The following is a 53,695-nucleotide window of genomic DNA, read 5'->3' on the forward strand; positions in this document are numbered from 1 at the left end:
GCGAATAGACGGCGAGGGCAGCTGTCGGCGGCAGGAACTCGTCTTCCGTCCCCGACAGCAAACAGACAGCTTCGCCGCGCTACCCGTTTGCCGTCGCCCGCAAGGGGCTTCTGCAAAAAGGTAAAATCATGAAGCTGAAACTGGTCGCCGCTCTCACAATCCTGTCGCTCTCGCCCGCCTTGGCGCTTGCAAGCCCAAGCTGCACGAAGGAGCCGAAATCCAAATGGATGCCGGAGGCCGCCATGAAGGCGAAGATCGAGGCCATGGGCTACAAGGTCAGGACTTTCGAAATCACCGGCAATTGCTACGAGATCTACGGCAAGGACAAGAACGGCGAACGCGCCGAGGTCTATTTCAACCCGGTCTCCGGCGATATCGTCCAGAAGGGCGATTGAGCGATGACAGCCATTTCGTCGAAGAAGGAGGGCCAGGTGCCCTCCGATGCCGCCGGGCAGACGATCAGGGTGTGGGACCCGGTCGTCAGGCTGTTCCACTGGATCATCGTCGCAGCCTGCACGCTCAACCTCTTCATTCTCGAAGAGGGCAAATACTGGCACCGCATCACGGGTTATGTCGTCGCTACGGCAATCGTCATTCGCATCCTCTGGGGGTTCGTCGGTACAAAACATGCTCGCTTTTCCGATTTCCTGCCGACGCCGCGCAGGGTGATGGAGCAGATCTTTGATATGATCGACGGCAGTGAAAGACGTTATCTTGGTCACAATCCGCTGGCATCGGTCATGATGCTGCTGCTGATGGCATTGCTGGCGGCAACGGTGCTGACCGGCTGGATGACGACGCTCGATGCCTTCTGGGGCGAGAAATGGCTGGAGAAACTGCACGGCACGATCGCAAACGGCATCATGGTGCTTGCCTTCGTCCACGCGGGTGCAGCCATCATCGAAAGCTGGAGGCACAGGGAGAATCTCGTCTGGTCGATGGTCACGGGTCGAAAGAGGGCATGAGGATACTGCTGATCGAGGACAGTTCCCGGCTTCGCGAACTGCTTTGCGAAGCCATCCACGACTCCGGCTGGAAGATCGATGCCTTCGCCCTGGCACAGGAGGGGCGGCTTGCATTGCAGGAAGCGGACTATGACTTGCTGCTTCTCGACCTCGGCCTGCCTGATGAGGACGGGATCGCATTTCTGAAATCGCTCCGGGCCGCGAGGGTCCAGATGCCGGTCCTGGTGCTGACGGCGCGGGGCGCGGTCGACGAGCGCATCGCCGGGCTCGATGCCGGCGCGGATGATTACCTCGTAAAACCCTTTCACAATGGGGAATTGATCGCCCGCATCCGCGCGCTGACGCGCCGCGCGCCGTCAACCGTCATGCCGGTGCTGGAATTCGCCGCCCTTCAATATGACCTCGCCACGCGCCAGGTGATCTGCGCTGGCGACGAGATTGCGCTCGCGCCTTCCGAAAAGGGCCTTCTGGAACTGCTGATGCGCAATGGCGGGCAAGTGGTGCCCAAACCCAAGATAGAACATGCCTTCTCGGAATTCGGCGATGAGCGCAGCAGCAATGCCGTCGAACTTGCCGTTTCCCGGCTGCGCAGAAAGCTCGAAGGGCATCCGACACAGGTGCTGATCGAGACCGTCAGGGGTGTCGGATACATGATGCGGGAGGTGCGTGCATGAGGCTCTCATCGCCGACACTGGGCGCGATCCTGACCCGGCGTATCGCCTTCTTTGCGGTGCTGGCCATGGTGCTGCAGCTCGCCGTGGTTTTTTCCGATTACTATTGGAATGTCGGGGAGCTCTCGCGGCTCTTCGTGGAGCAGGAAACCGAACGGCTCGCCTCCGGCATTGCGGTGGAGGACGGCACCATCCGCTACCGGCTTCCCGATTCTGTCGAGGGGCGTTACGGGCAGGCGCAGACAGGCTATGTGGCCCGCATCCGCGAGGCCGGCGGCGGGTTCGTCTTCCAGTCCTGCGACGCTGCCTGCGAGAGCCGCTTCCTGCCGCCTGATGTCAACCCGCCGGATTTCTGGCTGCGGTCGCTCGAGCCTGGCAAACCGCTGACGCTGGTGGGCGGGCGGGCCTTCATGGTGGGGGAGCGGCGCTTCGTCGTCGATGTCGCGACGATGGGCGATCCGCAGGATGTGGTGTCGGACGTCCTGTGGAACGAGGTGATCGAGCATATGATCGTGCCGATGAGCATTCTGCTGGTGCTCGTGCTCGGCGCCACCCTGCTTTCCGTGCGGCAGGCGCTGAAGCCGGTGCGGATTGCGGCCGACGCGGCCGAACGGATCGACCCGATGGATTCGCGCTCGCATCTGCAATTCCAGGAGATGCCGCGCGAAGTCGCCCATCTTGCCGAGGCCGTCAATCGGGCCTTCGAGCGTGTCGGCGAGCTGATGAAATCCCAGAAGATACTGACATCGGGCATCGCGCACGAAGTGCGCACGCCGCTTGCGGCAATCAAGCTGGAGCTCGGCCATATCGACCATCCGCGGGCGCGCAAGGCTGAAGCGGATCTCGATGATCTCGTGCGTTTCGTCAGCCAGATCACCGCGCTCGCACGGCTCGATACATTCGATCACGGCATGTTCGAGGAGGTCGATCTTGTCGAGCTTTCGTCCAGCGTGGTGGAACAGCTGGCGCCCTGGGTCTACGAAAACAATCACTCGCTGGAATTCTCCGCGCAGGTCGATGCCGCCATCGTGCAGGGTGTGCCGGCTCTGCTGAAGGACGCCGTTCGCAACCTGATCGACAATGCCGTCCGCCACACGCCTGCCCATACCGGCATCGTCGTGCGGGTCAGCAATGATCTGATCCGTGTCGAGGATCGGCATCCGGTAGACCTGAGGCAGGGCGCCGATGTCGCCGCACGCGCCGACGGGATGGGCATCGGGCTGGATATCGTGGCGCGCATCGCTGCGATACACAGGGGTTCGCTTCGCTGCTCGGCCGGCAGGCAGGGTCATGTCTTCGACCTGGAGATCGGCACATAGCCGCGTCTGCGCGTCGCGCTTCTTTCCTCATCATCCGTTCATCGGAGAGTTCCATGATCAAATGCGTCGTTATTTCCGGCTGCTCGGGCGGCGGGAAGTCCACATTGCTCGAAGAGCTCTCCCGGCGCGGTTACGCGACCGTCGAGGAGCCGGGACGCCGCATCGTGAGGGAGGAACTGGCCGGGCAGGGTGCTGCCTTGCCCTGGGTCGACCCGGCGGCCTTTGCCCGGCGGGCGATCGCGATGGCGCTCGAGGATCGGAAGCTCGCTCAAGTCCAGCCCGGATGGACGTTTTTCGATCGCGGCCTGATCGACGCCGCTTCTGCCCTTCAGGCCACGACCGGGAAGGCGATGCTGGAGACGCTGCGGGATCAACACCCTTATCACCACACGGTGTTTCTGACGCCGCCCTGGCCGGAAACCTATGTCCACGACCCCGAGCGGCGGCATGGTTTCGAAGAGGCGGTTGCCGAATATGACCGGTTGACCACGGCCTATCCCGAAATGGGCTACGACGTCGTCATCCTGCCGAAGATCGATGTCGCCGCGCGAGCGGATTTTCTGTTGAGCCGGCTGCCGGAACTGTGATTTTTTCAGGAACCAAGTTCGACGCGGCTCGTTTCCTATTCGACGCGGCAGCCTTGTCCCCCACTCGAAGGCTCATCGTTCCCAGCGATCGCTGCGTTCACTCCTGCAAATGAAAACCCTCGGTTCCACTCCCGGACCGAGGGTTCTATTATTCCACCGCCATCAGGCTCCGGAATTATCTGCCTTCCGATGAGGCTCTGAGATAGCCGATCACGGCGCGTCTGACGCGCAGCGCCAGCCCGTCCCGGTCTTTTTCCCCATGCTCGCCGGCGGCATCGATCATGCCCTTGATGATTGCCACGACATCGCGTGCCGCAATATCGATATTGGGCTGCGGCGGCATGTCCGGGCGCGCCAGCGTATTGCGGGTGAGTTCCAGGAAGCGGTGCTTGATCCGATCGGTTTGCGCATCGAGCGGCAGGCGGGCCTCCTCGTAATCGAGCAGGCGGGCAAGGGCAGGGCGTTCAAGCTGCTGGCGGACGCAGGGGTCGATCAGGGCGGAGAGCGCCGCTTCCCCCGTCGGCTCGCCGGCAGCGCTTTCTGCCTCTCCAATCAGTGACATGGTCTGCCGCAGGATCAGCGCGCCGATCAGCGCATCCTTGCGCGGGAAATACTGGTAGAGCGAGCCGATGCTGACGCCGGCCTTTTCCGCCACCGCATTGGTGGAAAAACCTTCGTGGCCGCGCTCCTCCAGAATGCGAGCCGCGGCCTCGACGATCACGCTGACCGTCGCAAGCGAGCGGGCCTGTCTGGGTGCTTTTCTGGGCGAGGATCGGCTCTTGTAGGGGCTTTCGGACATTGCTGGAACGGGCCTTGAAATGCGAGTAGCGGGAAGGCGAGTTATCGCTCACATTAGATCCGTCAGATCAAGCGCACAAGCGGTCGCTCAGCAAAGGGATTTGGAGATTGGAATGCATCACCGACACCGGTGACGCGCATATCCCTTGCTGTGCCTGCGATCGACCCCGCCGGAAAAGAACGGAGAATTGTCCATGTCAAACGAGATCAAGACCGCCATCGTCACTGGCGCATCCAGGGGCATCGGCGCGTCGATTGCCAGACGGCTCGCAGCCGATGGTTTCCAGACCGTCGTCAATTATGCGGCAGGCGCCGCGCAGGCAGAGGAAGTGGTTGCCGCCATCACCGCAGCCGGCGGCCGGGCGCTGGCGCTTGGCGCAGATGTCTCCAGCCCGCAGGCAGTTGCCGAGCTCTTCGAACACACAGAGGGGAAATACGGAACCGTCGACGTGCTCGTCAACAATGCCGGCGTCACCACCTTTGGCCCGCTTTCAGAGGTGAGCGATGAAGACTACCAGCGCCTGGTCGCCGTCAACCTGACCGGTACCTTCAACGGCATGCGCGAAGGCGCAAGACGCCTGCGCGAGGGCGGCCGCATCATCAATCTGTCGACCAGCATCATCGGCCATTATTCGCCGGGCAATGCCGTCTACACCGCGACCAAGGCGGCGGTGGAAGCGATGACGCATATCCTCGCAAAGGAGCTCGGCCCCCGCCGCATCACGGTCAATGCCGTGGCGCCCGGCCCGGTCGCGACCGAACTGCTGCTCTCGGGCCGATCCCCGGAGCTGATCCAGCGCCTGACGAATGAAATCCCGCTCGGCCGGCTCGGGCAGCCCGAGGATATTGCGCAGATCGTGTCGTTTCTGGCGAGTAGCGAGAGCGGCTGGGTCAATGGGCAGGTGATCAGGGCGAATGGCGGGCGGAATTGATAGGCGCTAGGCCTTTCCGGAGCGCGCGATCTCCGCGCGCATCCAGCTCGAATCGCCCCAGGTCGACAGCCAGATCATCAGATCGGTGAGCGCGCCAATGACGGGCAGTAGCAGCTTGTGGGCGAGCCCGCGCCCTGTCTGCTTTTCCTCGGCCTCGCGCAGATGCGCGAGTTCCTCGTCCTGGATCGAAGCGATGAGCCCATGAAGCTCAGGATCTCGGTTCTTCACGAAGGCCAGTTGATCTTCGAGATGGCGATGAACGGTACTTTCCACCGCCTCGGTGCAGATCCAGACCATGTTGCGCCCACCAAGGGCCGTGAGAAATCCCAGGACGAAACCACCGAGGCTCCAGAAGGCCATCACACGGCAAGGCCTGGCGCTCCTTGGCGGCATGGCCTCGCGAAACAGGCGGCAATGCCTGATCTCGTCTTCCCGCATGTCCTGAAGCGCCGGGACGATATCCGGAAACAGCCGGCGCGCCATCCAGATCTGTGCCCCATAGATGCGGATGGCGCCGAACTCGCCGGCATGATTGACCTTGAGAATACGCCTGACGGTGATCGCCGGATCGCGCTTGCTGACGATATCAGGCAGATTGTCCATGATCCATGCGCGCCCCAGCTTCGGTGTCAGTAGTAGGCAATACGACCACCGCGATCGTCAATGGCTGGGCACAGCCTATGAGGCGTATTGTCGACCAGGCCCCCGTTTAATGACCTCGCAAGAGGGTCTGACGGACCGGGCGGCATTCCCTCCCGAAGCTTGACACGAAAAACGGCGGCGCGCATAAAAATCATATGGGGTTGCGATCACCCCACGAGGCGACATGCCGAAGAATCGCGTCCATGAAACCGAACACCGGAGGACGCGTCATGCCATCATTTCTCGAAATATCTTCAGACAAACTCACCCGTATCGTCGGCACACCCAATGCGCCTGTCATCGTCGACGTGCGCGTCGAGGAGGATTTCGCCCGCGATCCGCGGCTTGTGCCGGGTTCGATCCGGAAATCTCACACCGATGTCAGCGAATGGGCGGCAGGCTTTGCCGCGCCGGTGATTGTCGTCTGCCAGGCGGGCGGCAAGCTCAGCCATGGGGTCGCCGCCCATATCAGGCATGCCGGAGGCACCGCGGAAGTGCTGGAAGGCGGCTTCGAGGCCTGGATCAGGGCCGGCGGCTCGGCCGTGCCCGTCGACAGGCTGCCGCCGCGCGACCGGGAAGGGCGGACCGTATGGGTCACGCGTGCGCGTCCGAAGATCGACCGCATTGCCTGTCCCTGGCTCATCCGGCGCTTCGTCGATCCTTCGGCGGTCTTTCTCTTCGTGCCGACATCGGACGTCGCCCTGGTTGCCGATCGCTTCGGCGCCGTGCCGTTCGATATCGAGGAAGTCTTCTGGAGCCATCGCGGCGAGCTCTGCACCTTCGATGTGATGATCGAGGAATTCGGCCTTGCCTCAGAGCCGATGTTGAGGCTCGCGAGGATCGTTCGCGGCGCCGATACCGCGCGGCCGGACCTTGCCCCTGAAGTGGCCGGGCTGCTCGCCGCTTCGCTCGGCCTGTCGCGCATGTTCGTCGACGATCTCAAGCAGCTCGATGCCGGCATGCTGCTCTATGATGCCTTCTACCGCTGGTGCCGCGACGCCACGGATGAAACGCACAACTGGCCTTCCGCGAAAAAGGGAGGCTGACATGAGCAGTGCCGTTACCCATGCGACGCCCGATACCGAGGCGTCGCCGAACCCGCATGGCGTCACGTTCAGCGAGGCCTTTAGCGTCTGGCTGCGGGTTGCAGCCCTCAGCTTCGGCGGACCGGCCGGGCAGATCGCCGTGATGCACCGCATCGTCGTCGATGAGAAGAGGTGGATCGGCGAGCAGCGTTTCCTGCATGCCTTGAATTACTGCATGCTGCTTCCGGGACCTGAGGCGCAGCAGCTTGCCATCTATATCGGCTGGCTGATGCACCGGACCGCCGGTGGTCTGGTCGCGGGCATCCTGTTCGTGCTTCCGGGCTTCCTCTCCATTCTGGCGCTCAGCTATCTCTACGTGAGCCTCGGCAGTGTCGATGCCGTCGAGGGCCTGTTCTTCGGCCTGAAGGCGGCGGTGCTTGCCGTCGTCATTCAGGCAGTCGTCAGGGTCGGCGGCCGCGCGCTTAAGAACAGGGCAATGATCGGGATCGCGGCAGCCGCTTTCCTGGCGATCTTCGTGTTCCATGTGCCTTTTCCCGTCATCATCCTCGCCGCTGCCATCGTCGGCTTCCTGGGATCGAAGTCGGGTTCCCGACTTTTCCAGGGTGCCGGCGGGCACAAGGCAGCCGGCGGCGCGGCTCTGTCCGATTCCGATGCCCTGCTCGGAGAGGAGATACCTCTGCATGCGCGACCGAACCTTCTGTGGTCGCTGAGGATCTCGTCGGCGCTCCTGGCACTCTGGTTGCTGCCGATACTGCTGCTCTATCTCTTTCTCGGACCCGACGACATCTTCACGCAGATCGGCGTGTTCTTCAGCAAGATGGCGATGGTGACTTTCGGCGGCGCCTATGCCGTGCTCGCTTACGTGGCTCAGGAAGCCGTCCAGCACTACGGATGGCTGAAGCCCAACGAGATGCTGGATGGTCTGGGCATGGCGGAAACGACGCCAGGTCCGCTGATCATGGTCCTCCAGTTCGTCGGTTTCATGGGCGCCTATCGCGATCCCGGCAGCCTCGGTCCGATGACGGCAGCCACGCTCGCCGCCATCCTGACGACGTGGGTGACCTTCGTTCCCTGTTTCCTCTGGATCTTCCTCGGCGCTCCCTTCATCGAGAAGCTGCGCGGCAACGCAGCCCTGGCCGGTGCGATGTCGGCCATCACCGCGGCCGTGGTCGGCGTCATCCTCAATCTCGCGATCTGGTTCGGCCTGCATTTCCTCTTCCGGAGCGCCGAAGTCCACAGCCTCGGACCCTTCTCGATCGAGCTGCCCGTCTGGGCATCGCTGTCGCTGCCATCGCTGCTGTTGAGCCTTGCGGCAGCGATCGCGATCTTCCGGTTCAGGCTGGCGGTCATTCCGGTGCTGCTTGGCTGCGCCGTCGCCGGGATGCTCTGGCCGACTTGAAGCATCGACGGTGCGCCGAAATCCGCATCATCGGAAAAACCGATGGCGTCATCGGTTTCTTCCGTTTTTCTTGCCGCCCGGTGCGCGGCATCTGCTCTTCCAGCCAAGAAGGAGACGCAGATGACTGATATCAATTTGGAAGGCGCCGGGATCATCATCGTGGGCGGCAGTTCCGGCATGGGGCTGGCGCTGGCGCGACGGCTGCTGGCCGAAGGGGCGCGGGTGACGATTGCCGGGCGCAGTGCGGCGAGGCTTGAAGCGGCGCGGCAGACGCTCGGCGACCCTGCTGATCTGAACACGGCGGCCCTTGATCTCACCCGTGAAGAGGAGATCGCGGCCTTCTTCCGTGATTGCGGGCCGGTCGACCATATCGTCAGCACGGCGGCGGATATCGAGGGAGCCTATCAGTTGCTGCCGGATCTGCAGCTTGGGGCGGCGCAGCGGGTCGTCGAGAGCAAGTTCTACGGGCCGCTGCTGCTTGCAAAATACGGCGCGCCATGCCTGCCGCCGTCGGGCTCGATCACCTTCACGTCGGGGGTTGCCGCCTATCGGCCGGCGGCGCGCGGTTCCGTCGTTGCGGCCGTCAATGCGGCGCTGGAGGGACTGGTGCGGGCGCTCGCGGTCGAGCTTGCGCCCCTGCGCGTCAACGCGGTGTCACCGGGCTGGGTGGATACGCCGATCTGGAATTTCGTTGCCGGCGATGCCAAGCAGGCAACGCTGGAGGCTATGGCGCAGCGGCTGCCGGCGGGTCGCGTCGGTCGGCCTGATGATATTGCCGACGCGATCCGCTTCCTCATCGGCAACGGCTTTGCCACAGGCACTATCCTGCATGTCGAAGGCGGGCATCGGCTGGTCTGACCGGCCGCAGGTCCTCGCTTGCCATGGCAATCAATGAAGAAAGCGCCGGCGGCTGCACCCGCCGGCGCCGCCACAGCATGATCAGCGACGCAGCAGGTGTATCACCTGGCCAGGGCAGTTCCACGACATCGCCGCGCTCTGCGGCCGGAGTGACGGCCAGACGCGGGACAAGACCGTAACCGATGCCGGATGCGACGAGGCGGATGATCGTCTGGACGCTGTCCGCTTGGGTGACGATATCAGGTGCGGCAATATCTGCCTCGGCAAAGGCAGTATCGAAGAGGCGGCGATAGACGCAGCCGGTTTCGGTGGCGATGAAGGGCAGGCGGCTCAGGTCAGCGAGGTTTCCGGGCGGCATCGCCCGGGTATTGCGGCCTGCTATCAGGGCGAGCGGCTCGCGCGAGACGAGGCGCGTCTGGAACCGTCCATCCTGCTCTCCGCGGTCGAAGGTGAAGGCGATGTCGATCGAGCCATCTTCCAGCCGCCGCTGCAATTCACCGCTGCCGCCGATCTTCAGCGTCAGGCCGATATCGGGATGCGTCCCGCGAAAACGCGACAGGAAGGCGGCGAGCTTTTCCGCTGCGATGGTTTCGAGCGTACCGATCGCCAGGGCCTGTTTCTCAAGACCGGCAGCTGCGCGGATTGCGGTCTTTGCTTCGTCGTTCAGGGCAAGGATTTCTTCGGCATAGGATTTCAGCACGTCACCGGCCGGTGTCAGGGTCACGCCCTGCCGGGAACGCTCGAAAAGCGGGACGCCCAATTCCTCTTCGAGCGCCTGCATCTGGTCGCTGAGGCTCGACTGGGCGAGATTGGCCTCGCTTGCGGCACGGGTGATATTGCCGTGCTTTGCGACGGCAAGGAAGGTCTTCAGTTGGCGTGGGTTCATCGCGGGCTCCGTGCGCTCCGTGGCAAGGATGGGCACTCCTATATCAGGCGGCCTTGCTCCGAGGGAGTCTCCGGTTGGCTGGAATCCTTGCGTCGAGCCTCGCAATATTGACGGCAGACGCATGCTTGGCCAAACTTAAAACCGTCTTCGCAAGCGACGGGAGCCTTGCCGATGCCATCTGAGACATCCGTGATCGACTGGCTGCTTGCCTCCGACCCAGCCATCCGCTGGCAGGTGCTGCGCGATCTTCTGGACGCGCCTGAACCCGTCTGGTCCGCCGAACGGCAGAAGGTCGAGCGCGAGGGATGGGGCGCCAAGCTATTGTCCTTTCAGGATGCAGATGGGCAATGGGCGGGCGGTTCCTTCCTGCCCAGCGATTTCACGCGCGAGGAATGGCAGGCAACCGGCCAGCCCTGGACGGCGACGAATTTCTCGCTGACACAGCTTCGCGAATTCGGCCTCGACCCGCGCTCCGAAAGCGCACGGAGAACTGTCGCACTCATCGGCGCCAATTGCCGCTGGGACGAGGGCGGACAGCCTTTCTGGGAAGGAGAGGTGGAGGAATGCATCAATGGCCGCACCGTTGGCGACGGTGCCTATTTCGGCGTCGATATCTCGCCGATCGTGAAAAGATTGCTCGGTGAGCAACAGTCGGATGGCGGCTGGAACTGTGAGCGGGCGAATGGCTCGATGCGTTCCTCCTTCCACACGACGATCAATGTGCTGGAAGGACTTCTGGAATATGAGCGGGCGACCGGCGGCACCGAGCAATCGCGCGAGGCAAGACGGTCAGGCGAGGATTATCTTCTGGCGCGGCACCTGATGCGGCGGCTCAGTACCGGTGAGCCGGTCGACGAAAAATTCATGCAGTTCCTGCATCCGAACCGCTGGCGCTTCGATGTGCTGCGGGCGCTCGACTACTTTCGCGCCTCAAGCCTGCAGACCGGGGCTGCTCCCGATATGCGGCTGAAAGAAGCAATTGAATACCTCCGGCTGCGGCGACTGGAAGATGGTCGCTGGCCGCTCGACTGGCGCGTGTCCGGCAGGGCCTGGTTCGTCATGGATGATGGCGAGGGAGAGCCTTCCCGCTGGGTAACGCTCAGGGCGCTCAGGGTGCTGAAATGGTGGGACGGCCGACAGGCTGAACATGCCGCTGCGTGAGTCTGCCGCGACAGCTGGCATTATCCCGATAGATCAGTGATTTATGCCGGCGTGCTGAAGGCCGAAAGTCTGGCATCGAACTCTTCCATCGTATCGAGAAACCAGCAGGTCGTGCCGCGATTGGCTTCAAGAACGAAGCTCTGCAGCGCGTTGCTCGCGGCAAGCTCTGCATCGATCCTGCCGATGATGGCGACACGAACCCGGTAATTGGCGAATTTCTGGATCGCAGAACCTGCAATGCCCGAGCGGAGCGTCAGGAAACCCTCCGGCAGTCGCGGTACCGGCAGCACGACCCAATCGACGGCTTCGCCGAGTACGTGGCCGATCAGATCATTGATGCCGCTTTCGGCCGATAACGGCTTGCCATCGGGATTGCGCAGGAGCACGCGAAAGCCGTGCAGGAGCTTGATATCGTCGCTCACGGAATGTCTCCCTTCTGGTCAGCGGAGCGCCTTCAGATAAGCGTCCAGGCTGTTCAACAGTTCCGCCGTATCCGACGGCGTACCGATCAGAATGAATTTCTGCAGTTGCCGTTCCGCGTCATAGACGGCGTTGAACTGCAGGGCGTGCGGACGGCGATGCCGCGAGATCAGCATGGCCTGCATCAGCACGGTCAGGCGGCTCGACATGTCGGCGGAGAGATCGGGCACTTCGACGATGCTGGTGACATAGACCTCCGCCTGCAGGGCCGGGGCGCTGTTGCTGACACCGGCGAAGGCTTCGAGGTCGGAGCGCAGAATGCGGTAGGATTTGCCGATGCGCGTGGCGCGCAGGCGCTCTTCGCGGATGAGCCGCAGCACGGTCTTCGGGTGCAGTTTCAGCCGCTCGGCCGCCTGTTCAGCGGTGTAGAACTCTTCCGACATGGTCCGTATTATTCTCTATCTTGGTTATCTTTTGCAATAATACGAAATATTTGGAATTAATCCAGATCGATATTCGCCTTGATACGGATCAATGCGGAATGCCGAGCAGCAAACCATGCTTCAGCCAGCAAACTGAACGGAGCGAGCCATGGACGGGGCGATCAGGAAGACGATCCAGGCGATCCTGGATGGGCAACGGATCATGAGCGTTGCGACGCTCCGGCCAGACGGCTGGCCGCAGACGACGACGGTGGGCTACGTCAATGACGGGATGACGCTCTATTTTCTCTGCAGCCCGGACAGCCAGAAAGCCGCCAATCTGGCGCGGGACAACAGGATGTCGCTGACGATCAACCCGGATGCAGGCCAGCTGATGCAGATCACCGGCCTGTCGATGGCGGCCTTTGCCGAGAAGGTGGAAGACCCTGACGAGGCCGACAGGGTGCTCCACATGATGCCGGCGAAATATCCCGTCCAGCAGGATCTGGCGGTCGCCATGCCGACGCGGGATCAGATCTGTATCTTCCGCGTCGTGCCGAAGATGATCTCGGTGCTCGATTATTCCAAAGGGTTCGGGCACGCGGATCTCGTCACGCTCTGATGCAGCGTGAAGGTCAGCCGCCCTTGGTGACCTTGGCAGCGCCCCAGAGCGAGCCGGGATTAGCACGGTAGGGATGGAGCGCCAGCATGGCGTCGAACAGTTCCCGCGCTGTCGTCGTTTCCAGTTCAAGCCTGTTGAAATCACGCAAGTATTGCTGTGTCTGGTCGATGATATCGGGGTTGTCGTCATTTTCGGGGATCTTGTGGCCGGCGACGACGGCCTTCGGCTTCAGCTCTTTCAGCCGGTCCAGCGTTTCGATCCAATGTTGCCTGCTCGCGCGCGTGGTTTCGCCGAGGTAACAGTGAATGCCGTTATAAACGACGTCGCCGCCGACGATGAGCCCGATCGAGGGAACGTGCAGGGCGGTCGAGTGCGACATGTCGGTATGGCCCGCATCGATCGGGATCAGCCTGTGGCCTTCGAGTTCCAGGTTAGGTGTTTCAAGCACATCGGCGACGGCCATGGTCTCGGCGATCTCGCCGGGGAAGAGTTTGCGCCAGAAACCATCGAGCATGTCGGGTTCGCTCTGGCGGCGCATCGCCTCCACCACATCTGAGACCGCATAAGCCTTCGCATCGGGGAAGCGCTTCAGCAGAGCGCCGATGCCGAAGAAATGGTCGCCATGGCCGTGGGTGATGTAGATCGCCTTCAGGTGCTTGCCGCTCGCCTCCACCCAGTCGGCGAGCGTCTTTGTCTGCGGTTCGGTCAGGAAGGTGTCGACGAGCACGGCATCACGTTCGCCCGAGATCAGCGTGGCGGAATTGGCGACCCATCGAAGCGCGGGATCGCCAGCCGGCACATCGCGGCTGAGGCCTGGGCGGCGGATTGTCAGGACATCGTAGCGCAGGCTGGGGGTGGGGTTCGAGGTCATGGCGGTAATTCCTTGAACAGTTGAGTTTTGGCGGCAGGGCGAGGGATCGAGCTTGATTTTTTGCTGCGAAACAATAAATGTATGACCGGTCGTCTATAATTGTTCAAGAGGGAAAAATGGACGCAGACACGCCGGCTCGACGCGGCCCCAAGCCGAACATGCACATGCGGGAGAAGCTTATCGAGGCAGGTCTGAAGGAGATCCATGCTCATGGGTTTGCCGCGACCGGGATCCAGAAGATCGTCGACGACATCAAGGTACCGAAGGGCTCTTTCTACAATTACTTCGAGAGCAAGGAGGCCTTCGGGGCGGAGGTTTCCGATCGCTACTCCGAGCAGGCGCTTGCCCGGCTCACGAGTTTCCTTGCCGATCACGACAAACCGCCGCTTCGCCGCCTCAAGGCCTTTTTCGACGATCGCACCGCGTCCTTTGCCTTGAGAGGTCATACGCAGGGATGCGTGCTAGGCAATTTCAGTGCCGAGACGGTGGACCACAGCGAGTTGATCCGCCAGCATGTGGCAGCGCATTTCGGCCGCTGGAGCGAGGTGATTGCGTCATGTCTGTCCGAAGCGCAGACAGACGGCACACTCTCTGGCGAGCTGCCGGCCGGAGCACTTGCCGATTTCATCCTGAACAGTTGGGAAGGGGCGCTTCTGCGCATGCGCGCTGACCGTAGCGGAGCGCCGCTCGAGACATTCAAGCAGATGGTCTTTGACGTGCTGCTGCACGGCAAGGGGCATTGAAGGCTATTTACCCCGGTTAAGAAGAAATTTCCGTTCCGGTTCGGGCATTTACCATCTTTTCCGACGTCATGGATCGGTAACAGTTCCAGCTTAATTCCGACATGTTCGGGCTGGAGTTTCCGGCATCGATATGCGGGCGGGGGATCAGATGCCGGGCATTCTCATTGCAACCCTGTTGGCGACTGTCTCGGCCAAGGCGCCGATGGAGTATGCCAGCGGCGACCTTCTCTTTTCGGATTGTAGCGGTTCGCGGCAGTTCGTCATCGGCTATGTTTCCGGCTGGCTCGACAAATGGAACCGGGATGAGTTTCTTGCGCGGCGTTCGTTCGCGGATGCGGCCGGGGATCCGCAGGCGATGGTCAGTATAACCCGTCTCGGCCATTCGGTCGGGTGGAATATCTGCCTGCCGCCGGGCACGACACCCATCATTATCGGCGAAATGCTGTGCCACTTCCTGCAGGAGAATCCGGGCGTCCGCAGTGCTGAGGGCGACGATCTGGTGATGACCGTCGTTACCCGCAGCTACGGCTGCCGGTAAGGCAGGCGTCAGGCCTTGCTGACAAGGATAGCGCCGCCGATGATAAGCAGGGTGCCGGCAGAGAGTTTGATGATATCAACCTCAGCAGCCTCTCCCAGAAACACCGCGCCGACGGCGAGCGTCACCAGGACGTTGCAGCTCCAGATCGGCGCGAGCTTGGAGACCGGCACGCCGTAGGCAAAGAGCGCGAAGCTGATGAGGCCGGTGCCAAGGGCAAAACAGAAGCCGGCGGTGCCGGCAAAGCCGATGCCTTCTGCCGTCCAGGGCGCAGGGCGCCAGATCAGGGCGGAGATGCCGCCCGCTACAGCGAGCGTCAGGCCGAAGGCGATGAGATAGGCCGAAGAGCCGACGCCCGACACGGCGCTCTGCTTCTGAAAAATAGCGGTGATGCCCCAGAGAATGGCGGGGACCACGCCGCCGACGAACAAGGGCCAGAATCCAGTCATGATGTAACTCCTGTCGCACCGGACACGCTGAGACCTTCAGGGAAGGCGATCGGGATGTGGTGCCACCAGACTAGGAGTTTCTTCTTGTTCTTTGTGGTCTTGTTGTTTTGCTGAAAGTTGGCAGATTCACGCGCCGTCAGCAAGCAGCCGGATGAGTGTCACGCCCGCTTTTCTGCCTGGGCGGTGGCCATGGCGATGTCGCCGATTTCGGCCAGCGTCACCTTCTGGAATTCTTGCTCCAGCGTCTGTTCGGCGCTTTCGAAGGCGCGCTGCAGCTTGCCATTGGCGGCGCGCTCGACGGGGCAGGACGGGTGGTCGTTGGAGAGCGGCGCATCAAGGATCGTTTCGCCCTGCAGGGCGCGTTGCACATCCAGAATGGTAATCTCTGCCAACGGCCTTGTCAGCGACCAGCCGCCACCGCGGCCGCCCTCCGATTCGACGATGCCGTATTGGCGCAGCGAGGCCATGGTGCGGCGGACGACGACAGGGTTGGTGTTGAGCATCTGGGCGATGCGCTCGCTCGTTTCCCGGCCGCCCAGCAATCCCATATGGACGAGAACATGGATCATTCGCGCCAGTCTTCCGTCTTGCCGCATCTGCGCCTCTCCATAGCGTAACAAATAGTGTTACGGTCTATTGACTCCCATTTTCTGTAACGTAAAAAGATACGGAATTAAAGATTCGATGTCGCCCGGATGCGGTTTTTCCGAGGGCGACGGGCTTATTGTCGAGGAGGCAGCGATGCAGCAGCGCATGATCGAAACCGCAACCTTGAGGATGAACATTGCCGAAGCGGGCGAGGGGCCGCTGGTACTGCTGTGCCACGGGTTTCCCGAGACATCGCATGCATGGCGTCATCAGATCACCGCACTTGCAGGGGCGGGCTTCCATGCCGTGGCGCCCGACATGCGCGGTTATGGCCGAACGGAAAGCCCTGATGAGGCCAGCGCCTATACGGTCGTCGATCTTGTGGCCGACATGGTGGCGCTTGTCGATGCGCTTGGTGCGGAACAGGCTGTCATCGTTGGCAATGACTGGGGTGCGACGGTTGCCTGGCAGGCCGCGCTGATGCGTCCGGACAGGTTCCGGGGTGTTGTCGCGATGAGCGTGCCTCTCATGGGTCAGCCGCCGATACCGCCGACGAAGATCTTTCCGGCCACGGCAGATCATCTGCTGTATGTGCTCTACTTCCAGCAGCCGGGATCGGCGGAGGCCGAGTTCGAGCGGAATGTAGAGGTCACGCTTCGCAAGATCTATGGCGCCGCAAGCGGCGAAGCAGGCCCGCGGCTGCCGGGCGACGGAACGCCCAATCCCTTCGGCATGGTCTCGCGCGCTTCCGGATTGCTCGCCGATCTGCCGGAAAGCGATACGCTTCCCGCCTGGCTTCCGAAATCCGATCTCGATACGTTCGTCGACGCCTTCAAGGCATCGGGCTTTCGCCGCGGCCTGAACTACTATCGCAACCTCGACCGGAACTGGGAATTGCAGAAGGCTTTTGCGGGGCTGAAGATCGAGATCCCCGCGCTGTTCATGGCCGGCGAACGCGATACGGGCCTTGCCATCCCCGGAATGCGGGAAATTGTCAGCGCGATGCCGCAGCTCGCGCCCGACCTCAGGGCGACGCAGTTCGTTCCCGGCGCCGGCCACTGGCTGCCGCAGGAGCGGCCGGACATTGTCAGCCGCGCGATCATCGATTTCGTGCAGGGCCTGTGAGCGGTTTAATCGCCGTCTTCGAGCATCCGCTCAAGGGTGGCGATCAGTTCCCGACTGCCGGTGCGGTCATCGGCGATTGTCTGGAACACGCCGGCCATGCCCTTGAAGATGAGCGCGGCGGGATCGTCTGCGCCCAGGAACTCGGCAATCTCTTCCATTTCCGCCACCCAGCGATAGGCCTTCGGAAACATGTCCGGAATGGACTGGCGCAGCCGCTTCAGATGCTCGCTCTGGCTTTCGGCCAGTTCCACCTTCAATGCGTCGCTGGCACCAGAGCGTGCGGCCGCAAGCAGCATGGCGGCGGAGAGCCCGGTGATGCCCTTGTTGATGCCGGCGTAACACATCTTCAATGCGGAGGCGGCTCCAACGGGGCCTTTCACGCGGCGGATCTTCAGGCCGAAGCGGGAAAGCAGATCGGGTTCGCCGGCGAGGTCACCGCTGAGGCAGACGACCGGGCCGGCCTTGCCGGGAACCGGCGGGCCGCCGATGATCGAGCCGTCGATAACCTTGGCGCCAGAGGAAGCGAGGCCTGCGGCCAGCGTTTCCATGGTCTTCGGGCTGATGGCATTGAGATCGACGAAGGATGGCTTTTTGCCGCTGTCGCGCAGCACCGGAGCGATGAGAGCCGCGACCTTCTGCGCTTCTGCCGGCGGAACGATGGAGAGGATGATATCGGCCTCGGTGAACGCCGAAAGCGGAGCGGCGATGAGGCCAGCGGCTCGGGCGCGCTCGATTGTCGCTTCACTACGGCCCTCCAGAAAAGTGACGACGCTCGCGCCTGATTCGGCGAGGCGGCGGCCGACGGCACTGCCCATGGCGCCGGCACCGAACAATGCGATTGTGGTGGACATTGGCGGAGAGACCTCATTGGCGGGATGGACTGAGATTAGGGCGGGACGGCCGCTGCCGCAAGGCGGGTGCGGCCTTCGGTCCGCGTCTCAAAGGCTCGTTATCTCCTCAGCCTCTCCATTGGTCCGGTTTAAGCCGGACTGTGAACGCGCAGCATCGCGACAGGCCCTCGGCGAGCTACCCGTCACGCGCTTGAAGGCATTGCTGAAGGCACTCTCGGACGTATAGCCGAGCGAGCGGGCGATAACGGCGACAGGGGTGGTTTCCTCCCTGAGCGCCCGTTCGGCAAGGTGCATACGCCATCCTGCGAGATAGGTCAGAGGGGCCGCACCCGAGATCGTGCGGAAATGAAAAGCAAAGGTCGTGCGCGACATGGCGCAGGCACTGGCAAGCTCATCCAGATGCCAGGAACGGGTAGGGTCACCATGCATGAGGCGCAGTGCGGGTGCGAGGCGGGGATGCGACAACGCGCGTAGCCAGCCGGGAGGCATGAGCGCTGCCGTTTTCAGATGGGCGCGAAGGATCTGGATGAAGAGAAGCTGGGCAAGTTGCTCGCAGGCAAGACGAGCGCCGGGCTCTGCGGAAGCCCGTTCGTTGACGAGCTGGTCGAGAATCCATCTGATAGTCGAAGCCTGCCGGGACGCTGCGCCGATGTGGATCCAGGGCGGCAGAACATCGGCCAGCAAGCGGCCGCTGACGGGATCGAGTAGCACATGGCCGCCGATATGGGCAAAGTCATCGCCATCGCCAAGCTGCGCGGTCGAGCGGCCGGCACCTGAAAACAGGCTCATCGCGTCGACCGCGGGAACATCAAGTGCGCTCGACAGCACGAAGGAGCGCCGCGCCGAAAGAAGGCCGACATCGCCGGCTTCGAATAGCATCGGCTTCGGCTCACCATCGATATCAACCCAGCAGCTGCCCTTCACCACGGCAAAGAACTTGATCGTCTTCGGCACCGGAAAACGGATTGCCCAGGGACCTCCAGCCGTGAACCCACCCGTGACAAGTGTTTCGGCATTGGTGAATTTCAGGATATCGGAGAAAGGATCGGAAGGCATTCTCGCACTATCGCGCAAGTATTCCACACGTTCAAGCATTCATAATCCGACCTGACAGTTCTAACTTTGATCCATGCCGCCGGACCGGCGGTATTGGACAGAGAGAATCTTCATGACATTGAGCAGACGAAAACTTGGCAGTCAGGGACTGGAAGTCGGAGCAATCGGCCTCGGTTGCATGGGCATGAGCCAGTCCTACGGGCCAGCCGACGAGGCGGAATCGATCGCGACACTGCACCGCGCCATCGAGCTGGGTTGCGATTTCTTCGACACGGCCGAAAATTACGGCCCATTCAAGAACGAGACTCTACTTGGCAAGGCGTTCCGGGATCGGCGCGAAAAGGTGGTGATCGCGACCAAATTCGGCTCACGCTTCGACGGTGACAGGATCGTCGGCACAGATAGCAGGCCGGAGAACATCATCCGGGTTGTCGAGAGTTGCCTCAGCCGGCTGCGGACCGATCATATTGACCTGCTTTACCAGCACCGCCTCGACAGGAGCGTCCCGATCGAGGACGTGGCCGGCACGGTCAGGGATCTGGTCATTGCAGGCAAGGTGCGCTTCTTCGGGCTTTCGGAGGTCGGTATCGCCAATCTTCGCCGCGCCCATGCCGTCCATCCTGTTTCTGCGCTGCAAAGCGAATATTCGCTCTGGGAGCGGAACCTGGAACCTGAGATCATTCCGGTTCTGCGCGAGCTTGGGATCGGTCTTGTACCGTTCTGCCCTCTGGGACGCGGTTTCCTCGCCGGTGGCGTGAAGCGGGCCGAGGACTATCCGGAAGGCGATACGCGGCGGATCGACCCGCGATATCAGGGCGCAAATTACGATTCCAACATGCAGGCGGCGCAGATCGTCTTCGACATAGCCGCGAACAAGGGCGTGAAGCCCGGTCAGATCGCGCTCGCCTGGCTGCTGCACAAGGGCGACGATATCGTGCCAATCCCCGGCACCAAGCGCAGATCCTATCTGGAAGAGAATGTTGCTGCTGCCTCTATCCGCCTGGACGCTGAGGAGTTGCGGAGGCTCGATGCAGCGCTGGTGACCGGGACGATATCCGGGAACCGTTATGCGGACTGGATCATGGCCACCATCGACCGTTAGTCCCGCATCCTCAGCTCATCCGTCTGCATCTGCAGGGAGCCCAGCGTTTCGAGGAAACTCATGCCGAGCAGGCTCTGGTCGAGCCTGCCATCTTCGGCGACAGTGGCGGCAACGTTGTGACGCACGATGGGGCCGATCGCCACTTGATCGAGGGTGATGGGCGCGGCGCGAGCGCGGCCGTTCGCAGTCATCACGGTCATGGAGTAGGTGAGCTGCTTCGGATCGATGCCGATGCGCAACGCATCGGCGTGCGAGAGCGCTACCATGCTGGCGCCGGTATCGACCAGCATCGGTACCGACTGGCCGTTGACCGAGACCTCGGCCTCGAAATGGCCGTTCAGCATCTTGTGCACGATGACTTCCTGCCCGCCTTCGCTCGTTGTGACGACGACAGCACGCCCGGGCACGAGGCCGGCAAGCAGGCGGTTGCCGACACCGAGCGCATCCTGCCGGTAGAGATAGGCAGTGGCGAGCGCAAGAATGATGACCAGCCAGATCATCAACTGCCGCATGGTCTGGCCTATGTTTCGACGGCTGCCCAAGATACCGGCAGCCAGCATCAGGGCGATCGGCAGCAGGTAGACGAAGCGGCCGAAATCGTCGCTTGCCAGTCCAAGAATACGAGTCTGATCACTGTTGAAGAGCAGGACGGCAAGGCCGATGCCGATGACGGCAAGCAGGATGATGAGGCGCATCAGGCCGTCGCCTCCAGAGGTTTCGCCGATTCGGGAACATGTGCTGCGAGCCTGGCGGGCAGGCTGTTCATGATGGTTTCGCGTTCCTCGTCGGAAAAGCGCATCCAGCCGGCGATTTCATCCGTTGTGCGGCCACATCCGGCGCAGAGACCGGTGAGAGGATCCAGGGAGCATATGCGGATGCAGGGTGTTCGCATGAGCGTCATATCGTGATTTCAGAGGGCCATGGCAAGGGCGCAGAAAGCTGCGACCTCGCAAATCTGCTGGGTGGCGCCGAGCGTGTCGCCGGTATGGCCGCCGAGCCTGCGGCGGATAAACCAGGTGAAGACAAGCGTCGAGAGGCCGGCGGCGAGGAGAGCCGAGACCAAGGGAAGCAGACCGAGCGCGGGCCAGACGAGCATGGCGGTGATAAAGCCTGCCACGACGAGCGCGATCTGCATCGTCGCCTCGACGGGGCTGCCAGCCGAAGCTGCAAGCCCATCCGGCTTTGCAGCGGGAAGGCGTTGCCAGTGCCAGGCAATTGCACCGCGGCTGAGCGCGGCAACGGCCGGAATGGCAAGGGCAGCAGCAAAGGGTGCTGCCTCGCGGGCAATGGCGGCAAGTGCGGAGGCCCTGAGCGCGAAGGAGAGGATCAAGGCGATTGCCCCGTAGCTGCCGATGCGGCTGTCCTTCATGATGATCAGGCTCTGCTCGCGCGACTTGCCGCCGCCGATGCCGTCGGCCGTATCGGCAAGCCCGTCTTCATGCAGCGCTCCGGTGAGGATCGTCAGCACGGCGAGGGCGACGAGCGCCGCCATCAGGCGGTCGGCGCGAAAGGCCAGCATTAGCAGGAAGACGAGCGCGGGCAAGGCGCCGATGAGGAGACCGGCGAGCGGGAAGACGCGCACCAGCCGGCCAAGCTTGCCGTCATAGCCGGCAAAGAGCCCTGGCGGCATCGGAATACGGCTCAGGAAAGCCACGGCGCGCGCGGCATCGACCACGATGGCTTTTATCATTTCCGGATCATTCCTGCGGTCCCCTGTCTCTCCCGGCGTCTTTGTCTTGCTGCGGCTTTTGAGGTTGTTCCTCTTGGCCCGTCGCTTTAAGAGAGTCGCCACGCAAAGAACCCGATTTGCCGGGAAAAGACAAGAATACAAGGAAAGCCATCCAGATGAGCGTTTCAGGCCTGCCGTTCGACGATTTTCGCGCCCTTATTCGCGACCTGCCGGGACCGGATGCCCGTGCGCTGGTCGCCGCCCGCGAACGCGACGCGCAACTGACGAAGCCGCCGGGCGCTCTTGGACGACTTGAAGAAATCGCCTTCTGGCTCGCGGCCTGGACGGGCAGGGCGCCCGCCGTCAACCGGCCGCTGGTGGCGATCTTTGCCGGCAATCACGGTGTGGTGCGGCAGGGCATCACGCCTTTCCCGCCTGAGGTGACGCAGCAGATGGTGGAGAATTTCGCAGCCGGCGGGGCGGCGATCAACCAGATCTGTGTGGCCAACGATCTCGGCCTCAAGGTTTTCGACCTGGCGCTCGATTATCCGACCGGCGACATCACCGAGGAAGCCGCTCTTTCCGAGCGCGACTGTGCGGCCACCATGGCCTTCGGCATGGAAGCGATCGCCGGCGGGACCGACCTGCTCTGCATTGGCGAAATGGGCATCGGCAATACGACGATCGCGGCCGCGATCAACTATGCGCTTTACGGCGGCACCGCACGCGATTGGGTCGGCCCCGGAACGGGCTCGGAAGGCGAGATGCTGGAACGCAAGATCGATGCCGTCGAGCGTGCGGTGGAGTTGCACAGCGATCACCTCGACGATCCCCTGGAAATCATGCGCCGGCTCGGCGGTCGCGAGATCGCAGCGATGGCAGGTGCAATTCTTGCGGCGCGCATGGAGCGCATTCCGGTGCTGATCGACGGGTATACGGCGACAGCGGCCGGCGCGATCCTCCAGGCGGCCAACCCGTCAGCGCTCGACCATTGCCTGATCGGGCATGTCTCGGCCGAACCGGGGCATCTGCGCGCCATCGAACAGCTCGGCAAGACGCCGCTCCTGGCGCTCGGCATGCGGCTCGGCGAAGGCACGGGGGCAGCTCTTGCCGCCGGCATCGTCAAGGCAGCCGCCGCCTGCCATTCCGGCATGGCGACCTTCGCCCAGGCCGGTGTCTCCGGAAAACACTAGGGCTGGAGCCGCCAAGCCGGCTTGCACATTGCTTGCACGCGAGCCAGCGACACGGTATCTGCGTATTCGCTTAAAAACAGAGCGCCGGTTCGGGGATCGGCGCGGGAAAACGAGGGGCCGTTGACCAAACCTGCGGTGACCAAGGAGACAGGATTTCGCCATTTCCTGGCAGCGGCAAGCTATTCGCTCGCCGGCTTCCAGCGGGTGCTGAAGGAATCGGCTTTCCGGCAGGAGATCGGCTTTTTCGTCGCGGCACTGATCCTGCTTTTCCTGATCGGTGCGGATGCCGCAGAGTTCGTCATCACGACCGTATTATTCCTGGGACTCTTTTCAATCGAGGCGATGAATACAGCGGTCGAGGAAGTGATCGACCGGATATCACCCGAGATCTCTATCGTTGGTAAACATGCCAAGGATCTCGGCTCTTTTGCCGTGAGCTGCATGATCGCCGCCTGCTGCCTCTATCTCGGCTTCGTCGTGATCAAGCATCTATTCTTCTAGACGAATGAGATGACTAGGCGAAGCTCTTGCGCTTCTTGGTGACGGGCTGCGCTTCTTCCACCGCCGGGATGCTCTGCAGCACGCGCTTGGCCGGCAGGATGGCGATGACTTCGGTGCCTTCGCGCAGCCTGGATTTCAGGATGAACTGGCCGTCATGTTTGGCAAGGATCGCCTGGACAATCGGCAGGCCCAGGCCGGTGCCCTGTTCGGCGCTCTTGATGGCGATCGATCCCTGGCCGAAGGCCGACAGCACGACCGGGATTTCTTCTTCGGGGATGCCGGGGCCGTTATCCTTGATCGAGATGTATTGACCGCCGCCGGCAGTCCAGCCGACCTTGACGTTGATTTCTCCACCCTGAGGCGTGAATTTCACGGCATTGGAAAGAAGATTGAGCACGACCTGGCGCATGGATTTCTCATCTGCCCAGATCGACGGGAGCTGGCGCTCGACCTGATCGTGGATCGTGATGTTCTTGGCGCGGGCGCGAAGTTGCACCATGCCGATGCAGTCTTCGGTGATATCGAGCAGCGAGATCGCCTCTTCGCTGAGCTCGTATCGGCCGGCTTCGATACGGGAAAGGTCGAGGATCTCGTTGATCAAATCGAGCAGATGCTGGCCGGAGCGATGGATGTCGCCGGCATATTCCTTGTAGGTCGGATTAGCGAGCGGCCCCATGACCTCCGCCGACATGACCTCGGAGAAACCGAGAATGGCATTCAGCGGCGTGCGCAGTTCATGCGACATGGAGGCAAGGAAGCGCGACTTGGCGAGGTTTGCCTCCTCCGCACGGCGGCGGGCCTCGTCGGACATGGATTTGGCCACTTCCAGTTCGGCAATCAGATCATCCTTTTCCGACTGGAAGGAAAGGATCTTCAGGCTGGACTGGAAGAGCCGGTCGCTGATGTAATTGAAGAAGACGACCGTCGTGGTGAAGACGCCGGTCAAGCAGAGTTCGAGAATATCGCGCGAAATGCCACTTTTTGCCGCGAGCGCAACGACAGCAGGCGCAAAACCGACAAGCACAGCGGGCGTCAGCATGAAATTCGACATGGTCGCGACCGACAGCGCGATCAGCAGAGTAGCGCCCTTATAGAGCGTGAAGCTCGAAGGCTCGCAGGCCGAACACTCCTGCAAGGCGAACACCGCCCAGCAGCAACCGATCAGGAACTGGCCCGCCAGCAACAGGTTGCGCCAGCGGCGCACCGTATCGGCAGTAATCTCCTGCTTTCTGGCACGGCGGGCCAGGAGGATATTGGCAGCATGACAGGTCAGCGTCAGCAACGCCCAGAAGAACAAGCTCGCATCCTCAGCGAAATAGGTGCCGAGTGCCGCAACGATGATGACGAAGGGCGGCATGATCGCCGCGCCCTGCAGGACAGCAGCAACATACATCTGCAGCACGTCGCGATCGAAGGCGGAGCTGGAGGCATGGCCGGACTGCAAGCGTTCGCGCGTCTGCCGGACGGCCTTGGAAACCGCCTTGTTGCGGTGGCCGCGCGATTTGTCGACAATGATCTTGTCGGTTGATGTGCTGACGCCGGTACTCATGTGCACGTTGAAACTTGTCCCACAGATGAATAAGAGCTTAACCGGAAATTCTTAAGAAGATGTTTGCCATCTTTGCCAAGGGTTTGTTTTTCAAGGAGGCAAAAGCGTGGCACGGCTTCTGGTCTTGACCCGGGACGGTGCAACCGCTCTGGCTTTTCTTGTTCTCGTTGCATTAATCGCGGCCAAGCTCAACGATAGGCCCGACATCCGGCACCAGGGCGCCTTTCGCGCCGCCGACGGCGACAGCCTCGTTCTCGATGGCGAACGCATGCGGCTTGATGGTATCGACGCGCCGGAACTGTCGCAGACTTGCGAGCGGCAGGGGCAGGACTGGGCCTGTGGCAGGCAGGCGCAACATGCGCTGCAGCAACTGGTTTCCGACGAGGCCACGCAATGCGGCGGAACCGAGCGCGATCGCTACGACAGGCTGCTTGTCACTTGCCGCAACAAGGCCGGCAATATCAATGCACGCATGGTTGCTAGCGGGATGGCGGTTTCCTATGGCGATTATCAGCAGGAGGAAGGTAAGGCGAGGGGCCAAAAGCTTGGGCTCTGGGCCGGTCATTTCGAGATGCCGCGCGATGTCAGGGATCAGGCCCGGCATGAGAGTTCAGGGCTCCGGCGGCTGATCGGCGGATGGACGGGATGGTAATCAAGAGTGCATTGAACGAGGAGCAACTGGACGGACTGCGGGCCGAGATCGCCGCCTGCCGGATCTGTCGCGATGCGCCGCTGCGCGGGATCGAGGACCGGCTGCCGCACGAGCCGCGTCCGGTTGCCGTGCTTTCGACCCGCGCCCGTGTGCTGATCGCGGGCCAGGCGCCCGGGCTGCGCGTGCATGAAAGCGGACTGCCATTCGACGACGCCTCCGGTGACCGGTTGCGGCAATGGCTGGAGGTGGATCGGCCGACCTTCTACGACCGGGATCGATTCGCGATCGTGCCGATGGGTTTCTGTTTTCCAGGTTATGATGCTGCGGGCAGCGACCTGCCGCCGCGGCGCGAATGCGCGCCGGTCTGGCGGGATCGCGTGCTCTCGGCCATGCCGCAGATCGAACTGGTGCTTGCCGTCGGCGGTTATGCGCAGACCTGGCATATGGGGGCTTTCAGACGCGAGAACATGACCGAGACGGTGCGGGCCTGGCGTGACAGCCTCGGCGCGCCGGGAAAGCCTTCGATTCTTCCTCTGCCGCATCCAAGCTGGCGCAATACGGGCTGGATCAAGCGCCACCCATGGTTTGAAGAGGAACTGCTTCCTGAGCTGCGCCTGCGAATCAAAATGCTGGCATTCTGAAACAAAATTCTTTTCGTCGGCCGGAATCGCGCTATACAAAGAAAATAATTCGAAAGGGACTTATTTTCGCATGGATCGCCTCGACCGAAAGATACTGCGCCTGCTCCAGGAAGATTCGACGCTCGCCGTGGCCGACCTCGCCAAGAAGGTCGGGCTTTCGACGACGCCATGCTGGCGGCGTATCCAGAAAATGGAAGAAGACGGCGTCATCAAGCGCCGGGTGGCGATTCTCGATCCGGAAAAGGTCAACACCAAGGTTACGGTCTTCGTGTCGATCCGCACGGCGACCCACTCCATCGAATGGCTGCGCCGCTTCTCCGAGGTCGTGGCGGAATTCCCGGAAGTGGTCGAATTCTACCGCATGAGCGGCGATGTGGATTATCTGCTGCGCGTCGTCGTGCCCGATATCGCTGCCTATGACGCCTTCTACAAGCGAATGATCGCCAAGATCGAGATTCGCGACGTCTCCTCGGCCTTCGCGATGGAGCAGATCAAGTATTCGACGCAACTGCCGCTCGACTACATGCTTCTGGAAAACGCGAAGTCCAACGAGGACTGAGCAGGGCAGGCGCTTCGCGACAGCGCATATGACTTAAGGCAGGCGCGAGCGAATCGCGCCCACCCGGCGAGGAGATACAAGCTCCTCCGGAGACAGGCTGCACAGAGAGAATCAGAGTTCATCAGTGACTTCTGACAGTGATCCCGAAGCGGGAGCCACTTGACGGCAGCGCGAAACCTTTCCAAATTGTAATCTTCCTGTCATGGAACTATGCGAATTCACGCGGGTCATGAACCAGTTCGGCTGTTGGGAGGCACGGGAGCGGTTCAGGAGGTGGTCCGGGGGTATCTGGAGCACTTATAATAATGTCTGTGCAGTGCAGTATCGCGCTGTACACGATTTTTTGTGCGGTTGGCGAAACGCTTGAGCGGCGCCAAAACTCTTGCTTTTGGTTGTTTTCGCAACGAAAAGTAGGCTTCAAATCGACTAATGGTCGTTATCTGCACCATTAGGTTCGATTTCAGGACACTATGTCCTAATCTCCGACCTTTATATAGTCGTTAGCCGGCGCTAGTGTTTGGCTGCATCGCAAAAAAGCGTTCGAGCTCTGCTCCCTTTTCGCGATGCCTTGGGAGGATTATTTTTGCCGCTTGCGATAGCCACTGGCTACCGCGGCGGCATTTCTGCGTTAACTATTTATCTCCTTGAAATTGTTGTATAAAAACCACGCCTGAAGCAGAAAGCATGCTCCGGCTGTGAGTTGGCGCCCTTCACGAATTGCTACACTCAGATGTCTGTGGGATGAACGTTCGGCGGTTCGATCGATCCGCACGCCGTGAGGCTGTTCAAACGGGTCGGCTTTGGATCTTCGGAGACAGGGTAAAGCCCCGATCGACAAAGGAGTGGAATTCTACAATGAACATCAAGATGGTATTGCTTGCGTCGGCAGCAGCATTTGCTGCATCGACCCCGGTACTCGCAGCAGACGCAATCGTTGCTGCCGAGCCGGAGCCGGTTGAGTACGTTCGCGTCTGCGACGCTTACGGCACCGGCTACTTCTACATCCCGGGCACGGAAACCTGCCTTAAGATCGAAGGTTACATCCGTTTCCAGGTTAACGTCGGCCCGAACGCCGGCGGCGACAGCTCCACCAACGACTCGAGCTGGGATGCTGTAACCCGTGGTCAGGTTCAGTTCACGGCTAAGAGCGACACCGAATACGGTCCGCTCACCGGCGTTATCGTTCTCCAGGCCAATGCCGACAACGCATCCAGCCAGGAAACGATCCTTGACTCCGCTTACCTCGACGTTGCTGGCTTCCGCGCTGGTCTCTTCTACTCCTGGTGGGACGATGGTCTCTCCGGCGAAACGGACGATATCGGTTCTGTCGTAACGCTGCATAACTCCATCCGTTATCAGTACGAAACCGGTTCCTTCTACGCTGGCATCAGCGTCGACGAACTGGAAGACGGCGTCTTCAAGGGTACCGTTGATCCCGCCACCGGCGTCTTCACGGCTGACGAAGCTCCGAACAATGTCGGCGTTGCCTTCGGCATCGGCGGCACGGCTGGCGCCTTCAGCTACCAGGTTACCGGCGGCTGGGACTTCGACAACGAAGACGGCGCAATCCGCGCAATGGGTACGGCTGAAATTGGTCCGGGCACGCTCGGCCTCGCTGCTGTCTACTCCAGCGGCCCGAACTCCTACTACTCGTCTGCTGAATGGGCAATTGCTGCCGAATACGCCATCAAGGCAACGGACAAGCTGAAGATCACCCCTGGTGTTCAGTACTACGGCAACTACTTCGGTGGCAGCAAGGATGTTCCGGATGACTTCGACGGTCTCGGCGATGCTTGGAAGGCTGGTCTGACGGTTGACTACCAGATCGTTGACAACTTCTACGCCAAGGCTTCCGTCCAGTACCTGGATCCGGAAGATGGCGACGACGTAACCACCGGTTACTTCCGTCTGCAGCGCTCGTTCTAATCTGAACGACGGAACCCCCGGCTTCGTGCCGGGGGTCTCCTAACCCACGAGTTTCTGATCAGAATGACCTCCGATCAGTAACGAGGGACTGGTCCGGTTTTCCCTGCTGGGCCAGTCCTTTGCAGTTGAAAGCGGTCATGAAGCCAGGAGCGCCGCCACGCTTACCGGTTTCACCTTGTCGGCAGGCTTTCCTCCGGTTTCCCAATGTCGCGTACCTTTTTAAATTATCGCCGTATTCGTTGGCCCCGGTAAATCGCGCCCTATCTTGTTGCGCGATGTGCATCTTTTCGTGATGCAATTTCATCGGGCGAGTTTGCTCATCGGGACAGGTTTCATCCGTCGGGATTCGATGCCGACAATGTGACTGTAACGTAACAGGTGAGACGCTATAAGCATTTCAGAGGCTGGCATTCATTACTACTCTCGGGTAGGTTTCGATAATGGACGATCTTAATGACTACTTCTATTTTGCCGCCGTCGTCTCCAGCGGTGGCTTTGCTTCCGCAAGCCGAACTCTAAAAATACCCCGATCCAAGCTGAGCAGGCGCGTCAGTCGCCTGGAGGATGGCCTCGGCGCGAGGCTGATCGAGCGCTCCACACGTCACTTCCGGGTGACGGAGATCGGGCAGGCCTTCTATGAGCAATGCCAGACGATTCTCAGGGAAGCGGATCGCGCCAAATCGATCATCACGGAGGCCCAGTCAGATCCGCAGGGGATCGTGCGCATGGGCTGCCCGCTCGGCCTCATCGATATTTCGCTTGGAGCCGTGCTGCCGGAATTCCTGGAGCGCTACCCCAAGATCAAGCTGCAAGTCGTCGGTTCCGAGCGGCGCACGGATCTCATCAACGAGCGCATCGATGTCGAGGTCCGCGCGGCGAGCGAGCCGGAAACACAGGCGAGCCTGACAATGCGCAAGCTCGACCGTGCGCGGCGCATCCTCGTCGCCAGCCCTTCGCTGATCGAACGCCTGGGCGAACTCACCAGCGTCGACGATCTCGGCAATGCTCCGACGCTCGCAATGACCGCCTGGATGTCCTTCCATACCTGGGAACTGGTCGGACCGGATGGCGAGAAGAAGGTGGTGCGGCATCAGCCGCGGCTCACCTGCCGCAGCATGACGGCTATCCTCGATGCCGCACGCGCGGGTGTGGGCTACGGGCTCATCCTCGAGCATGCCTGCGCGCCGGACCTCCAGTCCGGCCGGCTGGTTCGCGTGTTGCCGGAGTGGCAGACGGTGGAGAGCCAGTTTTATCTCGTCTTCACGACGACCAAGGGCATGCCGCCGGCAGTGCGGGCGCTCATCGATTTCCTGGTCGAAAAATCCAAGCAGCATCAGATCGTTACGACCAGCGCTGCACTTGCCGCGGAATAAAGATTACCTTAGGCGAGCCAGTATTTTTTCACTCGTCAATTCCCTGACGGCATCCTTGCCGATCCAGCGCGTGGTCTTGTCGGCGCTGGCGGCAAGGCGTTCGGCCAGCATCAGGGCAGGGGCGTGACAGGCACGGCTGCGTTTGCCGATGTTCCGAAGCGCCCAGTTGACGGCCTTGCGGACGAAGTTTCTGTCATCTGTGGAATGCGCTTCAATCAGCGACATGTAGGCCAGCAGGCTTTCATCCGTGTCCTTCTTGCGATGCACGGCGGCGCCGGCGATCATGGCAAAGGCGGTTCGCCTGACGAATTCTCTGATATCGGCGGCGAATTCCGGAATTAGGGCGTCGAGATCGGCCTCGACGAAGACATCGGCGGCGCAGTCGACGATTTCCCAGGAGTTGAAGTCCGCCACCAGTATGCGCGCCTCCGCATCCGTCAGCCTTTTCGGCTCGAACGTGTAGAGCGCCAGCATGCGCGCTTCACGGATAGCACTTGCCCAAAGCTCTTTTGCCCTGACGTGGTTCTTCTTTGCGAGCCGGGCGATCCTCTGCAGATCGGGATTGGAAATGCCGATCGCGGTTTCGGTAACGATGCCGAAACGCGCCATGCCGGCTATATTGTCTTCCGAGCGCAGCGTTAGAAGATGCGCGATCAACTCTGCTGCGCTCGAAGACGGACCGATCATTTTTCGAGACGGGCGAGCAGCGAAGACGTATCCCATCTGTTGCCGCCGAGCGCCTGAACATCGCCATAGAACTGGTCGACAAGGGCGGTCAGCGGCAATCTGGCGCCGCTACGCTGTGCTTCAGACAGCACAATGCCGAGATCCTTGCGCATCCAGTCGACGGCAAAGCCGAAATCATACTTGCCCTGATTCATGGTCTTGTGGCGGTTTTCCATCTGCCAGGAGCCGGCGGCCCCCTTGGAGATGACGTCAACAACCTTCTCGATGTCGAGGCCGGCGCGCTTGCCGAAATGCACGGCTTCGGCAAGCCCCTGGACAATGCCGGCGATGCAGATCTGGTTCATCATCTTGGTCAGCTGGCCGGAACCGGCTGGCCCCATGAGGCCGACCATGCGGGCATAGGCGTCAATGACCGGTTTTGCCTTTTCGAAGACGGCCTCATCACCGCCGCACATGACGGTGAGCACACCATTCTCGGCGCCTGCCTGGCCGCCGGAAACGGGGGCATCGATGAAATCCACGCCCTTTGCCTTGGCGGCCTCGTAGAGTTCGCGGGCGACTTCGGCGCTTGCCGTGGTGTTGTCGATGAGAACGGAGCCGCGCTTCATGCTCTTCAGCACGCCGTTTTCGCCCGATGTCACCTGACGGAGATCGTCGTCATTGCCGACGCAGACGAAGACGAAGTCGCAACCATCGGCAGCTTCGGCCGGCGTCGGGGCGGACTTTCCGGAGAATTTCTCCGCCCAGGCGGCGGCCTTCTCGGACGTGCGGTTATAGACGGTGACATCGTGGCCGCCTTTTGTCTTCAGATGTCCCGCCATCGGAAAACCCATGACACCGAGACCGATGAAAGCGACTTTCGCCATATGCTGTCCTCCATAACCGCTTGCAAACAGGGTCAGAGGATTAGCGGAAACGGCGGGCAGCGGAAAGCCACTCGGCGGAGAGAAGCGACCTCCGTTGGAACAAAATTTCTCCGAGCCCGACAAAACGGGGTCTGGAAAGTTTCAGATACCGTGAATATGACAAATTTAGTTGTCGATCTAATTTATAGACTAAATCATCATTTCCCCATCGAAACAGGCGGCGAGCGCAGCAGGTACACCAGCTCGCCGGAAAAAGGGGATAGAGATGATCACACGTCGACAGACGCTCGGGCTTTTCGGAGCCGCAGCCGCCACCGCCATTCTGCCATCCGTCCGCTCTGCGCGGGCTGCGGCAACGGAGTTCCGCATCGGCTGGCAGAAGAATGGCGTGCTGGCGCTCGCCAAGCGCCGCGGGGCGCTCGAGAAGCGGCTTGCCGATCAGGGTATCACCGTCAGCTGGTCGGAATTCACGTCCGGCCCGCCGCTGCTTGAAGCGCTCGGCGCCGGTGCACTCGACTTCGGAGCTACGGGCGACGTGCCGCCGCTCTTTGCACAGGCGGCAGGCGGGGCGCTCTATTATGTCGGCATTTATCGCGGCAGCCCGGCGGGGTCGGCCATCCTCGTGCGCAAGGATTCGCCGATCAGGACGCTGGAGGATCTGAACGGCAAGAAGGTTGCCTTCAAGCGCGGTTCCAGCGCTCATAACGTAACCGTCAAGGCCTTGCGCAAGGCGGGGCTGAAGCCGGAGGATGTGCAGCAGGTCGATCTTGCGCCGCCGGATGCCGCTGCTGCATTCAAGAACGGCAGCATCGATGCCTGGTCGATCTGGGATCCCTATCTCGCCATCGCCGAAGCCGATCCTGATACACGCATCCTGACGACTGCCGAAGGCATCGTCGATTCCTACAGCTTCTTCCTCGCCAACAAGAATTTCACCGACGCGAACGGTACTGTTATCGTCAACGTGCTCGATGAGCTCGCCAAGGTCGGCCGCTCGGCGCAGGACAATCTCGATGCGACGGTCAAGGAGCTCTCGGAAATAACGGGCGTTCCCGCTGATGTTACGCGGGTGACGCTCCAGCGTCCCGGCGCCGATCTCGGCAGCGTGACAACGGTAAGCGATGCGGCGGCCGCCTATCAGCAGGCGCTGGCCGACGAATTCTACAATCTCGGCATCGTGCCAAAGAAGCTGACAACCGGCGATATCGTCTGGCGTCCGAAGGCGAGCTGACCAAGTCAGCCGCCGAGGTAGCTGATTTCGTCAGTCCCTGGGCGAACTGGCAGCCTCCGGCAAGCCAACCAGGTCAGCTGCCGAGGTAGCTGACGTCGCCCGCATCTGAGCAAGCTCGTCTCTCCTGCGGCTTGGGGTGGCGCTGGGGCAGGGTCGGGCAACCGCGGCATGGGAACATACCCATGCCGCGGAACCGGGCAAAATTATTCTCCAGACCGAGTTAGAATAGCAAATTGATATTGTCGATCTAATTGGTCGTCTATGTCAGTATCTTCGCATAACCAAAGGCGACCGGTTCGCGACTTTGGTTCGCAAAAGGGCACGGCCGAAAGCCACGAGGACGGAGAAGAGATTTCATGTTTACACGCAGACAGACGTTCGGGCTTTTCGGTGCTGCGGCCGCAACGACCATTCTCCCGCAAGTTCGCTCCGCACAGGCTGCGGCCACGACGCTGCGCATCGGCTGGCAGAAGTTCGGCGTGTTGCCGCTTGCCAAGGCTGCAGGCGCACTTGAAAAACGGCTCGAGGCCAGGGGTGTAAGCGTCGAGTGGAACGAATTCACTTCCGGCCCGCCGCTGCTCGAAGCCGTCGGCGCCGGCGCACTCGATTTCGGCGTCTCCGGCGATGTACCGCCGCTCTTTGCTCAGGCCGCCGGTGGTGATCTTCTTTATGTCGGCGCCTATCGCGGCCCGGCTGCCTTCCACGGCCTGCTGGTACAAAAGGATTCGCCGATCCACAAGCTGGAAGATCTCAAGGGCAAGAAAGTCGCCTACAAGCGCGGTTCCAGCGCCCATAATTTCGCCCTCAAGGTTCTCGCGAAGGCAGGGCTTTCGCTGTCGGATATTACCGAAGTCGATCTGCCGCCGCCGGATGCGGGTGCCGCTTTCAAGACCGGCAGCATCGATGCCTGGGCGATCTGGGATCCCTTCTTCGCTGTTGCCGAAGCCGATCCGCACACACGGGTGCTGACGACTTCGGAAGGCCTGCTCGACAACTGGGGTTACTTCCTTGGAAACAGCACCTTCACCAACGCCAATCCCGAAGTGATCGTCGATGTCATCGACGAGCTTGCCAAGGTAGGCGCGGCCGCACAGGCCAATCTCGACGACACGGTGAAGGCGCTCGCCCAGATCACCGGAGTGCCGGCCGATATCACCCGCGTCACGCTCACCCGCAGCCAGGCCGACCTCGGCAAAGTTTCGCTCGTTCCGGATGCGGCGCTCACCTACCAGCAGGCGCTCGCCGACGATTTCTACAAACTCAAGATCGTGCCGAAGCAGCTCACGATCAGCGATATCGTGTGGCATCCGAAAGCCAGTTGATCGGGTAACCGGACCGATTTCAGACATTTATAAGAAAGGAATGCGCTCATGACCGCTTCATCCGACCCGATCAATTTCCTCTGGTTCATCCCGACCTCCGGCGACGGCACCTATCTCGGCTCCACCGATCTCAACCGCGCGCCTGAGATCGGTTACCTGACGCAGATTGCCCAGGCGGTGGACCGTCTTGGTTATTCAGGCGTGCTGCTGCCGACCGGCGTTGCCTGCGAGGAATCCTTCGTCATGGCTTCGGCGCTCGCCGCGCGGACCGAGAAGCTGCAGTTCCTGGTGGCGATCCGCCCCGGCACGGCATCTCCGGCCTATTATGCCCGCCTTGCCACGACACTCGACCGTATCTCCAACGGTCGCCTGCTGCTCAATATCGTCGTTGGCGGCAGCCCAGCCGAGCTTGCCGGTGACGGTATCCATCTGGAGCATGACGAGCGCTACGCCCATGCCGACGAGTTCTTCCACGTCTTCGAAGAACTGCTCGAAAAGGGTGTCGCAAGCTACGACGGCAAGTATATCAAGGCGACCGATGCGCGCCTCGGATTCCCCTCGGTACAGTCTCCGCGCCCACCGCTTTATTTCGGCGGCTCCTCGGATGCCGGCATCGATTTCGCCGTCGGCCGTGTCGACAAGTACCTGACCTGGGGCGAGCCGCCGGCACAGGTTGCCGAAAAAGTGCAGAAGGTGCGCGCTGCCGCCGCCGGCAAGGGCCGCGACGTCTCCTTCGGTATCCGCCTGCATTTCATCGTCCGCGAGACGGACGAGGAGGCATGGGAGGCTGCAGACCGCCTGATCCGCCATCTCGATGACGCGACGATCGCCGAAGCGCAGGAGCGTTTCGTCAAGGAATCCGACTCCGTCGGCCAGAAGCGCATGGCAGCGCTGCACGGCGGCCGCCGAGACAAGCTCGAAGTGTCGCCGAACCTCTGGGCCGGTATCGGCCTGGTGCGCGCCGGTGCGGGTACTGCGCTCGTCGGCTCGCCGAAGACGGTTGCCGCGCGCCTGCGCGAATATCAGGAGGTCGGCATCGATACGGTGATCGGCTCGGGCTATCCGCACCTTGAAGAAGCCTATCGCGTCGCCGAACTGCTCTTCCCGGAACTCGGCATCGAGAGGGACGAACAGCGGCTCAGCTTCAACAACGAGTTCGGCCGCAAGAAGGTTTTTGCCGGCGGCAGCCATGGCGGCAACCTGAAGGTCGTCTCCGGGTCCTGATCGGGGACCGGTCATTAACGCAATTCCGGAGACGAAACTCCGCACGGTTTTCCGGAATTGCACTGAAGCAAAGCGCGAGGAAGATATTCATGTCGACTTTCGATACGCCGTTTGCGCGGGCTGCCGCCGATACCGACAAGGGCAGGGCGGGTTTTCGCCTGCCGCTGCCCGGCCGTGACAGGCTGCTGCCCTATCTGGTGCCGGTTGCAATCATCGCACTCTGGCAGCTCGGCTGCTCCGTCGGCTGGATCTCCTCACGCATCATGCCGTCTCCGGCCGATGTCGCCTCTGCCTTCTGGACGACGACGATCTCGGGGCAGCTGCCCGAGGATGTGCTGGTCAGCGCCGCACGCGCCTTTGCCGGCCTGCTTGTCGGCGGCTCTATCGGTTTCCTGCTCGGCATTGCCAATGGTGTCTCGAAGCTCTCCGAGCAACTGACGGATACGACGCTACAGATGCTGCGCACCATCCCGCATCTGGCGATGATCCCGCTCGTCATCCTGTGGTTCGGCATCGGTGAGGAATCGAAGCTCTTCCTCACCTCGCTCGGCGTGCTCTTTCCGGTTTATCTGAACACCTACCACGGCGTGCGCAATGTCGATCGCGACCTGATCGAGATGGGCAAGGTCTATGGCATGAGTGGCTGGACGCTGTTCCGCAAGGTGATCTTCCCCGGCGCGCTGCCGTCGATCTTCGTTGGGTTACGCTATGCACTCGGCATCATGTGGCTGACGTTGATCGTCTCGGAATCGATCGCCGCTTCCTCCGGCATCGGCCACATGGCCAACAATGCCCGCGAATTCATGATGACCGATGTCGTGGTGCTGGCGCTCGTCATCTATGCGGTTCTCGGCAAGCTCGCCGATGTCGTCGCTCGTGCCCTTGAGCGCCAGACGCTCAAGTGGAACCCGGCTTACGCGAAATAGGAGTTAGTGCGATGACCGTCATCTCGCGTGAGCGTTTCCATCCCGTCGATACAGCCGAATATGGCGAGCATCAGCCGATCGCCGCCGGCGAGGGCGCGGCCTCCATCACACTCTCAGGCCTCGAAAAGAGCTTTGGTGCCAACCGGGTATTGCGTGGCATCAACCTGCATATTCCCGCCGGCCAGTTTGTCGCGGTCATCGGCAAGAGCGGCTGCGGCAAGAGCACGCTGCTGCGCATCCTGATGGGCCTCGATGAGCCACGTGATGGTGAGTTGCGCTTCGAAGGCGCCGATGGCAGCGATACGCAGCCTAACGCCCGCATCGTCTTCCAGGAGCCGCGGCTTCTTCCCTGGCTCAGTGTCGCCGACAATGTCGTCGTCGGTCTCGGCGAAGGTATCGAGAAGAAGCGGGCGCGGGAAGAAGCCAAGGCTGTGCTTGCCGAAGTTCAGCTCGCCGAAAAGGCCAGCGAATGGCCGGCGCGTCTTTCCGGCGGCCAGCGCCAGCGTGTGGCGCTTGCCCGCGCGCTTGTCAGCAAACCCGGCATTCTCGCCCTCGACGAACCGCTCGGTGCACTCGACGCACTGACCCGCATCAGCATGCAGCAATTGCTGAACCGCGTCTGGCACGAACTCGGCTGCACCACCGTGCTCGTCACCCACGATGTCAGCGAGGCCGTGCATCTGGCCGACCGGGTCATCGTATTGGAAGAAGGCCGCATCGCGCTCGATCTCGCCATTCCCTATCCGCATCCGCGTCGTCACGGCAATCCCGCGCTCGCGGAGCTGGAAGGGCGGCTGCTTTCGGCCATTCTCGGCAGTGATGGCGGGCATTAGGTCCGCCATTCATCCTCCTTCGGAGCAAGGCGTTTGAGTGTCGGCGAAGTGACATTGCGTCGCTGCAATCGCGCGAGGCGAGACACTTGGGTAGGTCATCCGCTAGATTAAGCAGGTTCGCATCATTGCGAAACTTGGCACTCATTACAGTGGATCACTCCCATGACCATTCAACTCTACGGCTTCTGGCGCTCCAACGCCGCTTTCCGCGTCCGCGTCGCGCTTGCCTTGAAGAAACTGGCGTTCGAGGAAATCGAGATCGATATTCTCTCCGGGCGTCAGTTCGATGCCGCCTATGCGAAAGTGAACGCCGAGCATGTCGTGCCGACGCTGGTTCACGATGGTCATCAGTTCTTCCAGTCGCTGGCGATCATGGAATATCTGGACGATATCCATCCCGAGCCAAGGCTGATGCCGGTTGAAGCAAAAGAGAGAGCCTATGCCCGGTCGCTGGCGCTTGTTGCCATCGCCGATGCCCATCCGCTGATCGTGCCGCGTGTGCGCAAACATCTCGGCGAGGCCCTCGGCGCCGATGCATCCGCGATCGAGGCATGGGGCCGGCATTGGACGACGGAGGGAATTGCGACCTACGAACGCCTGCTCACCCGGCGCCCGCCCACACCCTTCGCGCTGGGCGAGACCCCCGGCATTGCCGATATCTGCATCGCCGGCCAGATCGTCCTGGCCGAGTTCAACAAGATTGACCTCGCAGCCTTTCCGGCCGTGGCGGCGCTTGGGAAGCGCTGCTTCGACATGCCGGAGTTTGCGCAGGCGCATCCGTCCAAGCAGCCCGGTTACTCGAACGCTCACTAGGATGGCGGGCGCAAACTATTCCTGGGGCCGAAACTCGTCTGGCAGGTTTTCCTTATAGGGGTAGAACTTGAAATAGGGCATCGCCTCCTTCAGCGCCCGGGCGAAGGAGGGGCGCTCCAGCAGGCGGCGATAATAGGCTTCCAGCCCCGGCCGCTGCTCCGTGAAGGGCACCAGCGTCCGGGCATAGAAGAGGGCAGGTGCTGCGGCGCAATCGGCCATGGTGAAGGCGTCGCCGGTGATCCAGGCTTTGCCGTCGATCTGTTTTTCCACCATGTCATAGGCAAGCGACAGCATGCCCCGCGCTTCGTTGACGCCATGCGGATCGGCCGAACCTTCCGGGCGCAGCCGGTCGATGACGATCTTCTGCATCGGCACCTGCACATAGAGATCGAAGAAGCGGTCCCAGAGGCGGACCTGCAGGCCGACATTGGTTTCCTCGGGCACGAGCTGAACCGGGCCGGGATAGTGTCGGTCCAGATATTCGACGATGATGCTGGTTTCGGGAACCGTGCTGTCGCGCATCTCGTCGCGCAGGATCGGTATCTTGCCGACCGGCCAGAAACGCAGGAGATCGGCGCTCGACTGCTCGTCGGCGAGATCGACGAAGCGGTTTTCGAATTGCGTCCCGTTCTCGTAGAGCGCGATCAGCACCTTGTGGCAGAAGGAGGCAAGCGGATGCTGGTAGAGAACGAGCGCCATGCTTTGACCTTTCCTGAGAAATCCAGCTCAGGACATAAGCAAGGCGCCCGCAAAATGCCAGATGGCAGACTCAGCCGTTATAACGTGCCGTGACCAGATGGCCGGGGCTCGGCTGGCCTTCCTGCATGCGCACGTTGATTTCGAGCATCTCGAGGAGCTCGAAGCCGGTGGCGGAGAGGCGCTCGCGAATATAGGTCTCCGTATGGATGAACCGCTGGTGCGGGCCGACCATGTAGGGGCGGCCGTCCGCCAGCCTTTCGGGCAGGGTTTCCGAGGAGAAGACGAAAATGCCACCGGGCTTCATATTCTCGGCGGCGCCGAAGAAGAGCGGTTCCAGCGCGCCGAGATAGGGCAGCACATCGGTCGCGGTGATGAGATCGAAGGGGTCTTCGTCATTATCATCGAGGAAATCCTCGGCCTCGGCGACGAAGAGCGTCTCGTAGACTTCCTTCTCGTCGGCGATGACGACCATGTTCTCGGAAATGTCGATTCCGATCATCTCTTCGCAGAGGTCATTGAGCGCGCTGCCCGTCAGACCCGTGCCACAGCCGAGATCGAGCATGCGCTTGAAGGGGCCGAGCTTCAGATCCTGCAGGCGCTGACGCACGAGCATCGGCACGTGATAGCCGAGCTGCTCCACCAGCACATCCTCGAAGACTTCGGCATGCTGGTCGAAGAGGGTTTCGACATAGGCGTCCGGCGCACGGACTGGCGTTTCGCCGCGGCCCATGGAGGCAATACGGACGGCCGCGCCGCCGTGATCGTCGGGGTCGATTGCCAGGACCTCCTGGTAAGCCTCGACGGCCGCATCGACATCACCGGCTTTCTCAAGCGCAAGTGCGCGGTTATAGGCTTCCGCGAGAGCCTCTTCGTCGACTTTCTTTTTGTTCATGCGGGCGTTTTAGAGCCCGCAGCCTACCATCGCAACTGCATTTTCAGTGCAATATGAATTCACCCTTAAGAGAGCGCCATTCGGTTGCCGAAATGAGCCTGCGGTGAATGTAACGTACCGAATGCAGCGGCCCGTCCAGTTTCTCCTGCCAGAATTTCAGAAAACCGCGCATTTCCGGAAAGTCCGGGGCGAGGTCGTAGTCCTGCCAGATATAGGTCTGGAGAAAGGCCGGATGATCCGGCATGTGGTAGAGGATCTGCGCTGTCGTCAGCCCATAACCATTGAGCTGCTTTTCCATGTCTTTGTGCATTTTGTCTCGCTTCTTCTTGTTCCCACTTCGCGCTTATTAGCGCCACATGATATGAGATCATGCGGTGGTTAACCGAAGCTTGACAGATAGCGCATAAAAGAGCTATTTATTTTTAATTTCAAAGTCTTAGCAGCACTCATCGGGGAGTGCTGCCAGCCTCTTCAGCGCTTCAGATGACGCGTCAGGCGGCGTTCGATCCAGTTCCAGAGGTGGCGAAGCGCCTCGACGATGGCGAGGTAGAAGATCGCCGCCCACAGGTAGGTCTGGTAATCAAAAGTGCGCGAGAAGGCGTAGCGCGTCTCACCCATGAGGTCTAGCACGGTAATGATGGCGACGACCGCCGAGCCCTTGATGAGCAGGATGATCTCGTTGCCATAGGGGCGCAGCGCCACGATGAAGGCCTGTGGCAGGATGATCTTGCGGAAGGCGATGGCCTTGTGGATGCCGAGGGCGGCAGCGGCCTCATGCTGGCCGTGCGGCACACTCTGGATCGCGCCACGCAGGATTTCAGCCTGATAGGCGGCCGTATTGATGGTCATGGCAAAGACGCCGCAATACCAGGCGTCGCGGAAGAACCACCAGAGGCCGATTGCTTCCATCTGCGGGCGGAAGATGCCGAGGCCGTAATAGACGAGGAAGAGCTGGGCCAGAAGCGGCGTGCCGCGGAAGAAATAGATGTAGCAGTAGGCCAGTCCGTTCAGCACCCGGTTTCCGGACATGCGGGCCATGGCGAGCGGCAATGACAGCACGGCGCCGAACACGACCGAGAGGGCGACGATGGAAAGCGTGATCCAGAGGCCGTGCAGGTAGCGCGGCCCGTAACGGGTAAACTTATCCGGATCCCAGCCCTTGATGACGGTCAGGATCAGGAAGGCTGCGAGCAGTGCCCAGAAAGCGACGAGGATGTAGCCGGTGAGGCGGGCGGGCGTCATCGGCTTTGCCACCGCGCGCGGTGCAGCTTGTGGCGCGATCAATTTTTCAGCGTAGCTCAACGGCGGACCTCCGAACGCTTGGCCCAGCGGTCGATATAGACAAGCAGGAAGGAGGAGAGGATGGCGAGCACCAGATAGAGACAGCAGGCGATGCCATAGAAGAAGAAGGGTTCCTTGGTGACGCGCACGGCCACGTTCGTCTGGCGCAGAATATCGGAGAGGCTGATGATCGAGACGTAGGACGTATCCTTCAAGAGCACCATCCAGAGGTTCGTCAGGCCGGGCAGGGCGATACGCACCAGTTGCGGCAGGACGATGAGGCGCAGTGTGCGGCCGCGATGCAGGCCGAGCGCATCACCGGCCTCATACTGGCCCTTGGGAATGGCGCGAAAGGCAGACAGCAGCACTTCCGAACAATAGGCGGAAAAGACCACCGACAGCGCAATGACGCCGGCGACGAAAGCGTTGATCTCGACCGGTGGCCCTTCATAGCCGGCAATGTCGAGCAGATACTGGATCAGGATCTGCATGCCGTAGTAGATGATGAAGAGCGTCAGAAGTTCCGGCAGTCCGCGGAAGATCGTGGTGTAGATGCCGGCTGCCAGCCGCAGCGACTTCTCTTCCGACTGCTGGCCCAGCGCCACGAGAAAACCGATGACGAGCCCGATCGGCAGGGTGACGATCGCCACCGAAACCGTGACCTGCAGGCCAAGCGCGATCTCGTCGCCCCAGCCGGTGTCGCCACAGGCAAGGATGGTCGACGGGGCCAACCAGGTGAAAATACCGACGGGTCCGCACAGCGGATCGAAGATGTGCACAAGCAGGCTCCAGAAGGAGCCGAGCGCGGAAAACAATCCGCCCATGCCAGAAATCCCCTCACGGCTTTTGCCGTTTTGATATTGCCACCTTTGTCAAACAAAAATGGCGGAAGAGCAAGCCTTCCGCCATTTCCTTCATCGGCCAGATAGCGAATTTATCATTCGCCGTAAACGTCGAAATCGAAGTACTTGTCCTGGATCTTCTTGTACTCACCGCTGGCGCGGATCGCGGCGATCGCCGTGTTGAGCTTTTCCTTCAGCGGATCGCCCTTGCGGACAGCGATACCGGCGCCATTGCCGCTGATTTCCTTGTCGACCGGCAGGGTCGTCAAGATCTTGCAGCAGGTGCCGTCACCGGATTTGATCCATTCCGAGAGGACGACGATGTCATCGATGACGGCATCGACACGGCCAGCTGCAACATCGAGCTTGTACTCGTCAGCCGTCGGGTAAAGCTTCAGCTCGCTGTCAGCGAAGTGCTTCTCGACATAGGTGACGTTTGTCGTGGAGATTTGCACGCCGATCGCCTTGCCCTTGAGGCCGGCGACATCAGTCACGGTCGAATCCTTCGGCACGGCAACGGCCGGCGGGGTTCTGTAAAAATGATCGGAGAAGTCGACGAGCTTCAGGCGCTCCGGGGTGATCGCCATCGACGAGACGATCATGTCGAACTTCTTGGCGTTGAGCGCCGGGATGATGCCGTCCCAGTCGGTCGAAACGAAGGAACAGTCGGCCTTCATCTGAGCGCATAGGGCCTTGGCGATATCGATGTCGAAGCCCTGGATGGTGCCGCTGGCATCGACGAATTCGAACGGCGGGTAGGTCGAATCGGTGCCAATGACGTATTTTTCGCCGTCGGCGAGAGCCGAACCGGCAAAGAGAGACAATGCCGCAACCGAGGCTGCAGCAAGGAGCTTCGTGGAGATACGCATGAGAATTCCTCTCACGGCTTTTGCCGTTTTGACATCGCCGTGTTGCCGAACAAAAAATGGCGGAAGAGCAAGTCTTCCGCCATCACCTTCATCGGCCAGATACCGAATTTATCATTCGCCGTAAACGTCGAAATCGAAGTACTTGTCCTGGATCTTCTTGTACTCGCCGCTGGCGCGGATCGCGGCGATTGCCGTGTTGAGCTTTTCCTTCAGCGGATCGCCCTTGCGGATGGCGATGCCAGCACCGTTGCCGTTGATTTCCTTGTCGACCGGCAGGGTCGTCAGGATCTTGCAGCAGGAGCCGGCGTCGGACTTGACCCATTCGGAGAGAACGACGACGTCGTCGATGACGGCATCGACGCGGCCGCTGGAAACGTCGAGCTTGTACTCGTCAGCCGTCGGATAGAGCTTCAGCTCGGTGTCGGCGAGGTGCTTCTCGGCGTAGTTGGCATGGGTCGTGGAAGTCTGCGCACCGATCACCTTGCCCTTGAGGCCGGCAACGTCAGTGATGGTGGAGTCCTTCGGCACGGCGATTGCCGGCGGGGTGTTGTAATACTTGTTGGAGAAGTCGACGAGCTTCAGGCGCTCCGGGGTGATCGACATAGAGGAGACGATCATGTCGAACTTCTTGGCGTTGAGCGCCGGGATGATGCCGTCCCAGTCGGTGCTGACGAACGAGCATTCAGCCTTCATTTCGGCGCAGAGTGCCTTGGCGATATCAATGTCGAAGCCCTGAATGGTGCCACTGGCGTCGACGAATTCGAACGGCGGGTAGGTCGAGTCCGTGCCGATCACGTATTTTTCGCCGTCAGCAAGTGCTGCGCCGGCAAAAAGGGACATTGCCGCTAGCGAAGCTGCAGCAAGGAGCTTGGTGGAAATGCGCATGAGGATCCTCTCTGTTGGTGGCGCCGGGTCTTGTTGTTGTTCGCCGGCGGCCGCACACTTCGACGGTGCCACCACCGTCTTGCGGCGATAATCAAACCTTTTTTCGCAAAATTGCAACAGGAATCCCCGCGCAGTTGTGCGTTGCAACCGGCAGCCGAGATGAACAGGGCCCGACCGTGGTGTTCAGGCAAGGTTAATCCCGTCCTTCTTAGCGTCAGGAACAAATCTGCATTTTAACGATTTGTGCTTCGCTTAGTGCACAAAAAGCCGTGATTGCGGGGCAGTCAGCCCCGGTTGAAGTCAAAATAAGGACGAGGAAACCCCTGATGGGCATGAAATCCAGACTGTTTGCCAGTGCGGCCTTTCCGCTGCTTTCCCTTACCCTGGTGGTGCCGCCGGTAGGCGCTTACGCCGCAGTGGGCGGGGTTGAGCACGGCGCTGTCGGCACCGTCGCCAATCCCCTTATCGGGGGCAGCTACGAGGTGGCACAGGACGCACCTTCCGAAGAGGAGCTTCTGAAAAGGAAGAAGCAGGCGGAAGAGCAGCAACAGCAGCAGGAGGCGCCTGCAGAAAAGCCGCAGAAGCGCGAGGCCCCCGCCGAAAGCGCTCCGGAACCGGAACAGAAGCCCAGGCGTCAGCGCGAACCCGCACCGCAGGCAGAGCCCCAGGCGCAGGCACCTGCGGCTGAGGAGCCCGCACGCCCACGCCGCCAGCGGGAAGCCCAGCCCGAACAAGCAGCACCCGACCAGCAGGCGCCTGCCGCCGAAGAGCCGCAGAAGCCGCGTCGCCAGCGTCAGGCGCAGCCCGAACAGCAGGCCGAGCCGCAAGCCGAGCAGCCACCCGCAGAGCAGCCGAAGCGCCAGCGCGACCGCAAGCAGAATGCCGAGCAGGCCGCCCCTGAGGCGCAGCAGCCGGCTGCCGAAGCCCCGGCCGCAGGCGAGGCGAATCAGCCCGCTGAAAAACCGCGCCAGCGCCCGCAGCGCCAGAAGAGCGAAACGACAGAGCAGCCCGCCGAGCAGAGCACGGAACAGCCTGCAGAGCAGCAGGGTGGCAAGCGCCCGGCCGGCGGCAAGCGTCCCGCTGCCACCGAGCAGCAGGCAGCACCGGCCGGAGAAGCACCGGCTCCCGCTGAAAAGCCCGCAACGGCCGAGAAGCCTGCGACCGCAGAACAGCCTGCTGCCGAGCAGCCCGTTCCGACCAAGAAGCCGGCGACTGCTGAAAAGCCCGCCACAGCCGAACAGCCGGCCGCTGGCCAGGCTGAACAACCTGCAGCAGGTCAAGCCCAGCAACCGGCCGAGCAGCCAGCCACCGGCCAGGTCCAGCCGGAACAGCCTGCCGCAAACGCTCCGCAGCCCGGCCAGCCGCCGGCAGCCACTGCGCCGCAGCAGGCCGAACAGGCCATTCCGGCGCCCGAAAAGGTCACACCGCAGGAGCTGGAGCGCCGCAAGGAGATCGCCCAGGACCCTGCCAAGAGCAACGAGACCATCGTGTTGCCCGTTCAGAACGGTGCCGCCGTTCTCGACAGCGACAAGGATGCCGATCGCAGCCAGGGCCGGCAGGGCCGCCGCGACCGGGATCGCCAACGCGCCGACAGCCAGGATTTCAAGCTGCCGACCTCCGATGCCGAAGCTCAGTCGCTGAGCGGCACCCGGCAGCGTGCGCCGGTACAGATCGAGGCCATCACCCGCGAGGAAGGCCGGCGCATCGACCGCCGTCCCCAGTTCGCGCAACCTGACGGCGCGCGCTACGGCGAGCGCACCGACGACAGCCGCGTCATCATCCAGTTCGGCAACCGCACCGTGGTGCGCAGCGACGACGATCGCCGCTTCCTGCGCGACGGCGAACGGCCGAGCTATGAGGAGCTTTCGGGCGACCGTTACCGCGAGACGATCATGCGGCCGGAGGGCTATCGCATCGTGACGCTGCGCAACCGCTACGGCGACATCATCCAGCGCTCACGCGTCGATGCACGCGGCCGGGAAGAGGTACTCTACTATTCGCCTGAGCTCTATGAGGATCCGGACCGCGATTACTTCGAGGATCCGGGTGCCGACCTGCCGCCGATGCGTCTGCGCGTGCCGCTCAATGACTATATCATCGACACCAGCACCGATCCGGACCGTGACTATTACGAGTTCCTGAGCGAGCCGCCCGTCGAGCCGGTCGAACGCGTCTATTCACTGAACGAGGTGAAATATTCCGCTCGTATCCGCGACAAGGTGCGCCGTATCGACCTGGATACGGTGACCTTTGCGACCGGCAGCGCAGAAATTCCGATGAGCCAGGCCCGCACGCTGCGCAAGGTGGCGGATGCGATGAACGAAGTGCTCGACAAGAACAAGAGCGAAACCTTCCTGATCGAAGGCCATACCGATGCCGTCGGTTCGGACCAGAGCAACCTGATCCTCTCCGACCAGCGCGCGGAATCGGTCGCCAATGTGCTGACGGATGTCTATGGCATTCCGCCGGAGAACCTTGCGACGCAGGGTTATGGCGAGCGCTATCTGAAGGTGAATACGGATGGGCCGAACCAGGAGAACCGCCGTGTGACCATTCGCCGTGTCACGCCGCTGGTGCGGCCTGTCGCTCAGCGGTAATTCGTTACCGGTACGGATTGAGCAGGGCGGGGCCGCAAGGCCTCGCCCCTTTTGTTTTGTGGATTCGACGGCGCGACATCTTCCCTTCTCCCCAGCGGGGAGAAGGTGGCCCGAAGGGTCGGATGAGGGGGCCGCACGGTAAAACATATGCCGTCTTCGCTATCCGCTCAGGCGTAAGCTCCTGACGTCGCTCACCCCCTCATCTGTCCTATCGGACATCAACCGGGGTCGAGCCGCGGGTCTCGACCCTTCCTCAGGACCCCCGCGAGGGAGAAGGGGGAGCAAGCCCAACCGTGCGCGCAACAAAATCCGCGATCGCGACGGTATCATCGAGATCAAACACCACCAGACCCGCAGCGTCGTCCACCACATGATCGGCCGCAATCGCCACGATATGCGGGTCCTCGGGCGCCAGCGGGTCACGCCTTGCCGATTCGAGCCGCCGCGCCTCGATCTTCGGGATCGGCTCGCGCTTGTAGCCCTCGATGAGTACCAGATCGCAGGGCGCCAACCGCGCCAGGATCTCCTCGAAGCTCGGCTCCGCCGCACCACGCAGCTCGTGCATGATGGCGTAGCGGGTGCCGGAGACGATCGTCACCTCGTGGGCGCCGGCCTGGCGGTGGCGGTAGCTGTCAGCGCCGACCTTGTCGATGTCGAAATCGTGGTGGGCATGTTTGATCGTTGAAATGCGATAGCCGCGGCGGGTGAATTCCTCGACGAGGCGCACTGCAAGACCTGTCTTGCCGGAATTCTTCCAGCCGGCGATGCCGAAGATTTTCTGCGTCATTGCCCCACCTTCCTTCATCCCTCCATCTTGCTTCATCCCCCCAGCGCCTCCAGCCAGCGTTCGCCTTCGATTAGATCATCGGGCGTGTTGATGTTGAAGAAGGGATCGAGCAGGCTGGCGCGAGTCGGATGCAGCGGGAAGGGCACTTCCGTAACGTCATGACGCAAGAGGAAGTCGCGCACGCGGCGCTTCTCGTCAACCTTGACCCATTCTTCCAGGTCGGCGGCGAGCGCGGTCGGCCAGAGGCCGAAGACCGGGTGGCTGCGGCCCTCGGAGGCAGCAATCGCTATCTGTTCGGGATGGCTTATCGCATTCATAAGCCGGCTAACGAGATCGGCCGGAAAGAAGGGGCAATCGACAGAGACGGTCACGACATGCGTGGCGGGCAGGCCGGCGCCATAGACCATGGCCGCGTGGATTCCGGCCATTGGCCCCGCCTTGCCGCGAATAAGATCGGAGACGACGGGCAGGTCGTGTCCGACGGCCGTGTCGGCGTTGACGGCGATCTCAGCCGTCTGCGGCGAGAGCCGAGCCAGAACATGCGAAAGCAGGCTGCGGCCGCCGAGCATGACGCCCGCCTTGTCACGGCCCATGCGCGATGAGCGGCCGCCGGCCAGCACGACACCTGGAATGGTCGATTGGTCGAGCACGAAGTCAGTCATCGCAGTACCTCTGACGATCACACGGGCGAACGGGGCGCCGATTCCTGGGCGACCGGCGGCACGTGACGCTTGGCCTCACGATAGAATGTATAGAGGCCTGATGCGATAACGATGGCGGCGCCCACGAGCGTCCAGAAATCCGGCACTTCGGCAAAGAAGACGAAGCCGAGCAGGGACGAGAAGATCAGGCTCGTATAGCGGAAGGGCGCCACGAAGGAGATTTCGCCAGTACGCATGGCGAGGATGACCGACTGGTAGCCGACGAGCACCAGCACGGAGGCCAGCAGCAGATGCGAAAGCGAAGTGACGCTGACCGGTTCCCAGCCGCCGAGGAAAGGGATCATCAGCGCACCGAAGATTGCGACCGAGACCGCCGTGACCGTCGTGATCATCAGCGAGGGAATATCCCTGCTGATGCCGCGGGTGGCGAGGTCGCGCCCGGCGGTGGACGCAACACTGGCCACACAGAGCAGGGCGGCCGCGGTAAAGCCTTCCGGACCGGGGCGGATGATGATCATGACGCCGGCAAGGCCGACGAGGATCGCCAGCCAGCGCCGCCAGCCGACCGGTTCCTTGAAGAAGAGTGCCGCGCCGAAGGTGACGACCAGCGGAAGGGACTGGAGGATTGCCGAGGCATTGGCAATCGGCATCATTCCGAGGGCGGTAATGTAGGTGACGGCAGCGATGATCTCGCAGGCGATGCGCAGCGCGATGACAGGCTTGAGCATGACGCGCCAGGGCCGCAGCGCGCCCAGCTTCCAGGCGATCAGATAGACGAGGATGCTGGTGAAGAGGCCGCGCAGAAACATGATCTCGCCGGCATTCATGTAGGCTATGACGGATTTGGAGAGTGCGTCGCTTGCGGAAAAGCCCGCCATCGCCATGCTCATGCAGATGGCGCCTTCGGTATTGCGTGATCGCGGCATGCTGGAGATTCCCTTACCTTACAAGCCCTTTTAGAAGGGAACGGCGGGCAAGGGTATCGGAGGAATGCCACACTTCAGATAATTCGATGCTGCACTGCAGTACAACCTGCCGCAAGGTAAAGCAAATCCTTGTGCAGTTGCGGCAAATATTAGAAATATAAGGATAATTCCCAAATCTTCCGGTTGCCGATTAAGGTTGTATCAACCGATTCAGCGAAATATGCGATCACTCTCCATGATGGAGGATGCCGCCGAACCATCCGGAATGATTGCGGACTGGACGGTACCATCAGCTTCAAGGCGCCGCATCCATGCACTTCATCGACCGACTTCTGCAAAGCCGTCGCATCGTCACCAAGGTCCTGTTGTTCGTCATCCCGCTCGTCGTGCTGATCGCAGGCGTCGGCATCCTCGGCTACCACACGGCCAACATCCTGAACGGTCACATGACGGTGACGCGCGCCACGATCGAAAACATTTCCGATTTCGAGAACCTGCAGGCGGCACTTCAGGAGTTCGTCTCCGATCCGTCGGATGCGAGCAAGGCCGGTTTCGGCAAGGCGATCGATGCACAGGAGAACGGTGTGCTGCGCCTCAACGGGTTGCTGAAGACAGACGACCAGCGCAGCCAGCTGACCGAAGTCAGTGGTCTGGCCTCCGCCATGCGCAAGCAGCAGGAGACGCTGTGGAGCCTGCGCCAGGCAGAGGATGCGAGCGTTGCAGCCATCAACACGACGGTGCAGGCGATTTCGGCTGCTGCAGATGAAGCCGGCGGCCAGACCGATCTGGTGCGCAAGGACTTCACCGACAAGGAAATCTTCGCCAAGGCGCTGCTCTACGATTCTGCCGCCTTCAAGTCGCTTACAGACATCATGGGCGCGATGCGCGTCGACATCCAGATGGGCTTTACGCCCGAGGAGCAGATCGAAGCCGCCCAGCAGCATATTGCCGAGATCCTGAAGCAGCTCGCTGTCGCCAAGGAAATGGTCTCCAAGGATGGCCAACCGCTGATCGCACAGGTCGCCGAAACGGCCGGCAAGCTCGATGCGCTCTTGAAGGGCAATGGCACACCGGATGAGAAAGCCTCCGGCATGGCGCCGCTCCTGACCGGCTTCGTCAACACCGAGGGGCAGATGACGCTGCAATCGGCCAAGAACAGCGATACGGCGTCCGCCCGCTTCGTCAGCCTCGACAAGAGCATTGCCGAACAGCGCGAGCTTTTGACCTCGGTCGACCAGGTGCGCGACGGTGCCGACCGGTTGCAGGTGCATGTGAGCCAGATGCTGAGCGCGCGTGATGTCGCCGCGCGGGACGTGGTTCTTGCCGACCTCAAGGCTCTGACCGAAACCGCCGGAAAGATCTCGGCGCTCGGTGCAAATGATGCAGTGATGAAGGCTTTTGCGGACAAGATTGCCCCGGCTGCGGCTTCGCTGACCTCTCGTTCGGCCGACATGCTGAAGGCTGCGGCGGACTGGAAGGCGGCCCGCCAGCGATCCTCCGAAATCCTTTCCGGCGCCATGGCCGCTCTTCGCCAGTTCGTCAGCCAGGCGCAGGAACTCGGCAAGGAGGACAGCGAGCGTTCGGCCAATGTTTCCGTCTTTGCCATGATCCTCGGCACGCTGCTTGCCATTGTCGGCGGCCTGATGCTGGTCGAGACGCTGCGCGGTCCGCTGAAGCGCGTCTCCGACGTGATGACGCGGCTTGCAAATGGCGATCTCGAAGTTGCCATCGAAGGCCGCAACCGGGGCGACGAGATCGGCGACATGGTGCGCTCGGTTGCCGTCTTCCGTGACGCTGCTGTCGAAAACGTCCGGCTCGAGAGGGAGGCCGAAAGTGCCCGTGCGCTCTCCGCCGATGAGGCAAGCCGCCGCGCCGCCGAACGCGCTCGCATCGAGGCCGAGCAGAAGCAGGCGCTGCATGCGCTCTCCGACGTACTGAACGCGCTGGCCGAGGGCAATCTCGAGATCGGCATGCGCCGCGATCTCGCTGCCGATTTCGTCGATATGGCCGATACATACAATCATGCCGTCGAGGCACTGCGCCAGACGCTTGCCGATGTGCGTGGCGCAACTGTCGAGATCAAGGGCGGCACGGGCAATCTCGCGTCCTCGGCGGACGATCTTGCCCGCCGCACCGAACAGCAGGCGGCCGCCCTTGAGGAAAGTTCGCGGGCGCTGCGACACCTGAGCGACGTCGTGCGCTCCACCGCCGAACGCGCCAAGCAGACCGCGCATTCGGTCAACGAGACGCAGGTTTTCGCAACTCGTTCCGGCGAAGTGGTCGCGAAGGCCGTCGACGCCATGAGCGAAATCAACCGCTCGTCCGAGAAGATCGCCACCATCATCGGCGTCATCGACGAGATCGCCTTCCAAACCAATCTGCTGGCACTGAACGCCGGCGTGGAAGCCGCGCGGGCAGGCGAGGCGGGACGTGGCTTTGCCGTGGTGGCGCAGGAAGTGCGCGAACTCGCCCAGCGCTGCGCCAAGGCCGCTCGCGAGATCAAGGAACTGATCTCGGCAAGCTCCGGCCAGGTGCAGAGCGGCGTGCAGCTCGTCGAGGAAACCGGCCAGGCGCTTGCCGAAATCATCGCCCATGTCGGCGGCGTGCAGCGCCTCGTCTCCGAGATTTCGGCCGCCACCGGCGAACAGTCGACCGGCATTCACGAGGTCAGCAAGGCGGTGCATGACGTCGAGCTCATCACCCAGCAGAATGCAGCGATGGTGGAAGAGAACAATGCCGAGATCCAGGGCTTGCGCCAGCGTGTGGACATGCTCTCGGACAAGGTCAACCGCTTCCGCACCGGCGAGGAGGGTGAGGTGCATGGATATGGCCGCGCCGAAGGGCGCTGGACGGGCCGCGCTGCCTAAGTCAGTGCATCGGCAATGAGATCACAAAGAGCCCGCGGTTTTCCAACCGCGGGTTTTTCTTTTGAACAATTAGCCGACCCGGTCGTTTTCCAACCATGTCCAACAAAGGAGAACCGCGATGGATTGGAACCGTGTTGAAGGCAACTGGAAGCAGATGAAGGGCAAGGTTAGGGAACAGTGGGGCAAGCTCACTGACGACGACCTCGACCAGATCAACGGCCGCCGCGAACAGCTCGAAGGCAAGCTGCAGGAACGCTACGGCTACGAAAAGGACCGTATCCGCAAAGATGTCGATACCTGGTACGACAGCCAGACCTGGCACTGATAACAATCCGATATCATAGTCTTCCACTCACATAGACTTGGCCCCGCTCATGCGGGGCTTTTTTTGTGCCGGCCATCAGCCGCGGCACGCCGTGTTGAAGCTATGGCCGAATCCTGTTCTCCGTTAGATATCTTGGAACCGAGCACAGCGGATATACGAACCATGAGCACTGCGGAAAAACCAGATAAGTCAAACCCGGAGCTCCCGATGGGGTATTCTGCGGTTCCCCGGGGCAAGCTTGCCAACGCCGTCACCTGCCTGGAAATGACGGAGAAGCCGCTGCCAAGGGAGGCAAGGAATATCGCGGGGCTTTCCCTGGAGAGGATGCCGGCGCCCGATCTGCGGACATACCGGCAGCTGTTCAGGGCGATCGGCGAGGACTGGCTGTGGGTTTCCCGGCTGGTCATGACCGATGAAGCGCTGAAGGCCATTATCGGCGATCCCCTGGTGGAGATCTACGTGCTGCTCTCGGACGGCCGGCAAGTCGGTATGCTGGAACTTGATTTTCGGCAGCCCGGCCAATGTGAACTGGTCTTCTTCGGCCTCGGCAAAAGCGCCATTGGCACCGGGGCGGGGCGCTATCTCATGAATCACGCCTTATCCATCGCCTGGGCGCATCCGATCGAGCGGCTCTGGGTGCACACCTGTCATTTCGACCATCCGAATGCACTGCCGTTCTATCAGCGGTCCGGTTTCAAACCCTATGCATTCATGATCGAGGTCGCAGACGATCCGCGGCTGACCGGGGTTTTGCCCCGGTCGGCGGCGCCGCACGTGCCGATCCTCGAATAGGGCCGCGCCAGGCGCAAGACGCTCATCCGGAGCTCGGGGATAGAAGGCTGTAGAGGTTCGTTGGCGCACCGTGGAGCGTGAGTTCGCGCTCGAAGCCGAAGCCGCATTTCTCGAGAACGCGGCGGGATGCTGGATTGGCCGGCCGTACCAGGCCGATAATCCGCCGGGCACCCAGTTCGTCGAAGGCAAAGGCCAGAATGCCGGAAATGAGTTCGGTTGCGTAACCGTGTCCCCAGCTTCGCGGATCGAGGTGATAGGAAAGGTTGAGAGCGTCGAACTCGTTCGACACCGTCACCCCGCCAAAGCCGATCAGTTCACCACCGGCGACGACTGCAAAGCGGCCAAAGCCATGTTGGTTCCAATGCGCCATGTCCCTTGCCAGTCGTGCAGCACTTTCCTCGGGGCTGTCCGGCTGGGGCACCGGTCGATGCGCCACCAGTTCAGGCCTTGCGAACAGTTCCGTCAGAAAAGGAAGATCCTCCAACGTCGGCGGGCGCAGCAGCAGCCTGTCGGTGCGGCGGACCTCGATCGTCGGGGGGTCGTTGTCGATCACAGCCGGCACCGGCCTTTGCCCACCCTTCGCATGGCTGCGGGCGTTCGGTCCGGCAATCGATTCACTGGATCGATTGCTGCCGCTGCGCGGCACCGGCCTTTGCCGGCCCTTCGCACGGCTGCGGGCGTTCGGTCCGGCAATCGATTCACTGGATCGATTGCTGCCGCTGCGCGGCACCGGCCTTTGCCGGCCCTTCGCACGGCTTCGGGCGTTCGGTCCTGCAATCGATTCACTGGATCGATTGCTGCCGCTGCGCGGCACCGGACCTCACCCACCCGTAACGCTCATGTGCCGGGCGACAGCCGGGCGTTTATGGGTACGGTCGATGATGAAATCATGGCCTTTGGGCTTGCGGGTGATGGCCTCGTCGATTGCCGCATGGAGCAGGCCGTCATCTTCGGTGGCGCGCAGGGCGGAGCGCAGGTCGGCAGCGTCATTCTGGCCGAGGCACATGTAGAGCGTGCCGGTGCAGGTCAGGCGCACGCGATTGCAGCTCTCGCAGAAATTATGGGTCAGCGGGGTGATGAAGCCGAGGCGGCCGCCGGTCTCCGCGACCCTGGTATAGCGGGCAGGGCCGCCGGTCTGGTAATCGATATCTTCAAGCGTAAACTGCTGTTCGAGATCGGCGCGCAGCTTGGAGAGCGGCAGATACTGGTCGGTACGGTCTTCTTCGATCTCGCCCATCGGCATGGTTTCGATGACGGT

The 53,695-nt window shown here is 61.6% G+C and carries 61 protein-coding genes (2 of these 61 cut by a window edge); 33 read left to right on the forward strand and 28 right to left on the reverse strand.

Translation table 11 applies throughout. The features are described from left to right. From FHX06_RS07545 to FHX06_RS07570, 6 genes are all read left to right on the forward strand, one after another. Positions 1-8, forward strand: the 3' end of a protein-coding gene (locus tag FHX06_RS07545; RefSeq protein WP_162710230.1) for an NIPSNAP family protein. Its footprint begins 361 nt before the window's first position; only the last 8 of its 369 coding nucleotides appear in the window; its start codon lies off the left edge, out of view; it ends in the stop codon at positions 6-8. Positions 9-128: 120 nt separating this feature from the next. Then, the gene (locus tag FHX06_RS07550) at positions 129-395 is read left to right on the forward strand and encodes a PepSY domain-containing protein (RefSeq protein ID WP_183878767.1); all 267 of its coding nucleotides are present in this window, start codon (positions 129-131) and stop codon (positions 393-395) included. A 3-nt stretch (positions 396-398) separates the two neighbouring features. Continuing rightward, positions 399-965: a cytochrome b/b6 domain-containing protein gene (locus FHX06_RS07555; RefSeq protein WP_183878769.1), complete on the forward strand. Its 567-nt coding sequence runs from the start codon at positions 399-401 to the stop codon at positions 963-965. Then, positions 962-1,639, forward strand: coding sequence for a response regulator transcription factor (locus FHX06_RS07560; RefSeq protein WP_183878771.1), 678 nt, complete (start codon positions 962-964; stop codon positions 1,637-1,639). The genes FHX06_RS07555 and FHX06_RS07560 overlap by 4 nt, the downstream gene beginning before the upstream one ends. Continuing rightward, positions 1,636-2,955: an ATP-binding protein gene (locus tag FHX06_RS07565; RefSeq protein WP_183878774.1), complete on the forward strand. Its 1,320-nt coding sequence runs from the start codon at positions 1,636-1,638 to the stop codon at positions 2,953-2,955. The genes FHX06_RS07560 and FHX06_RS07565 overlap by 4 nt, the downstream gene beginning before the upstream one ends. A gap of 53 nt (positions 2,956-3,008) precedes the next feature. Beyond that, the gene (locus FHX06_RS07570) at positions 3,009-3,542 is read left to right on the forward strand and encodes an AAA family ATPase (RefSeq protein WP_183878776.1); all 534 of its coding nucleotides are present in this window, start codon (positions 3,009-3,011) and stop codon (positions 3,540-3,542) included. A 175-nt stretch (positions 3,543-3,717) separates the two neighbouring features. Here FHX06_RS07570 and FHX06_RS07575 read toward each other — a convergent pair whose 3' ends face one another. Beyond that, on the reverse strand, positions 3,718-4,341 hold the full coding sequence (locus FHX06_RS07575; RefSeq protein ID WP_183878778.1) for a TetR/AcrR family transcriptional regulator: 624 nt from the start codon (positions 4,339-4,341) through the stop codon (positions 3,718-3,720). Positions 4,342-4,534: 193 nt separating this feature from the next. Between FHX06_RS07575 and FHX06_RS07580 the strand changes: the two genes are divergently transcribed. Next, positions 4,535-5,272, forward strand: coding sequence for a glucose 1-dehydrogenase (locus tag FHX06_RS07580; protein ID WP_183878780.1), 738 nt, complete (start codon positions 4,535-4,537; stop codon positions 5,270-5,272). A 6-nt stretch (positions 5,273-5,278) separates the two neighbouring features. On the opposite strand, the gene FHX06_RS07585 is transcribed toward FHX06_RS07580, so the two are convergent. Beyond that, positions 5,279-5,875, reverse strand: a complete 597-nt coding sequence (locus FHX06_RS07585; protein WP_113209252.1) for a demethoxyubiquinone hydroxylase family protein — start codon at positions 5,873-5,875, stop codon at positions 5,279-5,281. 269 nt (positions 5,876-6,144) lie between these two features. On the opposite strand from FHX06_RS07585, the gene FHX06_RS07590 reads away from it, so the two are divergent. The 3 genes from FHX06_RS07590 (at position 6,145) to FHX06_RS07600 (ending at position 9,217) form a co-directional block, all read left to right on the forward strand. Then, complete coding sequence (locus FHX06_RS07590) at positions 6,145-6,960, forward strand: chromate resistance protein ChrB domain-containing protein (RefSeq protein WP_112968331.1); 816 nt, start codon at positions 6,145-6,147, stop codon at positions 6,958-6,960. Position 6,961: 1 nt separating this feature from the next. Next, positions 6,962-8,359 carry a chromate efflux transporter gene (chrA, locus tag FHX06_RS07595; RefSeq protein WP_183878782.1) on the forward strand — a complete coding sequence of 466 codons (1,398 nt, stop codon included), beginning with the start codon at positions 6,962-6,964 and terminating at the stop codon, positions 8,357-8,359. 120 nt (positions 8,360-8,479) lie between these two features. After that, positions 8,480-9,217, forward strand: a complete 738-nt coding sequence (locus FHX06_RS07600; protein ID WP_183878784.1) for an SDR family oxidoreductase — start codon at positions 8,480-8,482, stop codon at positions 9,215-9,217. On the opposite strand, the gene FHX06_RS07605 is transcribed toward FHX06_RS07600, so the two are convergent. Further along, positions 9,180-10,103 carry a LysR family transcriptional regulator gene (locus FHX06_RS07605; protein WP_183878786.1) on the reverse strand — a complete coding sequence of 308 codons (924 nt, stop codon included), beginning with the start codon at positions 10,101-10,103 and terminating at the stop codon, positions 9,180-9,182. The two genes, FHX06_RS07600 and FHX06_RS07605, sit on opposite strands and share 38 nt — an antisense overlap. Positions 10,104-10,274: 171 nt before the next feature. Between FHX06_RS07605 and FHX06_RS07610 the strand changes: the two genes are divergently transcribed. Then, positions 10,275-11,264, forward strand: coding sequence for a squalene cyclase (locus FHX06_RS07610; RefSeq protein ID WP_183878787.1), 990 nt, complete (start codon positions 10,275-10,277; stop codon positions 11,262-11,264). Positions 11,265-11,305: 41 nt separating this feature from the next. On the opposite strand, the gene FHX06_RS07615 is transcribed toward FHX06_RS07610, so the two are convergent. Both FHX06_RS07615 and FHX06_RS07620 read right to left on the reverse strand, forming a co-directional pair. Then, complete coding sequence (locus tag FHX06_RS07615; RefSeq protein ID WP_183878789.1) at positions 11,306-11,686, reverse strand: DUF4180 domain-containing protein; 381 nt, start codon at positions 11,684-11,686, stop codon at positions 11,306-11,308. 18 nt (positions 11,687-11,704) lie between these two features. Next, positions 11,705-12,127, reverse strand: coding sequence for a helix-turn-helix domain-containing protein (locus FHX06_RS07620; RefSeq protein ID WP_112547540.1), 423 nt, complete (start codon positions 12,125-12,127; stop codon positions 11,705-11,707). 148 nt (positions 12,128-12,275) lie between these two features. Here FHX06_RS07620 and FHX06_RS07625 point away from each other — a divergent pair, with 148 nt between their 5' ends. After that, a complete protein-coding gene (locus FHX06_RS07625) occupies positions 12,276-12,728 on the forward strand; it encodes a pyridoxamine 5'-phosphate oxidase family protein (protein WP_183878791.1) in 453 nt (150 codons plus the stop codon). Positions 12,729-12,741: 13 nt separating this feature from the next. On the opposite strand, the gene FHX06_RS07630 is transcribed toward FHX06_RS07625, so the two are convergent. After that, on the reverse strand, positions 12,742-13,599 hold the full coding sequence (locus FHX06_RS07630) for an MBL fold metallo-hydrolase (RefSeq protein ID WP_183878793.1): 858 nt from the start codon (positions 13,597-13,599) through the stop codon (positions 12,742-12,744). Positions 13,600-13,715: 116 nt separating this feature from the next. Between FHX06_RS07630 and FHX06_RS07635 the strand changes: the two genes are divergently transcribed. Together FHX06_RS07635 and FHX06_RS07640 are read left to right on the forward strand one after the other, a co-directional pair. Further along, positions 13,716-14,342, forward strand: coding sequence for a TetR/AcrR family transcriptional regulator (locus tag FHX06_RS07635; RefSeq protein ID WP_113202467.1), 627 nt, complete (start codon positions 13,716-13,718; stop codon positions 14,340-14,342). 148 nt (positions 14,343-14,490) lie between these two features. Continuing rightward, positions 14,491-14,880 carry a Rap1a/Tai family immunity protein gene (locus FHX06_RS07640; RefSeq protein WP_113202468.1) on the forward strand — a complete coding sequence of 130 codons (390 nt, stop codon included), beginning with the start codon at positions 14,491-14,493 and terminating at the stop codon, positions 14,878-14,880. Between the two features lie 8 nt (positions 14,881-14,888). On the opposite strand, the gene FHX06_RS07645 is transcribed toward FHX06_RS07640, so the two are convergent. Both FHX06_RS07645 and FHX06_RS07650 read right to left on the reverse strand, forming a co-directional pair. Further along, positions 14,889-15,326, reverse strand: coding sequence for a hypothetical protein (locus FHX06_RS07645; RefSeq protein WP_112547536.1), 438 nt, complete (start codon positions 15,324-15,326; stop codon positions 14,889-14,891). 158 nt (positions 15,327-15,484) lie between these two features. Further along, on the reverse strand, positions 15,485-15,922 hold the full coding sequence (locus FHX06_RS07650; protein ID WP_113015712.1) for an Rrf2 family transcriptional regulator: 438 nt from the start codon (positions 15,920-15,922) through the stop codon (positions 15,485-15,487). 145 nt (positions 15,923-16,067) lie between these two features. Between FHX06_RS07650 and FHX06_RS07655 the strand changes: the two genes are divergently transcribed. After that, positions 16,068-17,039 (forward strand): alpha/beta fold hydrolase, encoded by a 972-nt coding sequence (locus FHX06_RS07655; protein WP_113202635.1) that lies wholly within the window; start codon positions 16,068-16,070, stop codon positions 17,037-17,039. Positions 17,040-17,044: 5 nt separating this feature from the next. Here FHX06_RS07655 and FHX06_RS07660 read toward each other — a convergent pair whose 3' ends face one another. Then, on the reverse strand, positions 17,045-17,890 hold the full coding sequence (locus FHX06_RS07660) for an NAD(P)-dependent oxidoreductase (RefSeq protein WP_113202470.1): 846 nt from the start codon (positions 17,888-17,890) through the stop codon (positions 17,045-17,047). An 87-nt stretch (positions 17,891-17,977) separates the two neighbouring features. Then, positions 17,978-18,946: an AraC family transcriptional regulator gene (locus tag FHX06_RS07665; RefSeq protein WP_183878795.1), complete on the reverse strand. Its 969-nt coding sequence runs from the start codon at positions 18,944-18,946 to the stop codon at positions 17,978-17,980. Between the two features lie 112 nt (positions 18,947-19,058). Between FHX06_RS07665 and FHX06_RS07670 the strand changes: the two genes are divergently transcribed. Then, on the forward strand, positions 19,059-20,048 hold the full coding sequence (locus tag FHX06_RS07670; RefSeq protein WP_183878797.1) for an aldo/keto reductase: 990 nt from the start codon (positions 19,059-19,061) through the stop codon (positions 20,046-20,048). Here FHX06_RS07670 and FHX06_RS07675 read toward each other — a convergent pair. The 3 genes from FHX06_RS07675 to FHX06_RS07685 are packed head-to-tail and all read right to left on the reverse strand — an operon-like array spanning position 20,045 to position 21,738. Continuing rightward, positions 20,045-20,743, reverse strand: coding sequence for a TIGR02281 family clan AA aspartic protease (locus tag FHX06_RS07675; protein ID WP_409564348.1), 699 nt, complete (start codon positions 20,741-20,743; stop codon positions 20,045-20,047). The two genes, FHX06_RS07670 and FHX06_RS07675, sit on opposite strands and share 4 nt — an antisense overlap. Next, complete coding sequence (locus FHX06_RS07680) at positions 20,743-20,949, reverse strand: DUF1289 domain-containing protein (protein ID WP_409564349.1); 207 nt, start codon at positions 20,947-20,949, stop codon at positions 20,743-20,745. Before FHX06_RS07680 ends, FHX06_RS07675 begins: the two co-directional genes overlap by 1 nt. 9 nt (positions 20,950-20,958) lie before the next feature. Beyond that, positions 20,959-21,738 (reverse strand): adenosylcobinamide-GDP ribazoletransferase, encoded by a 780-nt coding sequence (locus FHX06_RS07685; RefSeq protein WP_183878799.1) that lies wholly within the window; start codon positions 21,736-21,738, stop codon positions 20,959-20,961. A gap of 155 nt (positions 21,739-21,893) precedes the next feature. On the opposite strand from FHX06_RS07685, the gene cobT reads away from it, so the two are divergent. Both cobT and FHX06_RS07695 read left to right on the forward strand, forming a co-directional pair. Next, positions 21,894-22,910: a nicotinate-nucleotide--dimethylbenzimidazole phosphoribosyltransferase gene (gene cobT, locus FHX06_RS07690; RefSeq protein WP_183878801.1), complete on the forward strand. Its 1,017-nt coding sequence runs from the start codon at positions 21,894-21,896 to the stop codon at positions 22,908-22,910. 120 nt (positions 22,911-23,030) lie between these two features. After that, complete coding sequence (locus FHX06_RS07695) at positions 23,031-23,411, forward strand: diacylglycerol kinase (protein WP_112547529.1); 381 nt, start codon at positions 23,031-23,033, stop codon at positions 23,409-23,411. A gap of 13 nt (positions 23,412-23,424) precedes the next feature. Here FHX06_RS07695 and FHX06_RS07700 read toward each other — a convergent pair whose 3' ends face one another. Further along, positions 23,425-24,960, reverse strand: coding sequence for a sensor histidine kinase (locus FHX06_RS07700; RefSeq protein ID WP_112968314.1), 1,536 nt, complete (start codon positions 24,958-24,960; stop codon positions 23,425-23,427). Between the two features lie 106 nt (positions 24,961-25,066). Here FHX06_RS07700 and FHX06_RS07705 point away from each other — a divergent pair, with 106 nt between their 5' ends. From FHX06_RS07705 to FHX06_RS07725, 5 genes are all read left to right on the forward strand, one after another. Beyond that, positions 25,067-25,612 carry a thermonuclease family protein gene (locus tag FHX06_RS07705; protein ID WP_113015718.1) on the forward strand — a complete coding sequence of 182 codons (546 nt, stop codon included), beginning with the start codon at positions 25,067-25,069 and terminating at the stop codon, positions 25,610-25,612. Then, positions 25,606-26,253, forward strand: coding sequence for a uracil-DNA glycosylase family protein (locus tag FHX06_RS07710; RefSeq protein WP_113015719.1), 648 nt, complete (start codon positions 25,606-25,608; stop codon positions 26,251-26,253). The genes FHX06_RS07705 and FHX06_RS07710 overlap by 7 nt, the downstream gene beginning before the upstream one ends. A gap of 70 nt (positions 26,254-26,323) precedes the next feature. Next, positions 26,324-26,812 carry an Lrp/AsnC family transcriptional regulator gene (locus FHX06_RS07715; RefSeq protein WP_007816294.1) on the forward strand — a complete coding sequence of 163 codons (489 nt, stop codon included), beginning with the start codon at positions 26,324-26,326 and terminating at the stop codon, positions 26,810-26,812. 855 nt (positions 26,813-27,667) lie between these two features. Next, positions 27,668-28,738: a porin gene (locus tag FHX06_RS07720; protein WP_113015720.1), complete on the forward strand. Its 1,071-nt coding sequence runs from the start codon at positions 27,668-27,670 to the stop codon at positions 28,736-28,738. 440 nt (positions 28,739-29,178) lie between these two features. Continuing rightward, a complete protein-coding gene (locus tag FHX06_RS07725; RefSeq protein ID WP_113015722.1) occupies positions 29,179-30,111 on the forward strand; it encodes a LysR substrate-binding domain-containing protein in 933 nt (310 codons plus the stop codon). Between the two features lie 3 nt (positions 30,112-30,114). Here FHX06_RS07725 and FHX06_RS07730 read toward each other — a convergent pair whose 3' ends face one another. Further along, positions 30,115-30,798, reverse strand: a complete 684-nt coding sequence (locus FHX06_RS07730; RefSeq protein ID WP_183879223.1) for a DNA alkylation repair protein — start codon at positions 30,796-30,798, stop codon at positions 30,115-30,117. Then, positions 30,795-31,664, reverse strand: a complete 870-nt coding sequence (locus FHX06_RS07735) for an NAD(P)-dependent oxidoreductase (RefSeq protein ID WP_113209234.1) — start codon at positions 31,662-31,664, stop codon at positions 30,795-30,797. Before FHX06_RS07735 ends, FHX06_RS07730 begins: the two co-directional genes overlap by 4 nt. Positions 31,665-31,929: 265 nt before the next feature. Here FHX06_RS07735 and FHX06_RS07740 point away from each other — a divergent pair, with 265 nt between their 5' ends. From FHX06_RS07740 to maiA, 6 genes are all read left to right on the forward strand, one after another. Then, positions 31,930-32,895, forward strand: coding sequence for an aliphatic sulfonate ABC transporter substrate-binding protein (locus FHX06_RS07740; protein WP_183878802.1), 966 nt, complete (start codon positions 31,930-31,932; stop codon positions 32,893-32,895). Between the two features lie 356 nt (positions 32,896-33,251). Further along, positions 33,252-34,217 carry an aliphatic sulfonate ABC transporter substrate-binding protein gene (locus FHX06_RS07745; protein WP_183878804.1) on the forward strand — a complete coding sequence of 322 codons (966 nt, stop codon included), beginning with the start codon at positions 33,252-33,254 and terminating at the stop codon, positions 34,215-34,217. 48 nt (positions 34,218-34,265) lie between these two features. Next, positions 34,266-35,441, forward strand: a complete 1,176-nt coding sequence (gene ssuD, locus FHX06_RS07750; RefSeq protein WP_112968305.1) for an FMNH2-dependent alkanesulfonate monooxygenase — start codon at positions 34,266-34,268, stop codon at positions 35,439-35,441. Positions 35,442-35,530: 89 nt separating this feature from the next. Then, positions 35,531-36,367, forward strand: coding sequence for an aliphatic sulfonate ABC transporter permease SsuC (gene ssuC / locus FHX06_RS07755; RefSeq protein WP_183878806.1), 837 nt, complete (start codon positions 35,531-35,533; stop codon positions 36,365-36,367). Positions 36,368-36,378: 11 nt separating this feature from the next. Next, positions 36,379-37,200 carry an ABC transporter ATP-binding protein gene (locus FHX06_RS07760; protein WP_183878808.1) on the forward strand — a complete coding sequence of 274 codons (822 nt, stop codon included), beginning with the start codon at positions 36,379-36,381 and terminating at the stop codon, positions 37,198-37,200. Positions 37,201-37,362: 162 nt separating this feature from the next. Then, positions 37,363-38,013: a maleylacetoacetate isomerase gene (gene maiA, locus FHX06_RS07765; protein ID WP_183878810.1), complete on the forward strand. Its 651-nt coding sequence runs from the start codon at positions 37,363-37,365 to the stop codon at positions 38,011-38,013. Positions 38,014-38,028: 15 nt separating this feature from the next. Here maiA and FHX06_RS07770 read toward each other — a convergent pair whose 3' ends face one another. The 7 genes from FHX06_RS07770 to FHX06_RS07800 form a co-directional block, all read right to left on the reverse strand. Further along, the gene (locus FHX06_RS07770) at positions 38,029-38,712 is read right to left on the reverse strand and encodes a glutathione S-transferase family protein (RefSeq protein WP_183878812.1); all 684 of its coding nucleotides are present in this window, start codon (positions 38,710-38,712) and stop codon (positions 38,029-38,031) included. A 70-nt stretch (positions 38,713-38,782) separates the two neighbouring features. Beyond that, on the reverse strand, positions 38,783-39,604 hold the full coding sequence (locus FHX06_RS07775; protein WP_112547514.1) for a class I SAM-dependent DNA methyltransferase: 822 nt from the start codon (positions 39,602-39,604) through the stop codon (positions 38,783-38,785). Positions 39,605-39,647: 43 nt separating this feature from the next. Beyond that, positions 39,648-39,914 (reverse strand): usg protein, encoded by a 267-nt coding sequence (locus FHX06_RS07780; protein WP_112547513.1) that lies wholly within the window; start codon positions 39,912-39,914, stop codon positions 39,648-39,650. A gap of 161 nt (positions 39,915-40,075) precedes the next feature. Beyond that, positions 40,076-40,906 (reverse strand): ABC transporter permease, encoded by an 831-nt coding sequence (locus FHX06_RS07785; RefSeq protein ID WP_112547512.1) that lies wholly within the window; start codon positions 40,904-40,906, stop codon positions 40,076-40,078. Beyond that, positions 40,903-41,709, reverse strand: a complete 807-nt coding sequence (locus tag FHX06_RS07790) for an ABC transporter permease (RefSeq protein ID WP_112547511.1) — start codon at positions 41,707-41,709, stop codon at positions 40,903-40,905. Before FHX06_RS07790 ends, FHX06_RS07785 begins: the two co-directional genes overlap by 4 nt. A gap of 113 nt (positions 41,710-41,822) precedes the next feature. Beyond that, positions 41,823-42,596 (reverse strand): transporter substrate-binding domain-containing protein, encoded by a 774-nt coding sequence (locus tag FHX06_RS07795; protein ID WP_183878814.1) that lies wholly within the window; start codon positions 42,594-42,596, stop codon positions 41,823-41,825. A gap of 111 nt (positions 42,597-42,707) precedes the next feature. After that, positions 42,708-43,481 (reverse strand): transporter substrate-binding domain-containing protein, encoded by a 774-nt coding sequence (locus FHX06_RS07800; protein ID WP_112968299.1) that lies wholly within the window; start codon positions 43,479-43,481, stop codon positions 42,708-42,710. Between the two features lie 326 nt (positions 43,482-43,807). Here FHX06_RS07800 and FHX06_RS07805 point away from each other — a divergent pair, with 326 nt between their 5' ends. After that, a complete protein-coding gene (locus tag FHX06_RS07805; RefSeq protein WP_113116881.1) occupies positions 43,808-46,078 on the forward strand; it encodes an OmpA family protein in 2,271 nt (756 codons plus the stop codon). Between the two features lie 253 nt (positions 46,079-46,331). Here FHX06_RS07805 and mobB read toward each other — a convergent pair whose 3' ends face one another. The 3 genes from mobB to FHX06_RS07820 are packed head-to-tail and all read right to left on the reverse strand — an operon-like array spanning position 46,332 to position 48,453. Then, positions 46,332-46,865, reverse strand: coding sequence for a molybdopterin-guanine dinucleotide biosynthesis protein B (mobB, locus tag FHX06_RS07810; RefSeq protein ID WP_113116880.1), 534 nt, complete (start codon positions 46,863-46,865; stop codon positions 46,332-46,334). Between the two features lie 32 nt (positions 46,866-46,897). Further along, entirely contained in the window at positions 46,898-47,527 is a 630-nt protein-coding gene (gene mobA / locus FHX06_RS07815; RefSeq protein ID WP_113202488.1) for a molybdenum cofactor guanylyltransferase MobA, read from the reverse strand. Between the two features lie 17 nt (positions 47,528-47,544). Then, positions 47,545-48,453 carry a DMT family transporter gene (locus FHX06_RS07820; RefSeq protein WP_112547401.1) on the reverse strand — a complete coding sequence of 303 codons (909 nt, stop codon included), beginning with the start codon at positions 48,451-48,453 and terminating at the stop codon, positions 47,545-47,547. A 311-nt stretch (positions 48,454-48,764) separates the two neighbouring features. On the opposite strand from FHX06_RS07820, the gene FHX06_RS07825 reads away from it, so the two are divergent. The 3 genes from FHX06_RS07825 (at position 48,765) to FHX06_RS07835 (ending at position 52,437) form a co-directional block, all read left to right on the forward strand. Next, positions 48,765-51,320, forward strand: coding sequence for a methyl-accepting chemotaxis protein (locus FHX06_RS07825; protein WP_183878816.1), 2,556 nt, complete (start codon positions 48,765-48,767; stop codon positions 51,318-51,320). A gap of 118 nt (positions 51,321-51,438) precedes the next feature. Further along, positions 51,439-51,645, forward strand: coding sequence for a CsbD family protein (locus FHX06_RS07830; RefSeq protein ID WP_112547399.1), 207 nt, complete (start codon positions 51,439-51,441; stop codon positions 51,643-51,645). A 162-nt stretch (positions 51,646-51,807) separates the two neighbouring features. Beyond that, positions 51,808-52,437, forward strand: a complete 630-nt coding sequence (locus FHX06_RS07835; RefSeq protein WP_183878818.1) for a GNAT family N-acetyltransferase — start codon at positions 51,808-51,810, stop codon at positions 52,435-52,437. Between the two features lie 22 nt (positions 52,438-52,459). On the opposite strand, the gene FHX06_RS07840 is transcribed toward FHX06_RS07835, so the two are convergent. Beyond that, positions 52,460-52,999 carry a GNAT family N-acetyltransferase gene (locus FHX06_RS07840; RefSeq protein ID WP_409564366.1) on the reverse strand — a complete coding sequence of 180 codons (540 nt, stop codon included), beginning with the start codon at positions 52,997-52,999 and terminating at the stop codon, positions 52,460-52,462. Positions 53,000-53,257: 258 nt separating this feature from the next. Next, positions 53,258-53,695, reverse strand: the end of a protein-coding gene (gene moaA, locus FHX06_RS07845; RefSeq protein WP_112968292.1) for a GTP 3',8-cyclase MoaA. 609 nt of this gene lie beyond the right edge of the window; only the last 438 of its 1,047 coding nucleotides appear in the window; the start codon falls outside the window, past its right edge — the gene reads right to left on this strand; it ends in the stop codon at positions 53,258-53,260.

Source organism: Rhizobium sp. BK512, from assembly GCF_014194915.1.
Lineage (GTDB): Bacteria > Pseudomonadota > Alphaproteobacteria > Rhizobiales > Rhizobiaceae > Rhizobium.

Excerpts from the sequence above, each read along its gene's own strand:
- FHX06_RS07645 (WP_112547536.1), bottom strand. The coding sequence starts at position 15,326 with ATGACTGGATTCTGGCCCTTGTTCGTCGGCGGCGTGGTCCCCGCCATT.
- FHX06_RS07715 (WP_007816294.1), top strand. The coding sequence starts at position 26,324 with ATGGATCGCCTCGACCGAAAGATACTGCGCCTGCTCCAGGAAGATTCG.
- FHX06_RS07740 (WP_183878802.1), top strand. The coding sequence starts at position 31,930 with ATGATCACACGTCGACAGACGCTCGGGCTTTTCGGAGCCGCAGCCGCC.
- FHX06_RS07720 (WP_113015720.1), top strand. The coding sequence starts at position 27,668 with ATGAACATCAAGATGGTATTGCTTGCGTCGGCAGCAGCATTTGCTGCA.
- FHX06_RS07730 (WP_183879223.1), bottom strand. The coding sequence starts at position 30,798 with ATGATCGGTCCGTCTTCGAGCGCAGCAGAGTTGATCGCGCATCTTCTA.
- chrA (WP_183878782.1), top strand. The coding sequence starts at position 6,962 with ATGAGCAGTGCCGTTACCCATGCGACGCCCGATACCGAGGCGTCGCCG.
- FHX06_RS07790 (WP_112547511.1), bottom strand. The coding sequence starts at position 41,709 with ATGGGCGGATTGTTTTCCGCGCTCGGCTCCTTCTGGAGCCTGCTTGTG.
- FHX06_RS07610 (WP_183878787.1), top strand. The coding sequence starts at position 10,275 with ATGCCATCTGAGACATCCGTGATCGACTGGCTGCTTGCCTCCGACCCA.
- FHX06_RS07725 (WP_113015722.1), top strand. The coding sequence starts at position 29,179 with ATGGACGATCTTAATGACTACTTCTATTTTGCCGCCGTCGTCTCCAGC.
- FHX06_RS07575 (WP_183878778.1), bottom strand. The coding sequence starts at position 4,341 with ATGTCCGAAAGCCCCTACAAGAGCCGATCCTCGCCCAGAAAAGCACCC.
- FHX06_RS07555 (WP_183878769.1), top strand. The coding sequence starts at position 399 with ATGACAGCCATTTCGTCGAAGAAGGAGGGCCAGGTGCCCTCCGATGCC.
- FHX06_RS07670 (WP_183878797.1), top strand. The coding sequence starts at position 19,059 with ATGACATTGAGCAGACGAAAACTTGGCAGTCAGGGACTGGAAGTCGGA.
- FHX06_RS07805 (WP_113116881.1), top strand. The coding sequence starts at position 43,808 with ATGGGCATGAAATCCAGACTGTTTGCCAGTGCGGCCTTTCCGCTGCTT.
- FHX06_RS07650 (WP_113015712.1), bottom strand. The coding sequence starts at position 15,922 with ATGCGGCAAGACGGAAGACTGGCGCGAATGATCCATGTTCTCGTCCAT.
- FHX06_RS07835 (WP_183878818.1), top strand. The coding sequence starts at position 51,808 with ATGAGCACTGCGGAAAAACCAGATAAGTCAAACCCGGAGCTCCCGATG.
- mobA (WP_113202488.1), bottom strand. The coding sequence starts at position 47,527 with ATGACTGACTTCGTGCTCGACCAATCGACCATTCCAGGTGTCGTGCTG.
- maiA (WP_183878810.1), top strand. The coding sequence starts at position 37,363 with ATGACCATTCAACTCTACGGCTTCTGGCGCTCCAACGCCGCTTTCCGC.
- FHX06_RS07735 (WP_113209234.1), bottom strand. The coding sequence starts at position 31,664 with ATGGCGAAAGTCGCTTTCATCGGTCTCGGTGTCATGGGTTTTCCGATG.
- FHX06_RS07605 (WP_183878786.1), bottom strand. The coding sequence starts at position 10,103 with ATGAACCCACGCCAACTGAAGACCTTCCTTGCCGTCGCAAAGCACGGC.
- FHX06_RS07820 (WP_112547401.1), bottom strand. The coding sequence starts at position 48,453 with ATGCCGCGATCACGCAATACCGAAGGCGCCATCTGCATGAGCATGGCG.
- FHX06_RS07560 (WP_183878771.1), top strand. The coding sequence starts at position 962 with ATGAGGATACTGCTGATCGAGGACAGTTCCCGGCTTCGCGAACTGCTT.
- FHX06_RS07590 (WP_112968331.1), top strand. The coding sequence starts at position 6,145 with ATGCCATCATTTCTCGAAATATCTTCAGACAAACTCACCCGTATCGTC.
- FHX06_RS07660 (WP_113202470.1), bottom strand. The coding sequence starts at position 17,890 with ATGTCCACCACAATCGCATTGTTCGGTGCCGGCGCCATGGGCAGTGCC.
- FHX06_RS07580 (WP_183878780.1), top strand. The coding sequence starts at position 4,535 with ATGTCAAACGAGATCAAGACCGCCATCGTCACTGGCGCATCCAGGGGC.
- FHX06_RS07745 (WP_183878804.1), top strand. The coding sequence starts at position 33,252 with ATGTTTACACGCAGACAGACGTTCGGGCTTTTCGGTGCTGCGGCCGCA.
- FHX06_RS07655 (WP_113202635.1), top strand. The coding sequence starts at position 16,068 with ATGCAGCAGCGCATGATCGAAACCGCAACCTTGAGGATGAACATTGCC.
- FHX06_RS07675 (WP_409564348.1), bottom strand. The coding sequence starts at position 20,743 with ATGCGCCTCATCATCCTGCTTGCCGTCATCGGCATCGGCCTTGCCGTC.
- FHX06_RS07800 (WP_112968299.1), bottom strand. The coding sequence starts at position 43,481 with ATGCGCATTTCCACCAAGCTCCTTGCTGCAGCTTCGCTAGCGGCAATG.
- FHX06_RS07830 (WP_112547399.1), top strand. The coding sequence starts at position 51,439 with ATGGATTGGAACCGTGTTGAAGGCAACTGGAAGCAGATGAAGGGCAAG.
- FHX06_RS07625 (WP_183878791.1), top strand. The coding sequence starts at position 12,276 with ATGGACGGGGCGATCAGGAAGACGATCCAGGCGATCCTGGATGGGCAA.
- FHX06_RS07550 (WP_183878767.1), top strand. The coding sequence starts at position 129 with ATGAAGCTGAAACTGGTCGCCGCTCTCACAATCCTGTCGCTCTCGCCC.
- FHX06_RS07570 (WP_183878776.1), top strand. The coding sequence starts at position 3,009 with ATGATCAAATGCGTCGTTATTTCCGGCTGCTCGGGCGGCGGGAAGTCC.
- FHX06_RS07635 (WP_113202467.1), top strand. The coding sequence starts at position 13,716 with ATGGACGCAGACACGCCGGCTCGACGCGGCCCCAAGCCGAACATGCAC.
- FHX06_RS07780 (WP_112547513.1), bottom strand. The coding sequence starts at position 39,914 with ATGCACAAAGACATGGAAAAGCAGCTCAATGGTTATGGGCTGACGACA.
- FHX06_RS07710 (WP_113015719.1), top strand. The coding sequence starts at position 25,606 with ATGGTAATCAAGAGTGCATTGAACGAGGAGCAACTGGACGGACTGCGG.
- FHX06_RS07630 (WP_183878793.1), bottom strand. The coding sequence starts at position 13,599 with ATGACCTCGAACCCCACCCCCAGCCTGCGCTACGATGTCCTGACAATC.
- mobB (WP_113116880.1), bottom strand. The coding sequence starts at position 46,865 with ATGACGCAGAAAATCTTCGGCATCGCCGGCTGGAAGAATTCCGGCAAG.
- FHX06_RS07565 (WP_183878774.1), top strand. The coding sequence starts at position 1,636 with ATGAGGCTCTCATCGCCGACACTGGGCGCGATCCTGACCCGGCGTATC.
- FHX06_RS07600 (WP_183878784.1), top strand. The coding sequence starts at position 8,480 with ATGACTGATATCAATTTGGAAGGCGCCGGGATCATCATCGTGGGCGGC.
- FHX06_RS07680 (WP_409564349.1), bottom strand. The coding sequence starts at position 20,949 with ATGACGCTCATGCGAACACCCTGCATCCGCATATGCTCCCTGGATCCT.
- FHX06_RS07700 (WP_112968314.1), bottom strand. The coding sequence starts at position 24,960 with ATGAGTACCGGCGTCAGCACATCAACCGACAAGATCATTGTCGACAAA.
- FHX06_RS07770 (WP_183878812.1), bottom strand. The coding sequence starts at position 38,712 with ATGGCGCTCGTTCTCTACCAGCATCCGCTTGCCTCCTTCTGCCACAAG.
- FHX06_RS07585 (WP_113209252.1), bottom strand. The coding sequence starts at position 5,875 with ATGGACAATCTGCCTGATATCGTCAGCAAGCGCGATCCGGCGATCACC.
- FHX06_RS07685 (WP_183878799.1), bottom strand. The coding sequence starts at position 21,738 with ATGATAAAAGCCATCGTGGTCGATGCCGCGCGCGCCGTGGCTTTCCTG.
- FHX06_RS07760 (WP_183878808.1), top strand. The coding sequence starts at position 36,379 with ATGACCGTCATCTCGCGTGAGCGTTTCCATCCCGTCGATACAGCCGAA.
- FHX06_RS07640 (WP_113202468.1), top strand. The coding sequence starts at position 14,491 with ATGCCGGGCATTCTCATTGCAACCCTGTTGGCGACTGTCTCGGCCAAG.
- ssuC (WP_183878806.1), top strand. The coding sequence starts at position 35,531 with ATGTCGACTTTCGATACGCCGTTTGCGCGGGCTGCCGCCGATACCGAC.
- FHX06_RS07775 (WP_112547514.1), bottom strand. The coding sequence starts at position 39,604 with ATGAACAAAAAGAAAGTCGACGAAGAGGCTCTCGCGGAAGCCTATAAC.
- FHX06_RS07665 (WP_183878795.1), bottom strand. The coding sequence starts at position 18,946 with ATGCCTTCCGATCCTTTCTCCGATATCCTGAAATTCACCAATGCCGAA.
- FHX06_RS07620 (WP_112547540.1), bottom strand. The coding sequence starts at position 12,127 with ATGTCGGAAGAGTTCTACACCGCTGAACAGGCGGCCGAGCGGCTGAAA.
- FHX06_RS07825 (WP_183878816.1), top strand. The coding sequence starts at position 48,765 with ATGCACTTCATCGACCGACTTCTGCAAAGCCGTCGCATCGTCACCAAG.
- FHX06_RS07795 (WP_183878814.1), bottom strand. The coding sequence starts at position 42,596 with ATGCGTATCTCCACGAAGCTCCTTGCTGCAGCCTCGGTTGCGGCATTG.
- ssuD (WP_112968305.1), top strand. The coding sequence starts at position 34,266 with ATGACCGCTTCATCCGACCCGATCAATTTCCTCTGGTTCATCCCGACC.
- cobT (WP_183878801.1), top strand. The coding sequence starts at position 21,894 with ATGAGCGTTTCAGGCCTGCCGTTCGACGATTTTCGCGCCCTTATTCGC.